57 protein-coding genes (1 of these 57 only partly in view) are annotated in these 57671 nt (G+C 37.9%); 30 read left to right on the top strand and 27 right to left on the bottom strand.

Annotated features, from left to right (window positions below; translation table 11 throughout):
• The 3 genes in view from R2Q77_RS04695 to R2Q77_RS04705 are tightly spaced (at most 17 nt apart) and all read right to left on the bottom strand, a layout consistent with a single transcriptional unit that may run on beyond the window.
• On the bottom strand, window positions 1-257 hold the beginning of the coding sequence (locus tag R2Q77_RS04695) for a DUF4957 domain-containing protein (protein WP_316802548.1). 1342 nt of this gene lie to the left of the window's left edge; 257 of the gene's 1599 nt are visible here — the first part of the coding sequence; the start codon lies at window positions 255-257; its stop codon lies off the left edge, out of view.
• A gap of 14 nt (window positions 258-271) precedes the next feature.
• On the bottom strand, window positions 272-2119 hold the full coding sequence (locus tag R2Q77_RS04700) for a RagB/SusD family nutrient uptake outer membrane protein (RefSeq protein ID WP_316802549.1): 1848 nt from the start codon (window positions 2117-2119) through the stop codon (window positions 272-274).
• Between the two features lie 17 nt (window positions 2120-2136).
• Window positions 2137-5376: a TonB-dependent receptor gene (locus tag R2Q77_RS04705; RefSeq protein ID WP_316802550.1), complete on the bottom strand. Its 3240-nt coding sequence runs from the start codon at window positions 5374-5376 to the stop codon at window positions 2137-2139.
• A 272-nt stretch (window positions 5377-5648) separates the two neighbouring features.
• Here R2Q77_RS04705 and R2Q77_RS04710 point away from each other — a divergent pair, with 272 nt between their 5' ends.
• Complete coding sequence (locus R2Q77_RS04710) at window positions 5649-6683, top strand: LacI family DNA-binding transcriptional regulator (RefSeq protein WP_316802551.1); 1035 nt, start codon at window positions 5649-5651, stop codon at window positions 6681-6683.
• A 54-nt stretch (window positions 6684-6737) separates the two neighbouring features.
• Window positions 6738-7922 carry a class I SAM-dependent rRNA methyltransferase gene (locus R2Q77_RS04715; protein WP_316802552.1) on the top strand — a complete coding sequence of 395 codons (1185 nt, stop codon included), beginning with the start codon at window positions 6738-6740 and terminating at the stop codon, window positions 7920-7922.
• Between the two features lie 81 nt (window positions 7923-8003).
• Here the strand turns inward: R2Q77_RS04715 and R2Q77_RS04720 are convergent, their stop codons facing one another.
• Window positions 8004-8255 (bottom strand): DUF6814 family protein, encoded by a 252-nt coding sequence (locus R2Q77_RS04720; protein ID WP_316802553.1) that lies wholly within the window; start codon window positions 8253-8255, stop codon window positions 8004-8006.
• A gap of 3 nt (window positions 8256-8258) precedes the next feature.
• Window positions 8259-9782 (bottom strand): MFS transporter, encoded by a 1524-nt coding sequence (locus tag R2Q77_RS04725; RefSeq protein ID WP_316802554.1) that lies wholly within the window; start codon window positions 9780-9782, stop codon window positions 8259-8261.
• Between the two features lie 136 nt (window positions 9783-9918).
• On the opposite strand from R2Q77_RS04725, the gene R2Q77_RS04730 reads away from it, so the two are divergent.
• The gene (locus R2Q77_RS04730; RefSeq protein ID WP_316802555.1) at window positions 9919-10809 is read left to right on the top strand and encodes a bestrophin family protein; all 891 of its coding nucleotides are present in this window, start codon (window positions 9919-9921) and stop codon (window positions 10807-10809) included.
• Here R2Q77_RS04730 and R2Q77_RS04735 read toward each other — a convergent pair.
• Window positions 10806-12113: an MFS transporter gene (locus tag R2Q77_RS04735; RefSeq protein WP_316802556.1), complete on the bottom strand. Its 1308-nt coding sequence runs from the start codon at window positions 12111-12113 to the stop codon at window positions 10806-10808. The genes R2Q77_RS04730 and R2Q77_RS04735 overlap by 4 nt on opposite strands.
• A gap of 218 nt (window positions 12114-12331) precedes the next feature.
• On the opposite strand from R2Q77_RS04735, the gene R2Q77_RS04740 reads away from it, so the two are divergent.
• On the top strand, window positions 12332-13063 hold the full coding sequence (locus R2Q77_RS04740; RefSeq protein ID WP_316802557.1) for a class I SAM-dependent methyltransferase: 732 nt from the start codon (window positions 12332-12334) through the stop codon (window positions 13061-13063).
• Window positions 13064-13251: 188 nt separating this feature from the next.
• On the opposite strand, the gene hisS is transcribed toward R2Q77_RS04740, so the two are convergent.
• Window positions 13252-14643 (bottom strand): histidine--tRNA ligase, encoded by a 1392-nt coding sequence (gene hisS / locus R2Q77_RS04745; RefSeq protein ID WP_316802558.1) that lies wholly within the window; start codon window positions 14641-14643, stop codon window positions 13252-13254.
• Window positions 14644-14903: 260 nt separating this feature from the next.
• Between hisS and fumC the strand changes: the two genes are divergently transcribed.
• From fumC to R2Q77_RS04780, 7 genes are all read left to right on the top strand, one after another.
• Window positions 14904-16301, top strand: coding sequence for a class II fumarate hydratase (gene fumC / locus R2Q77_RS04750; protein ID WP_316802559.1), 1398 nt, complete (start codon window positions 14904-14906; stop codon window positions 16299-16301).
• 118 nt (window positions 16302-16419) lie between these two features.
• Window positions 16420-16977, top strand: coding sequence for a fumarate hydratase (locus R2Q77_RS04755; RefSeq protein ID WP_316802560.1), 558 nt, complete (start codon window positions 16420-16422; stop codon window positions 16975-16977).
• 1 nt (window position 16978) lies between these two features.
• Entirely contained in the window at window positions 16979-17785 is an 807-nt protein-coding gene (locus R2Q77_RS04760; protein WP_316802561.1) for a S1/P1 nuclease, read from the top strand.
• A 53-nt stretch (window positions 17786-17838) separates the two neighbouring features.
• Window positions 17839-18273: a low molecular weight protein-tyrosine-phosphatase gene (locus tag R2Q77_RS04765; RefSeq protein ID WP_316802562.1), complete on the top strand. Its 435-nt coding sequence runs from the start codon at window positions 17839-17841 to the stop codon at window positions 18271-18273.
• A 29-nt stretch (window positions 18274-18302) separates the two neighbouring features.
• Window positions 18303-19034: a ThuA domain-containing protein gene (locus R2Q77_RS04770; protein ID WP_316802563.1), complete on the top strand. Its 732-nt coding sequence runs from the start codon at window positions 18303-18305 to the stop codon at window positions 19032-19034.
• 21 nt (window positions 19035-19055) lie between these two features.
• On the top strand, window positions 19056-19622 hold the full coding sequence (locus R2Q77_RS04775; protein ID WP_316802564.1) for a DUF1543 domain-containing protein: 567 nt from the start codon (window positions 19056-19058) through the stop codon (window positions 19620-19622).
• A gap of 89 nt (window positions 19623-19711) precedes the next feature.
• On the top strand, window positions 19712-20167 hold the full coding sequence (locus R2Q77_RS04780) for a PA2169 family four-helix-bundle protein (protein WP_316802565.1): 456 nt from the start codon (window positions 19712-19714) through the stop codon (window positions 20165-20167).
• Between the two features lie 70 nt (window positions 20168-20237).
• Here the strand turns inward: R2Q77_RS04780 and cphA are convergent, their stop codons facing one another.
• Entirely contained in the window at window positions 20238-22853 is a 2616-nt protein-coding gene (cphA, locus tag R2Q77_RS04785; protein ID WP_316802566.1) for a cyanophycin synthetase, read from the bottom strand.
• Between the two features lie 292 nt (window positions 22854-23145).
• Between cphA and R2Q77_RS04790 the strand changes: the two genes are divergently transcribed.
• The 4 genes from R2Q77_RS04790 (at window position 23146) to R2Q77_RS04805 (ending at window position 28081) form a co-directional block, all read left to right on the top strand.
• The gene (locus R2Q77_RS04790; RefSeq protein WP_316802567.1) at window positions 23146-24021 is read left to right on the top strand and encodes a cyanophycinase; all 876 of its coding nucleotides are present in this window, start codon (window positions 23146-23148) and stop codon (window positions 24019-24021) included.
• Between the two features lie 66 nt (window positions 24022-24087).
• Complete coding sequence (locus R2Q77_RS04795) at window positions 24088-24930, top strand: isoaspartyl peptidase/L-asparaginase (RefSeq protein ID WP_316802568.1); 843 nt, start codon at window positions 24088-24090, stop codon at window positions 24928-24930.
• 29 nt (window positions 24931-24959) lie between these two features.
• Entirely contained in the window at window positions 24960-25643 is a 684-nt protein-coding gene (locus tag R2Q77_RS04800) for a hypothetical protein (protein WP_316802569.1), read from the top strand.
• 281 nt (window positions 25644-25924) lie between these two features.
• The gene (locus R2Q77_RS04805; protein WP_316802570.1) at window positions 25925-28081 is read left to right on the top strand and encodes a carboxy terminal-processing peptidase; all 2157 of its coding nucleotides are present in this window, start codon (window positions 25925-25927) and stop codon (window positions 28079-28081) included.
• 136 nt (window positions 28082-28217) lie between these two features.
• Here R2Q77_RS04805 and R2Q77_RS04810 read toward each other — a convergent pair whose 3' ends face one another.
• Window positions 28218-29150, bottom strand: a complete 933-nt coding sequence (locus R2Q77_RS04810; RefSeq protein WP_316802571.1) for an SPFH domain-containing protein — start codon at window positions 29148-29150, stop codon at window positions 28218-28220.
• A 91-nt stretch (window positions 29151-29241) separates the two neighbouring features.
• Between R2Q77_RS04810 and R2Q77_RS04815 the strand changes: the two genes are divergently transcribed.
• Both R2Q77_RS04815 and R2Q77_RS04820 read left to right on the top strand, forming a co-directional pair.
• A complete protein-coding gene (locus R2Q77_RS04815; protein ID WP_316802572.1) occupies window positions 29242-31290 on the top strand; it encodes a M13 family metallopeptidase in 2049 nt (682 codons plus the stop codon).
• A 160-nt stretch (window positions 31291-31450) separates the two neighbouring features.
• Window positions 31451-31636, top strand: a complete 186-nt coding sequence (locus R2Q77_RS04820) for a hypothetical protein (RefSeq protein ID WP_316802573.1) — start codon at window positions 31451-31453, stop codon at window positions 31634-31636.
• Between the two features lie 14 nt (window positions 31637-31650).
• Here R2Q77_RS04820 and R2Q77_RS04825 read toward each other — a convergent pair whose 3' ends face one another.
• From R2Q77_RS04825 to R2Q77_RS04835, 3 genes are all read right to left on the bottom strand, one after another.
• A complete protein-coding gene (locus R2Q77_RS04825; RefSeq protein ID WP_316802574.1) occupies window positions 31651-31833 on the bottom strand; it encodes a hypothetical protein in 183 nt (60 codons plus the stop codon).
• Window positions 31834-31835: 2 nt separating this feature from the next.
• A complete protein-coding gene (locus R2Q77_RS04830; protein ID WP_316802575.1) occupies window positions 31836-32936 on the bottom strand; it encodes a CapA family protein in 1101 nt (366 codons plus the stop codon).
• Window positions 32937-33037: 101 nt separating this feature from the next.
• A complete protein-coding gene (locus R2Q77_RS04835) occupies window positions 33038-33595 on the bottom strand; it encodes a C40 family peptidase (RefSeq protein ID WP_316802576.1) in 558 nt (185 codons plus the stop codon).
• A gap of 572 nt (window positions 33596-34167) precedes the next feature.
• Here R2Q77_RS04835 and pdhA point away from each other — a divergent pair.
• Both pdhA and R2Q77_RS04845 read left to right on the top strand, forming a co-directional pair.
• On the top strand, window positions 34168-35163 hold the full coding sequence (pdhA, locus tag R2Q77_RS04840) for a pyruvate dehydrogenase (acetyl-transferring) E1 component subunit alpha (protein ID WP_316802577.1): 996 nt from the start codon (window positions 34168-34170) through the stop codon (window positions 35161-35163).
• Window positions 35164-35193: 30 nt separating this feature from the next.
• Window positions 35194-36852, top strand: coding sequence for a pyruvate dehydrogenase complex dihydrolipoamide acetyltransferase (locus R2Q77_RS04845; protein WP_316802578.1), 1659 nt, complete (start codon window positions 35194-35196; stop codon window positions 36850-36852).
• Between the two features lie 69 nt (window positions 36853-36921).
• Here R2Q77_RS04845 and R2Q77_RS04850 read toward each other — a convergent pair whose 3' ends face one another.
• Window positions 36922-37257 carry a helix-turn-helix domain-containing protein gene (locus R2Q77_RS04850; RefSeq protein ID WP_316802579.1) on the bottom strand — a complete coding sequence of 112 codons (336 nt, stop codon included), beginning with the start codon at window positions 37255-37257 and terminating at the stop codon, window positions 36922-36924.
• A gap of 70 nt (window positions 37258-37327) precedes the next feature.
• Between R2Q77_RS04850 and R2Q77_RS04855 the strand changes: the two genes are divergently transcribed.
• The 6 genes from R2Q77_RS04855 to R2Q77_RS04880 all read left to right on the top strand — a co-directional run bounded on the left by R2Q77_RS04855 (window position 37328) and on the right by R2Q77_RS04880 (window position 41774).
• Window positions 37328-37777 (top strand): VOC family protein, encoded by a 450-nt coding sequence (locus tag R2Q77_RS04855; protein ID WP_316802580.1) that lies wholly within the window; start codon window positions 37328-37330, stop codon window positions 37775-37777.
• A 48-nt stretch (window positions 37778-37825) separates the two neighbouring features.
• Window positions 37826-38377 carry a cupin domain-containing protein gene (locus R2Q77_RS04860; RefSeq protein ID WP_316802581.1) on the top strand — a complete coding sequence of 184 codons (552 nt, stop codon included), beginning with the start codon at window positions 37826-37828 and terminating at the stop codon, window positions 38375-38377.
• A gap of 67 nt (window positions 38378-38444) precedes the next feature.
• On the top strand, window positions 38445-39674 hold the full coding sequence (locus tag R2Q77_RS04865; protein ID WP_316802582.1) for a serine hydrolase domain-containing protein: 1230 nt from the start codon (window positions 38445-38447) through the stop codon (window positions 39672-39674).
• A gap of 10 nt (window positions 39675-39684) precedes the next feature.
• Window positions 39685-40668 (top strand): hypothetical protein, encoded by a 984-nt coding sequence (locus R2Q77_RS04870; protein ID WP_316802583.1) that lies wholly within the window; start codon window positions 39685-39687, stop codon window positions 40666-40668.
• Window positions 40669-40768: 100 nt separating this feature from the next.
• Window positions 40769-41074, top strand: coding sequence for a YbaB/EbfC family nucleoid-associated protein (locus tag R2Q77_RS04875; protein WP_316802584.1), 306 nt, complete (start codon window positions 40769-40771; stop codon window positions 41072-41074).
• 22 nt (window positions 41075-41096) lie between these two features.
• Window positions 41097-41774, top strand: a complete 678-nt coding sequence (locus tag R2Q77_RS04880) for a metal-dependent hydrolase (protein WP_316802585.1) — start codon at window positions 41097-41099, stop codon at window positions 41772-41774.
• Window positions 41775-41827: 53 nt separating this feature from the next.
• On the opposite strand, the gene R2Q77_RS04885 is transcribed toward R2Q77_RS04880, so the two are convergent.
• From R2Q77_RS04885 to R2Q77_RS21015, 4 genes are all read right to left on the bottom strand, one after another.
• Window positions 41828-42166, bottom strand: a complete 339-nt coding sequence (locus R2Q77_RS04885) for a hypothetical protein (RefSeq protein WP_316802586.1) — start codon at window positions 42164-42166, stop codon at window positions 41828-41830.
• Window positions 42167-42253: 87 nt separating this feature from the next.
• Complete coding sequence (locus tag R2Q77_RS04890; RefSeq protein ID WP_316802587.1) at window positions 42254-43099, bottom strand: TonB family protein; 846 nt, start codon at window positions 43097-43099, stop codon at window positions 42254-42256.
• Window positions 43099-45903 carry a DNA polymerase I gene (gene polA / locus R2Q77_RS04895; RefSeq protein ID WP_316802588.1) on the bottom strand — a complete coding sequence of 935 codons (2805 nt, stop codon included), beginning with the start codon at window positions 45901-45903 and terminating at the stop codon, window positions 43099-43101. Before polA ends, R2Q77_RS04890 begins: the two co-directional genes overlap by 1 nt.
• A gap of 102 nt (window positions 45904-46005) precedes the next feature.
• Entirely contained in the window at window positions 46006-46701 is a 696-nt protein-coding gene (locus tag R2Q77_RS21015; protein WP_410479242.1) for a type II CAAX prenyl endopeptidase Rce1 family protein, read from the bottom strand.
• A 51-nt stretch (window positions 46702-46752) separates the two neighbouring features.
• Here R2Q77_RS21015 and R2Q77_RS04900 point away from each other — a divergent pair, with 51 nt between their 5' ends.
• Complete coding sequence (locus R2Q77_RS04900) at window positions 46753-47451, top strand: hypothetical protein (protein WP_316802589.1); 699 nt, start codon at window positions 46753-46755, stop codon at window positions 47449-47451.
• A 3-nt stretch (window positions 47452-47454) separates the two neighbouring features.
• Here the strand turns inward: R2Q77_RS04900 and R2Q77_RS04905 are convergent, their stop codons facing one another.
• The 5 genes from R2Q77_RS04905 to trmB are packed head-to-tail and all read right to left on the bottom strand — an operon-like array spanning window position 47455 to window position 49809.
• Window positions 47455-48042: a DNA-3-methyladenine glycosylase I gene (locus R2Q77_RS04905; RefSeq protein WP_316802590.1), complete on the bottom strand. Its 588-nt coding sequence runs from the start codon at window positions 48040-48042 to the stop codon at window positions 47455-47457.
• A gap of 5 nt (window positions 48043-48047) precedes the next feature.
• Window positions 48048-48410, bottom strand: coding sequence for a four helix bundle protein (locus tag R2Q77_RS04910; protein WP_316802591.1), 363 nt, complete (start codon window positions 48408-48410; stop codon window positions 48048-48050).
• Between the two features lie 36 nt (window positions 48411-48446).
• On the bottom strand, window positions 48447-48797 hold the full coding sequence (locus R2Q77_RS04915; protein ID WP_316802592.1) for a carboxymuconolactone decarboxylase family protein: 351 nt from the start codon (window positions 48795-48797) through the stop codon (window positions 48447-48449).
• A gap of 28 nt (window positions 48798-48825) precedes the next feature.
• A complete protein-coding gene (locus R2Q77_RS04920; protein ID WP_316802593.1) occupies window positions 48826-49155 on the bottom strand; it encodes an MGMT family protein in 330 nt (109 codons plus the stop codon).
• 3 nt (window positions 49156-49158) lie between these two features.
• Window positions 49159-49809, bottom strand: a complete 651-nt coding sequence (trmB, locus tag R2Q77_RS04925; RefSeq protein ID WP_316802594.1) for a tRNA (guanosine(46)-N7)-methyltransferase TrmB — start codon at window positions 49807-49809, stop codon at window positions 49159-49161.
• 138 nt (window positions 49810-49947) lie between these two features.
• Between trmB and R2Q77_RS04930 the strand changes: the two genes are divergently transcribed.
• Entirely contained in the window at window positions 49948-50874 is a 927-nt protein-coding gene (locus R2Q77_RS04930) for a GDP-L-fucose synthase (protein ID WP_316802595.1), read from the top strand.
• 129 nt (window positions 50875-51003) lie between these two features.
• On the top strand, window positions 51004-51936 hold the full coding sequence (locus tag R2Q77_RS04935) for a hydrogen peroxide-inducible genes activator (protein WP_316802596.1): 933 nt from the start codon (window positions 51004-51006) through the stop codon (window positions 51934-51936).
• Window positions 51937-51962: 26 nt separating this feature from the next.
• On the opposite strand, the gene R2Q77_RS04940 is transcribed toward R2Q77_RS04935, so the two are convergent.
• The 5 genes from R2Q77_RS04940 to R2Q77_RS04960 form a co-directional block, all read right to left on the bottom strand.
• Window positions 51963-52220, bottom strand: coding sequence for a hypothetical protein (locus R2Q77_RS04940; protein ID WP_316802597.1), 258 nt, complete (start codon window positions 52218-52220; stop codon window positions 51963-51965).
• A gap of 17 nt (window positions 52221-52237) precedes the next feature.
• Window positions 52238-52690 carry a hypothetical protein gene (locus tag R2Q77_RS04945; RefSeq protein ID WP_316802598.1) on the bottom strand — a complete coding sequence of 151 codons (453 nt, stop codon included), beginning with the start codon at window positions 52688-52690 and terminating at the stop codon, window positions 52238-52240.
• A 100-nt stretch (window positions 52691-52790) separates the two neighbouring features.
• Window positions 52791-53399 (bottom strand): superoxide dismutase, encoded by a 609-nt coding sequence (locus R2Q77_RS04950; RefSeq protein ID WP_316802599.1) that lies wholly within the window; start codon window positions 53397-53399, stop codon window positions 52791-52793.
• 335 nt (window positions 53400-53734) lie between these two features.
• Window positions 53735-54202, bottom strand: a complete 468-nt coding sequence (locus tag R2Q77_RS04955; RefSeq protein ID WP_316802600.1) for a nucleoside deaminase — start codon at window positions 54200-54202, stop codon at window positions 53735-53737.
• Between the two features lie 26 nt (window positions 54203-54228).
• Window positions 54229-54564: a tRNA-binding protein gene (locus tag R2Q77_RS04960; RefSeq protein WP_316802601.1), complete on the bottom strand. Its 336-nt coding sequence runs from the start codon at window positions 54562-54564 to the stop codon at window positions 54229-54231.
• A gap of 192 nt (window positions 54565-54756) precedes the next feature.
• Here R2Q77_RS04960 and R2Q77_RS04965 point away from each other — a divergent pair, with 192 nt between their 5' ends.
• Window positions 54757-56238 (top strand): xylulokinase, encoded by a 1482-nt coding sequence (locus tag R2Q77_RS04965; RefSeq protein ID WP_316802750.1) that lies wholly within the window; start codon window positions 54757-54759, stop codon window positions 56236-56238.
• Between the two features lie 13 nt (window positions 56239-56251).
• A complete protein-coding gene (gene xylA / locus R2Q77_RS04970; RefSeq protein ID WP_316802602.1) occupies window positions 56252-57583 on the top strand; it encodes a xylose isomerase in 1332 nt (443 codons plus the stop codon).
• Window positions 57584-57671 lie beyond the last annotated feature (88 nt).

A 57671-nucleotide genomic window follows, 5' to 3' on the forward strand; every position in this document is an offset into this window, starting at 1 on the left:
GAATATTTTATAGTGGAGAACAAAGAATCTACTGAAAAATCAACATTATATGTTAGTTTTTTCCCGTTTGCTAAAAGTGGAGCTGTCCAGGTTAATTTTGCTGATGTTTCTGCTGTTGTAACTTTTACATCTCTTGGTTTAAAACTTCTTGCTGTTTCTCCCGGTTCGTCTTCTGTTTTTTTGCATGCTGTAATAACAATTGCCATGCAGCATATTACAGCAAGTTTCAGGCAAATTTGATTTATAAATTTTTTCATAACCAATACTTTAATTAGTAACCATAATTTTGAACCATAGCTGTATTGTCGATTAAAACCGTTTTAGGATATGGAAAGAGTTCTTTTTTATTCGCTTCAAAATAGAGGGCAAAACCAGTAGAAGTACTGGTAATCATATTATCCTCAGTAAGAGATTTTCTCCAGTTTTTTACCGTGTAACCACTGCCACTCGGTGCACTCGATGTACCTAAACCCGGCGTAATGAATACATTGTTGGGTGTACCACCATAAAGATCTAAAGTAGCTACTTCCTGTACGCTTGTTCCCTGTAAGTAGGTACCTTCTTTAGCATAAATGTAATCCGGTATCCCTGTATATTGTCCTGTTCCTGCAATTAGCGCACTTAGTTTTGTACGGGTTTCGGCAAACTTATTAGCCATTAAATTCCAGCGGATTAAATCATATTTGCGTACCCCTTCTCCACCAAATTCTAATAAACGTTCTTTAACAATTGCATTAAAGAAACCTGCCTTATCGGAAGGAGTTGCCGGAATTTGAGTTTCAAAACCTGCATAGGCTCTTTTTTGAACTTCTTTCAAAGCATTAGCTGCTGTAGCCGACGGACTTCCGTTAATTTCATTATCCGCTTCTGCATACATCAATAAAATGTCGGCAAAACGCAATACCGGCCAGTTTACCGCAAAGTTTTGCGATGCAGATGAACCGTTAAAGGCTGTCCACGATTTACGGAATTTTCCATCCGTCATGTTGTTTAAAGTATTGATAATTTTTTTAGAGGAAGCCACAATTTCAAACACACCAATGGTTACATCACGTCTGCAATCTTTTGAAGGATCAAATTCATAAAAATAAGTTGGGATGGCATTCATACCTGCACCGCCAGAACCGAAAGTAGAGGCTGAGTTGAAACGAATCCCGTTGTAATAGCCCAGTTTACTGTCCGTAGAAGCATTACTTCCAAAAGCGGCCACCTCAAATATTAATTCATGTTTATCATCCACACGTGTGCCGTGCAAGGTTTTAAAAATATTTTCGTAAACCGGATTTAAATCGTGATCGCCACGGTGGTTCATAATATCCAAACACTCATCGAAAGCAACCTGATAAAATTTTAAATAATCTGGTCTGCGTTCCATGGTGTGGGTTTCAGTTCTTAAAGAATACCCACCTCTTGCCAATGCAATTCTTGCTCTTAAACCTTTAATGGCTCCTTTGGTGAAACGGAAACTGCCGTATTCAGTTAATGCACTTCTCCATGGCACTAAATCTTCCGCAACTCTAAGGTCGGCAATAATCTGGTCGTAAGTATTGTCGCGGTTAACATTAGGCATATTGGTTGATGGAAGCTCGGCAGAAGGAACAAATGCTGCTGGTACATCGCCCCAGTTTCTGATTAATTCGTAAAAAAATTGTGCGCGTAAAGCCAATGCTTCGCCTAAGTATCTTTGCATAAGTGCTTTATCTGCTGCGGATCCATTGAGGTAGGCTTTAGATAAGGGAATATTTTTGATGCATAAATTAGCCCTTTCTATACCAGAGTATAACTGGGCAAAAGGGTTGGCTAACTCCGTGTTATCAGAACTGGCTCCATACATGCTTACGCCACGGCGGTCAGAAGAGCTATAACTGCCCGAAGTTTTAAAATCATCGGCCGTTTGCGGGTATATGGTAGAAAGCCTGTTGCCATATCCATTATCTCCGCAAAGCCTGTTATAAACACCAATAAGTGCAGCGTTTGTTGTGCTTGGGGTATCAAAAACCAATTCAGGGGTTGTACTGGATGGCGATTCTACGTCTAAATATTTTTTACAAGAAGAGGTTAAACTTAATGCTCCAATAGCCACCACCATTAAAGCAAATTGTATCGTTTTATTTTTCATTTCTGTTATGCTAATGATTAAAATACCAGATTAATACCGGCAAGAATGTATCTGCTGCGAGGATAAGCGGCATAATCAACACCAGGTGTAAGTGGGTTCGATCGGCGTGTATTGGCCTCCGGATCATAACCTTTATAACCCGTTATGGTGTATAAGTTGTTTACGGTTCCGTAGATTCTTAATTTTGAAATAAATCCGGTTCTTTTCATCAAACTCTGAGGTAAAGAATAACCAAGCGTAACATTACTGATTCTAAGGAACGATCCATTTTCTATCGCATAAGAAGTTAAGGCATAGTTTCCTGTTGTTGGGGTCCAAAGTGTCGTATTTTCGTTCATTGCGGTTAACAAAACCGGATCGGTAACTTTAACACCATTGTCGTCAAAGTTTTTCCAGCGGTCTGCCATAACCGATAAAAGGTTATTGTCCTTAACATTATATTGCGAAGTAAATTCAAGCTGGTTTGCATTGTAAACTTTGCTGCCAACCGAAAAGTTAACAAAAACGGTTAAATCGAAATTTTTATAAGCAAACTGATTGTTAAAACCACCCGTAAATTTTGGTTGCGAGGTTCCTAAAACAGTTCTGTCATCATCACTGATCAGCATACTCGCCGAAGAAGAAAGCTTTTTAACTTTCATATCACCCGGCTGCGGTGCCCTGTTGCCTAACAATACCGAACTGTTTGGGATATTTGGTTTAAGCGTATAGGTATAAACACCTGTCGTTGTATTTTGCACAGAAGTAAAATCGTCAACCGTGTATCGTCCATCAGATACAAAGCCATAGAATTGCCCTACAGGCTGACCAACTTCTACTTTAAAATCGCCTAAGCTATTTACCCACCCGGATTGAGTGATGTAAGAACTTACACCGTTTTGCAGCTCAACGATTTTATTTTTATTAAAGGAAATGTTGAAACTGGTATTGTAAGTAAAGTCTTTGGTTTTAATGGCCTGATAATTTAATTGCAGCTCAAAGCCTTTGTTTTGTGTTTTTCCTACATTTTGCTGTTGTGTACTATAACCCGTAGTTGATGCAATGTTTGCATTTAGCAGAAGGTTCTTTGTTCTGTTATCGTAATAATCCAAACTTAATGACAGCTTGTTTTTTAATAAGTCTACATCGATACCGGCTCCTTTTGAAATATTCGTTTCCCAGGTGATGTTTGGGTTTGAAAGTACAGTTCCACTTGATGAGCCAGAGATTAAACCGGTTGATACTGAAGCATCGGTAGCGGCATACCCGCCAATTGTGGAGTTTGAATAGAATAACGTTCTGAATAAATCTTGTCCAATTCTATTGTTTCCTGCAGCACCATAACTTACCCTAACCTTAAAATTATCAAGCCAGTCTAAGTGCATGTTTTTAACAAATTCTTCTTCTGTGGCTCTCCAGGCAATTTGCGCAGAAGGGAAATAACCCCATTGTTTACCTGCTGCAAATAAAGAAGAAGCATCTGTTCTGAAGTTTACCGTAGCCAGGTACTTATTTTTAAAACCGTAAGAAGCTCTTCCAAATAAAGAGAATTGTCTCGTTCCGGAAATTAATGAAGTTGGTTTATCCTGTACGGAGCCTGTGGGCGGTTCAGCCTTTTGAATACTTCCAAAAGCCTCGTCGGCAGAGATTCCAACCGGAAACCATTTTATCGTGCTGCTGTTCGATTTAAGATCGAGCATATTAATCTCCTGTCCTACCAAAAGGTCTAAACTATGATCCTTTCCTAAAGTTGGTCGGTAATTTAAGGTATTGGTATTGATAATGGACTGTTGATTTGAATTATCAAGCTGAATGGCAGGTAAACTTCCATTGTTGCGGCCAACATTACTAACCGGGCCATTAAATGTATTTACTTTTCTATCCGTAAAATTCATACCAATGGTACTTTTAAACGATAGGTTTTTTAAGATTTGATAAGAAACATAACCACTGCTGATCAGGTCGTTTCTATAGTCATATTTTAATTCCTGATTTGCTAAAGTAATAGGGTTGGTTAAAAAAGTTGTCAGGTAATCCGCATCGAATAAATCACCTGAATCTCCACCGCCCGAATAAGGTTGATAACGCACGGCGTTTCTTAAACGATTTGTTCCTTGCGAGCCTGTAGAAGATGTTCCAACCCCATCAATGTGCTGGCGGCTGTAACGAACATTTACACCCATACGAATCTTATCTGAAATTTTGTGGTCAAAACGGAAAGAAGCAAAGGTTCTTTTATAACCCGAATTCAGCATAATTCCGTCTTCACCCGTATTGTTTACAGAGAAATTAAAAGTTGTTTTCTCCGTACCGCCCGACACGCTCAATACTTGTGTGTTGCTCCAGGCCTGGCGACCAAAAACTTTGTCTTGCCAATCTATTTTTGGAATGTTTTTATAAATATCTAAATCTTCGAAAGTGCCATATTTTTTGGTAAAATCATCTTTAACTGTTTGAGCCGTATTGTTGTTATATAACTCATACTGATATTTTACAAATTCATAAGGATTCATAACATCCAGCTTGTTCACAATTTGTCTGGCTCCGGCATAGGTATCAAAAGAAACAATTGTACGCCCGTTTTTACCACTTTTAGTGGTAATGATCACTACGCCATTTGCCCCCCTGCTACCATAAATAGAGGTAGAAGCTACATCTTTTAGTACATCAATGGATTGAATTTCGTTAGGAGATAAAATAGAAAGTGCATTTTCTACCTGTATTCCATCCACAATATAAAGCGGCGAATTATCTCCCGTTAAAGAACTTCCTCCACGTACTTTAATTACTACTTCTGCACCTGGGCTACCTTCAGTTGTAGTAACAGAAACACCTGCAAGCTTGCCTGCAAGGGCCTGTGCAGCTGTGCTTACCGGAAATTGCTCAATATCTTTACCCCCAATTGAAGAAACAGAACCTGTTAGCGCTTCTTTTCTTACAGATCCATAACCAATGTTTACAGTAACCTCCTGTAATGTATTGGCGTCTTCTTCTAAGCTAACATCCAATTTAGATTGATCGCTTACGGCAATGCTGCGCGATTTATAACCAATATAAGTAAAGGTTAAAATGGCGCCTTTTGCAGGAATGCTTATTTTGTAAGCACCATTTCCATCGGTACTGGCGCCAACTTTTGAATCTTTAATGCTAACACTTACTCCAACCAGCGGTTGCCCGTCTGATTTATCTTTTACTATACCTGTTACCTGTTTGCTTTGCGCAAGTGCCAGGCCGGCAGAAAAAGAGAGAAATGTTAATACGAGTAAAACTCTTCTCATAATCGTTTATTTATTTTGAAATTAATTTGGTTTCCGGTTAGAATGTGCCTGTTATAGCACAAAGAATATTATTCTTAACTTTTGCTTTAAGGGATGGTTAATATTTGGTTTATTTTAGCTTAACAATTTTACAAACTAAATATTAATTGAACTCAGATTTAACTAAAAAACTGTGCAATCGTTCCCGTTAACGTTATCATGTAACCCGCGGTAATTTTAACTTTAAGTATGCTTAACGGATATTTTTTGTAAATTCGGAACTGGTACCTAATATGAGACTTGAAACAGCCACAATAAAAGATATTGCCAAAGCTTTAGGATTCTCTACATCCACCGTTTCCAGGGCTTTGAGAGACCGTTACGAAATTAGTGAGGAGACGAAGAAAATTGTACTGGCGTATGCTGAAAAAGTAAACTACAGAGCCAATCCGATTGCCCGAAGCTTGAAAGAACGCCGCAGCTATTCTATCGGAATTGTGGTGAGCGAAATTGCGAATAATTTCTTCTCACAGGTTATAAATGGCATGGAATCTATTGCTTACGATAAAGATTACCATGTAATTATTTCTCAAAGCCACGAATCGCATAAACAAGAAAAACTAAACGTAGAGCACCTTGCATCGCGCTCTATTGATGGTTTGTTAATTGCCCTATCCTCAGAAACCGAGGATATTGACTACCTGAGAGACCTTTATGCCCGTGGCCTGCCAATTGTTTTCTTTGACCGGGTGCCCGAAAATTTTGAAACCCATAAAGTAATTGCCAATAACTTTAAAGGCGCATTTGATGCAACTGAACATCTTATATTATCTGGTAAAAGGGTTATTGCTCACTTAACCAATTCCGAAACTTTATCCAATACAAAAGAAAGACTGGAAGGTTATAAAGCTGCATTGGCTAAATACCACATAGAATTTAAGCCCGAGCTGGTTAAGTATTGCCAGCATGGCGGCATGCACAGCGAAGAACTGGAAGTAGCGGTAAAAGAGTTGTTGAAATTTAAACCAGATGGAATATTTATCTCAAGCGATCGACTGACGACCGGTTGTATCATGGCTTTAAAAAATACCAATCCGGAAGTTGCCCATAAAATTGCAATAGCTGGTTTTACCAATTCAAGCCTCGTTAATTTGTTCTCTCCATCTTTAACTTCGGTTAAACAACCTGCATTTGAAATGGGACAAGTGGCCACAGAATTATTGATAAAAATGATCGAAGCTAAACGGCCGGTAACTGAATTTGAAACCCGTGTTTTGGATACTGAACTGGTTAAAATGCAGAAACAATCAGGAAACCGTTTTCTTTAGGCCGCATTTTATACTCCTTTTCCTTCCTACCGCTCTTTTCCTTACCTTTGTCTCATGGTAGAAATCATATTAAAAAAGGGCAAAGAAAAAGCAGCATTACAAAGGCATCCCTGGGTATTTTCGGGCGCGCTGGATAAAGTTAAAGGAAAGCCTGAAAACGGTGATGTAGTTAAAGTATTTGCTTTTGACAATGAATTTTTAGCCTACGGATATTATAATGCCAATTCGAGGGTTGCTGTGCGCCTTTTAGAATGGGATGAAGCCCAGTTGATTGACAAAAGCTGGTATCAAAACCGCTTAAAACAAGCCATTGCATCCCGGAAATTTATTTTAAGTGATGATACCAATACCTGCCGTTTGGTATTTAGTGAGGCAGATTTTCTCCCTGGCTTGATTGTAGATCAGTACGCCGATTTTCTTTCCCTTCAGATTTTATCTTCAGGTATTGAAAAGGTAAAAACAGACCTTGTTGAAATTTTAAGAACAGAATTACAGCCTAAAGGTATTTTCGATAAAAGTGATGCCACTGCGCGCGGTCATGAGGGTTTGCCTATTGAAAATGGTTTACTTTGGGGCGAAAATCCACCAGAATTTTTAGAAGTAAAAGAAAACGGAATCCGTTATAATATTAATATTGCTGAAGGTCAAAAATCAGGCTTTTATTGCGATCAACGTGATAATAGACATATTTTAGCCAGTTATACCAACGGTAAAAAAGTTTTAGATTGTTTTAGCTATAGCGGTGGTTTTAGTTTAAACAGTTTAGCCAATGGCGCGGCAAGCATTACCAGTGTAGACAGCTCTGGCCTTGCCGTTGAAACCCTGAAACAAAATATTGCTTTAAATAAATTTGAGGAAAGTAAGGTTACTGCCATACAATCTGATGTAAACAAACAACTCCGGGTGTTTAAAGAATCAGGCGAGTTATTTGATGTAATTGTGTTGGATCCACCAAAATATGCACCATCACGTTCGGCATTAGACCGGGCTGCAAGAGCCTATAAAGATTTAAACCGTTTGGGCATGCTGCTGCTTGAAAAGGGCGGCTTATTGGCAACGTTTTCTTGCTCAGGAGCCGTAGACTTAGAAACCTTTAAACAAATTATTGCCTGGGCTGCGCTTGATGCAGGTAAAGAAGTGCAAATTATTAAACAGTTTAGCCAGCCCGAAGATCATCCGGTTCGCATTTCATTTCCTGAAGGTGAATATTTAAAGGGTTTATTGTTAAGAGTACTTTAAATAAAAATTAGCTTACTCCTGGTGGCGCATGCTTATAATGTGTGCTACCTCCTTCATTACATTCTGTATAACAATTTTAAACTAAAGTTCTTCCGAACTTTCGGGTAAATGATTGTATTCTCCTTTCCATGCATAAAATCCAAAAATCATTAACCCCAGGCTTATCGGTAAAAATATAAACAAGATAATGCCCCATTGTAAAATGGTGTTGGTTCGCTCAATATCGGTATGGGTTAAGCCAACTTTTTCTATCGCTTGTAAAAACAAGAAAGTCATGGCTAAAGGCCCTAAAATTATCCAGATTAACCCCAAAAATTTCTTTAATGCTTTCATTTTTTAATCGTTAATTTTTTCGTCTGTTTTATTTGATAAATAAACCGTTCCAATAATCAGGCTTAAAGTTGCAATTCCAATTGGGTACCAAAGTCCTGATAGCGGGGTTGAGCCCGAGAAACTGGCAATTAATGTGGCAATAAAAGGAACTAAGCCTCCAAACACCCCATTGCCAATGTGGTAGGGTAAAGACATGGAAGTGTACCTGATTTTGGTTGGGAACAGCTCCACCAAAAAAGCCGCGATTGGTCCGTAAACCATCGTTACCAATAATATCTGAAAGAAAATTAAACCTACAAATTTCCAGAAAGTAGCTTTAGGTAAAACCTTATCCTTTAATAATGTTTTAGCCGGAAGAATTTTGCCGCTTGCAGAAATGGTATCCGTTTGAAGTTTCGTAAAGGAAGCTCCATTTTTTAAAAGTACCTTGGTCGCAATTGACCTCAGGCTATCGTTGGTGTGCGCAATCAGTATGGATGAGGAAGGGCCAACCGTAGAATACGATACCTCACTTTGTGCAATCTTACTGTAATCTGTATCCTCTATAAAAGTTTGATAAATGGGCCGATAAAAAATTATGCCCAGCAACATGCCTGCAAGCATAATCCATTTACGGCCAACCTTATCACTCCAGGCACCAAAAACCACAAAAAATGGTGTTGCAAAAGCAATGCCCCAAAGTAAAATGTACCTCGAGTCGTTAAAATCAAGCTTACAGGTGTTTTCGAGAAACGATTGTGCATAAAACTGCCCGGTATACCAAATTACGCCCTGGCCCATGGTTGCGCCGAATAAGGCCAGCAGGACCATTTTGAAATTAGCCCGGTTGTTGAAACTTTCTTTAAGCGGGTTTTTAGAAACTTTACCTTCTGATTTCAGCTTTGAAAACATCGGAGATTCATGCATTTTCATCCGGATGTAAATGGAAACCACCACTAATACAATCGATAATAAAAATGGAATCCGCCAGCCCCAATTGCCAAAAGTTTCTGCACCCAGAATATTTTTGGTAATTACAATAACACCTAAAGAAAGAAAAAGGCCCAATGTTGCTGTGGTTTGAATCCAGCTGGTAAAAAATCCCCTTCGGTTTTTGGGCGCATGCTCTGCTACATAGGTTGCTGCACCACCATATTCGCCACCCAAAGCTAAACCCTGGATTAACCTTAATATTAAAACTAATATCGGGGCTGCATAACCAATGCTTTTATATGATGGGATTAAACCTATAAGAAAGGTTGATCCGCCCATGAGCACCAACGTTAAAAGAAAAGTATATTTCCTTCCAATTAAATCACCCAAACGGCCAAAAACTAAAGCACCAAAGGGACGTACAATAAAACCGGCAGCAAAAATAGCCAGGGTATTAATTAAAGCAGATGCACCCGCATCTTCAGGAAATAACTGATGACCAATAATAACCGCTAAACTGCCAAAAATGTAAAAATCGTACCACTCAATTAATGTGCCCAGGGACGAAGCACCAATCACTTTAAAAATGTTGTTTTTGGGGATAATTTCACTCATGAAAAGAATATTTGGTTTTTCTAATATAGTTTAATTTTAAGAGGATAAGGGTTTTAACAAAACATTGTAACTAAAATTGTTACATCAGCAAACATTTTGCTTTTAGAATTGTATTTTCACTCATAAAATAATAAATATGCTTTTAGTACAGAATATCCGGTTAAGCAGAATTTTAAGGAATACATGGCAGGTTGATCTGATTATGATTATTTCCTGTACGGGTGCTTACCTGATCCGTGAATATTTAATTGCTTACCATTTCGAAGTTTCTTCCATTATTCCGACGGTATTGGGTACTGCAATTGCCTTTTTTATTGGTTTTAATAATAATCAGGCATACGATAGATGGTGGGAAGGCCGCAAAATATGGGGCTCGCTGGTTAACGATTCGCGCTCATTTGCCCGGTGCCTGATTAATTATGTAGATAACGACGATGTAGCTGTAAGAAGGATGGTGTTGAGGCACATTGCATTTTTATACGCATTAAAGGCAAACCTGAGGGGCACTATTGACGAAATCTACATTAAATATTTGACGGCTGAAGACCTGAAGGAAATAGAGAAACATAAGAATACGCATAATGCCATTCTTAATATTCAATCACGTGATTTGCAGGCATTATCTAAAGCTAATGCTATTGACGGTTTCAGGTTTATAGAAATTAACGAAATGCTTACCCGTTTCTCTGATTCTATGGGTATGAGCGAGCGGATTAAAAATACAATTTTCCCAACTACCTATACCTATTTAACTAAGGTGTTCATCTGGCTTTTTGTCGTTACATTTACTTTGGTCATTAGCCAGTCCGCAGGTATTTTTTCCATCTTTTTGGGCTGGATGATCGGTTTCGTATTTGTTTCAACCCAGATTAACGGAATGAGTTTGGTTAACCCTTTCGAGAACAATTCGGCTGGTGTACCCCTTAATCAAATTACCCGCACCATTGAAATCAATTTGCTGCAAATGTTAAAAGAAGAAGATATTCCGGAGCCGATAAAGCCCATTAACGAAGAATATGTACTTTAATCTTCTATTTTGGAGTGATGCTTCGTGTCTTTCATGGTGCTGTACAAAACCAGCGAAATGAGTACGCAAAAACTAACGTAGATGTAAAAGTAATTTTCATGGCCGATGTTTTTGAACCAAAGTGCCAAATACTCGGCAGTTCCACCAAAAATGGCGACCGTTAAAGCATAAGGAAGCCCAACGCCTAATGCCCTGATGTGAGCAGGAAACAGTTCGGCCTTTACCACCGCATTTATGCTGGTGTAACCGCTTACAATAATAAGGGCGCCAATCATTAATAAAAAAATAGCAGTTGTGCTGGTTGCAAAAGTTAAGGTGGTTAAAATTGGATAAGTACAAAGAGTACCCAATACACCAAAACCAATGAGCAAAGGTTTACGGCCAATTTTGTCAGACAGCAAGCCAAATAAAGGTTGCAAAATAGCGAAAACTAAAAGAGAGGCAAAAGATAAAAGAGTCGATTTTTCTTTGGTGAGGTGTACCGTGTTGACTAGGAATTTCTGCATGTACGTACTAAAAGTATAAAAGGCTATTGTTCCGCCCAAAGTAAGCCCAACTACCGTTAAAACCTCTTTTGGGTATTCTAAAAGACCTTGTATTCCACCTTTTTGTTCTTTTTCACTAGTTGCTTTAAAAGCAGAGGTTTCGTTAATGTGCCTGCGTAAATACAAAGCAATAAATGAAAGGATTGCGCCAATAAAAAACGGGATTCTCCAGCCCCATGCATGAAGTTCCGCAGGCGTTAATAGCCAGTTTTGCAAAATCAACTGGATGCCCAAAGCCAATAACTGCCCGCCAATTAGGGTTACATATTGAAAGCTTGAATAAAAACCGCGATGCTTTTTTGTAGCCATTTCGCTTAAATATGTTGCAGAGGTTCCGTATTCGCCGCCTGTACTTAAACCCTGAATTAACCTTGCGAAGAGCAATAACAGTGGAGCTGCAACACCAATTTGGTTATACCCCGGCGCTAAACCAATAATCAAAGAACCAATAGCCATAATGAAAACTGAAAGCGTCATTGATTTTTTCCGTCCGTATTGATCAGCAATGCTCCCAAATAACCAGCCACCAATAGGGCGCATTAAAAAGCCAACGGCAAAAATACCTGCAGTATCCAGCAGTTGGGCTGTTGGGTTGCTGTTTGGAAAAAAGATCGGAGAAAAATATAAAGCAAAAGCCGAGTAGGTATACCAATCGTACCACTCAACCAAGTTACCAATAGAACCGCCGAAAATGGATTTTAGCCTGTATTCAACATCTTTTATCTCTTCTTTTTGTAAAGCATCAGAAGTTCTATTCATAGATTATAGGTTTATATAAGGATGGCTTAAATTACATTCATTAACGGTTGGAGGTATAACAAATATAACTTATTTGAATTACAGCAGCATAAAAACCATTTTAATTCTACTGTAAATCTATATTATTCCGTTAGGATTTAAATAGGATGGCATTTCTTTTGATCGACATGCTTTTTAATTCTGAATTGATTTAGATTTAAGTTTTTATTTAAGACATTATGAAAGATAATTTTTCAACACAGGCTGCAGAATATGCCCAGTTCAGGCCTACGTACCCGGCAGAATTATACGATTTTTTATTATCGGTAACCAAGGAAAGAAATACTGCCTGGGATTGTGCAACCGGCAATGGTCAGGTAGCCCGCGAGCTGTCGAAACATTTTAAACAGGTTTTTGGGACAGATATTAGCGAAAATCAACTTAAAAATGCGGCAACTGCTGAAAATATTACTTACCTCACAGAGCCTTCAGAACGGAGTTCTTTTGCAGATCATATTTTCGATCTGGTTACTGTAGCGCAAGCCATTCACTGGTTTCACTTTGATGCTTTTTACCTGGAAGTTAAACGCACCTTAAAGCCTGGAGGTACTTTTGCTGCAATTGGTTATGGTATAATGCAGGTTGATAAAAAAGTTGATGAAGTGATTTATAAACTTTATGAAGAAATTTTAGGTAAGTACTGGGATGAGGAGCGCCATTATATTGAAGAAGGTTATAAAACCATACCTTTTCCTTTTGAAGAAATTGCAGCGCCACATTTCTCTATTAAAACCACCTGGAAATTCGATCAGCTGATTGGTTATTTAAACACCTGGTCGTCTTTACAACATTATAAAAAAGCAAATGATAAAAACCCGATTGAATTTGTTTTTACAGCCCTGAAAGAAGCCTGGGGAGATGACGCTGAAAAAGATATAACTTTCCCAATTTTATTAAGGGTAGGCCGTTAACAGTTTTGCATCATTGTAAAGCAAGAAACACGATCTACTTTATTAATGGTTAAAGCATGAAGATTACAAAGAGCAAATAAGTCTTCCGTAATCTTTTTGCTTTTTATCATTCTGAACGCAGGGAAGAATCTCTAAGAGACAAGCATCTTCATTACATTCAGAATGATCGCTATTATACAAGCAACGCCTTATTTCAGTAAGTCGAGAATAGCGAGAACAGTTAATTTTTTCTGTTCACCACTTTGCATATCTTTCAAAGTAAGTTCTCCGCTTGCAATTTCATCACCACCAATTAAAATTACATAAGGGATTTTCTTTGCATCGGCATAAGCCATTTGTTTTTTTAGCTTGGCCGATGAAGGATATAACTCTGCTGATATACCGGCATTTCTAAATTGCTGGAGAATTGGTAGAGCATGCGTTTCAGCTTCTGCATCAAAATTGCTGATTAAAACCTTCGTTCCTACTTCGGCTGATGAAGGGAAAAGGTTGAGCTCTTCCAGCACATCGTAAATGCGATCTGCTCCGAAAGAAACACCCACTCCAGTTAAATCTTTAAGGCCAAACATGCCGGTTAAGTCATCGTAACGGCCACCACCACCAATGCTGCCCATGGCCACCTCATTGGTTTTAACTTCAAAAATGCAACCCGTGTAATAATTTAAGCCCCTGGCCAAAGTAATGTCTAACTCCAGTTTTGCAGTAAGCGGCAATGCATAGGCAATTAAACGATCTACATATTCAAAAACCTGCTCAATTTCGGCAATACCTTTCAGGCCAGTTTCAGAATTTGCCAGTACAGCTTTTAAGCTGGCTAATTTTTCTTCGTTATTACCTTCCAGCAAAATTACCGGGCGAAGTTTTTCTAAGTCGGTTTCTGTAAAGCCACGTTCAAGCAACTCTTTACTTACACCATCCAAACCAATTTTGTCCAGTTTATCAATGGCAACAGTCATATCAATAATTAAATCAGGTTTGCCTATAATCTCAGCGATGCCTGATAGAATTTTTCTATTATTAATTTTAATAACAAAATCTTTGAGCCCCAGTTTGCTTAAAGCCTCATCATAAATCAAGATAAATTCAGCTTCGTTTAACAAACTTTCAGAACCAACAACATCTACATCACATTGATAAAACTCACGATATCTTCCTTTTTGAGGTCGGTCTGCACGCCAAACCGGTTGTACCTGGAAACGTTTAAACGGTAAAGTAATATCGTTCTGGTGCATCACCACGTAGCGGGCAAAAGGCACGGTTAAATCATAACGGAGTGCTTTTTCCGAAATTAGTGAAACCAGTTTGTTGCTGTTGTTTTCCTCTGCAAAATCAAAAGTCTTCTTTTTGGGGTCGTTTAAAAACTCTCCGCTATTTAAAATTTTGAAAATCAGTTTATCACCCTCATCTCCATATTTACCGGTTAAGGTAGAAAGGTTTTCCATGCTTGGTGTCTGGATTTCTGCATAACCATATTTTTTGAAAACCGTTTTAATGGTATCGTAAATAAAATTGCGTTTCACCATTTCAACCGGAGAAAAATCGCGGGTACCTTTTGCTAATGAGGGTTTAATAACTGACATAGGCGCAAAAGTACAAAAATGTAATGTTTATTAATAACGGCAACCTTGAATATATTGTCGGGCGGAAGAACCTAACATCGCTTACTTACGCAAGGATGCTTGGTGCCCGAGCTTGATCGCGATCGTTAAAAAGATTTATAGAATCGACAAGCTCACCCAAAGCAGAAAACAGTTTTATCATCTCTATCTAAATATCCAATATAATACTTAGGTTTAATCGCAAAAAAACTAAATTTGCGATAACAAAATCAAAAAATATAATGAGTTTCAGAATAGAACACGATACCATGGGCGAGGTGCAGGTGCCAGCCGATAAATACTGGGGTGCACAAACCGAACGCTCACGCAACAACTTTAAAATTGGCCCCGAAGGTTCAATGCCTAAAGAAATTGTACATGCTTTTGGATACCTTAAAAAAGCCGCTGCATTAGCCAATACCGAATTGGGCGTTTTATCTGCTGATAAAGCAGCCTTAATTGCCAAAGCATGTGACGAAATTATCGCAGGGCAGTTAGATGATCAGTTTCCACTGGTAATCTGGCAAACCGGTTCGGGTACGCAAAGCAATATGAACGGTAACGAAGTAATTGCCAACCGTGCACACGTTATTAATGGTGGTCAGCTTTCTGATGATAAAAAAGTACTTCATCCAAATGATGATGTGAACAAATCACAATCATCTAACGATACTTACCCAACCGCTATGCACATTGCTGCATATAAACTGACCGTTGAAAACACAATTCCTGGTTTAGAGAAATTACGTAATACTTTGGCTAAAAAAGTGGAGGAGTTTAGCTCTATCGTAAAAACCGGCCGTACCCATTTTATGGATGCAACACCGCTTACCTTAGGGCAGGAGTTTTCGGGCTATGTACAACAAATTGATAACAGCATCAGGGCCATTAAAAATGCTTTGGTTATGGTTGCCGAACTTGCTTTAGGTGGTACAGCCGTTGGTACAGGTTTAAATACGCCAAAAGGTTACGACGTTTTAGTTGCTAAAAAAATTGCTGATTTAACAGGTTTACCTTTTGTAACCGCTCCAAATAAATTCGAAGCTTTAGCGGCGCATGATGCGATGGTTGAATTATCAGGTGCGTTAAAACGTACAGCTGTTTCTTTAATGAAAGTTGCAAACGATGTACGTATGTTAAGTTCGGGGCCTCGCTGTGGGATTGGCGAAATTGTAATTCCCGATAACGAACCAGGCTCTTCAATTATGCCGGGTAAAGTAAACCCTACGCAACCAGAAGCATTAACAATGGTTTGCGCACAAGTTATGGGTAACGATGTTGCGGTTTCTATTGGTGGCGCAACAGGCCATTTCGAATTAAACGTTTTCAAGCCTTTAATTGCAGCCAATGTTTTACAATCGGCGCGTTTAATTGGTGATGCTTGTGTATCTTTCAATGATAAATGTGCTGAAGGCATTACGGCAAATGAACCTGAAATTCAGAAACATTTACAAAATTCGTTAATGCTGGTTACGGCTTTAAACCCTCATGTGGGCTATGAAAATGCAGCTAAAATTGCTAAAAAAGCCCATAAAGAAAATAAAACATTAAAAGCGGCAGCTGTTGAACTTGGTTTGTTAACCAACGAGCAGTTTGATGAGTGGGTAAGGCCAGAAGATATGGTTGGAAGCCTAAAATAAATTTCCAAAGCCTAAAGTAGATTTTCTTTCTATTGATGAAAGTCTGCAGGAATTTAGAATATAAACCCCAAAGCCTGAAAACCTTTGGGGTTATACAATTTAATTACTTCTGTTATAAATGCCGGCATTACAAGAAAAAAAATCTATTCAAAACACCATGCGTAATCCCAATCCAGGCTTAAAGCTTTTTTACATTTCGCTTATTGCTTTCATTACACTGATTGTTGCAAGTTGTGCTTTTAGCCCAAACATCCAGGGCAAGGGCGAAGTTTTTATGCAGGGCGTTTGGAATGAAGATTCAGTTGCTTTCAGCAATAAACTAACCAATTACACCCAACACCATTTTAAGTTTACCTGCGACTCCTTTTATGTAGATTTAACGACACATAGTAAGGTTAATTTTTACGAGGATTCCTGCTACAATAATGGTGTTTGGAAAGAATACGCCAAAGGTGTTTATGCCGTTAGGGGCGATACTTTATTTTTGGGCGGAACATTTACGCATGCCAATTACAAACAAAAAATATCAGGTTGCTACCGTATTGGCCGCTACGATAAAAACTTCCTGATTAAAAAATCTTCTGCAAACACTTTGTTACTGCAAAGTTTAAGCGATCAGCGTGAAACAACTTTAACTTTGAAAGAAAAAATTACCTGCATACAAAAAGAATTATAAAATGATATTTACATCCATTCAAAAGAAATTATTAACCGGTTTAGTACTGGTTTCATTGGCTTACATGCCAATTCAGGCAAAAGCCTGGGGTATGCTTGGCCACCGTATTGTTGGCGAAGTTGCGGATAGTTACCTAAAAGGGAAAACCAGAAAATCAATCGAAGCCATTTTGGGTGGCGAATCATTAGGTATGTCGGCCAATTGGGGCGACTTTATAAAGTCAGATTCTACCTATAACTATATGTACAACTGGCACTTTGTAAACCTGGCTGCAGGATTAACAAAAGATGGTGTTTTTAATTATCTGGAAACCGAGAAAGCGCCAAATGTGTACAATAAAATCCCGGATTTAATTGCGGTACTTAAAAATTCAAAAAGCACTTTAGACGAGAAAAAACTGGCTATACGTATGCTGGTTCACCTTGTTGGCGATTTGCACCAGCCTATGCACACCGCGCGTAAGGAAGATTTAGGTGGAAACCGGGTGTCGCTATTGTGGTTTGGTGAAAAATCCAATCTTCATAAAGTATGGGATGAAGGTTTAATCGATTATCAGCAATTAAGCTATACAGAATATGCAAGAGCAATCAACCATCCTTCGGCTATACAATTGGCCAACTGGCAAAACAGCAGCTTAAAAGATGCCGTTTACGAATCGTACAACGTTTGCAATAAAATTTACGATAACATTAAACCAGACGCTAAGTTAAGCTACCGCTATAATTTTGAATGGATTGGTACTGTAAATGAGCAATTATTAAAAGGTGGAGTGCGCCTGGCTAAAATTTTAAACGACATTTATTCCTAAGGCTAAAAGTCTCAAAGTTTACAGTATTTAACCGTGTTCTTTATACGTAATAAATGAAAATTTTAATGGTTTGTTTGGGCAATATTTGCCGTTCGCCTTTGGCGGAGGGCATTATGCAACAGCTCTCAGACAAGAAAAATCTAAACTGGACAATCGCTTCGGCTGGTACGGGAAACTGGCATATTGGCAAAGCCCCGGATCATAGAAGTATCGCCGCAGCGAAATCATTTGGTTATGACATTAGTAAACAAAGGGCTCAACAGTTTAGTGCAGGCATGTTTGCTGCGTACGACCTTATTTTGGTCATGGATAGAAATAACCTGAACGATGTTTTGCAAATGGCAAAAACCGATTCGGAACGAAAAAAGGTAAAACTCTTTTTAGATAACGACGAAGTTACAGACCCTTATTGGGATAATGCCCTATTTAAGCCTGTTTGCGAGCAAGTGGAAAAAAGATGTGCAGAAATTATCAGGGAGCTTTCTTAAATTTACTTAATTAATCTTTCTAACCATCTATGAAAAAAATCCTGGCATCCTGTCTCTTAGTTGCTGTTGTAATTTTATTTCAGGCTTATGTTCCTGTTAAAAAAACAGCAAGCGTTTTAGTGTTTTCAAAAACCAAAGGTTTTCGTCACAATTCTATTCCTGAAGGAATAGCCGCCATTCAAAAACTGGGTAAAGAAAATAATTTTTCGGTCGATACCACAGAAAATGCGGCATTATTTACAAAAGCAAATCTTAAAAAATATGCTGCGGTTATTTTCTTAAACACAACAGGCGATGTACTGGATAACAGCCAGCAAGCTGCTTTTGAAGATTACATCCATCATGGTGGCGGATATGTTGGCGTTCATGCCGCTACAGATACGGAATACGATTGGCCCTGGTATGGCAAACTGGCAGGCGCTTATTTTACGAGCCACCCGAAAGTGCAGCAAGCAAAATTCATCATTAAAGATAAAAACCATCCATCTACCAGTTTCTTCAAAGATGCGGTTTGGATGCATACAGATGAACTATACAATTTTAAAGAGATTAATCCTGATATTAAGGTATTGATTACCTTGGATGAGCATTCTTATACAGGCGGTACAAACGGAGATTTTCATCCGTTTAGCTGGTATCATAATTTCGAAGGTGGCCGCGCCTTTTACACTTGCCTTGGTCATACCAAAGAAACCTACAGTGATGAATTGTTTTTAAAACATTTACTGGGTGGAATCCAATATTCAATAGGCAAAAAATAGCATACGATTACCGGGATTTATATGGAGAAACAAAAATTATTTATGCTGATGCTGGGTTGTAAACCCGTTGGCAGACAAACCGAACAACACGATATTTTCTTTAGTATAGCTTCATCAATTGAAGCGCTGATTCCGGATATATTTGCTTTTTGGCCTGAAGCTAAAGATAAAATTCATGTTGATGCCTGGCGTGAAGTAAACTATGTGGAAGGCTGCAAAGTTGAAGTTGTAGATGCCAATGAGGTTATCAATAATGAGCTGAGTTTGTTTTTTCTTAACCTTGGCGGTTACCGGCCAAATGAGTTTGATGAGCCGCACTATAAGATGCTTTTGGCTACCCCTGACAAGGCAACGGCAATTAAACAGGCAAAAGAAACCGCTTTTTACAAGCATACCTGGTTTGAAGGGGCTACTTCGCATATTGATGATAAATACGGGGTAGATGTAGATGATGCCTTCGAAATTAGCGATGTTTTAACCGGCACACTTAAAAGCAGATACAAACTGAAATTAACGGCCACAGATAGCATCTCCGCAGATGAAATCCATTTGGGATACCTTCCAATAAAAAGTATTAAAGGAGGTTAAAATAGCGCCTGGTTTTAAGGAATTTAAAAAAATGACAAACCTTTAGTCAATTCTTCGTGTTGCTTTTATACATCAGAACTATAAAAGACATGAAAACAACAACAGCAACAGCAGAGATATTGAACGACCTTGTTCAAATTAACAACGACCGTATTAAAGGTTATGAAAAAGCACGTGAAGAATTAAAAGATGGAGATGCTGATTTAAAATCTTTATTTTTAAATATGATTGAAGAGAGCCAAAAATATAAAATGGCTTTGGCAACTGAAGTTGCTGCCTCAGGTGAAGATATTGAAACCGGAACCACCACATCAGGAAAAATTTACAGAGGATGGATGGAAGTAAAAGCTTTATTTACCGGCCACGATCGTAAAACCGTTTTAAATAATTGTGAGTTTGGAGAAGATGCAGCTCAAAATGCCTATAAAATGGCGTTGGAAGAAGAAGATTTGCCTTCAAACATCAGAGAATTAATTTCTGATCAAAAAGCATCTTTAAGACGCTCGCACGACGAAATTAAAAGACTACGTGATGCACAGGCATAATTTAACCTGAAACTAAAAAAAGCATCCTGAATAATCATCAGGATGCTTTTTTTATGCAATTAAATTTTTATTATGCCTCCAGTTCCCGGTCAAGATGTTCCGTAACACGAAGAATGGTATTGTCAATAGTATTGCTTAATATAGTAATGTAAGAACCTTTTATAGCCGTTTTAATAGCCTGTTCAAGGCATGCAGTACTTTTGTTGTTTACAATAATTTCCTTGTTGGCATCAACCTCACGGATTCCCTTTATAAGTAAATCGACCAGTTCCTGTTGTGGGCGTCCACGTAAATATTTTTCCTGGCAAATGTAAATCTTATCAAACATTTGGGCAGAAATACGGGCCGTTTCAATAATGTCCTCATCGCGTCTGTCGCCAGTGGCCGAAATGATGCCTACATGTTCTGTAGCCTCAATGGTTTGCAAATACGCTTTAATACCATTAAATCCATCCGGATTATGTGCAAAATCCACTAAAATTTTAAACTCTTTAAACCTGAAAACATTCATTCTTCCCGGTGTGTGGGCTGCCGATGGAATAAAGGTTTCTAATGACAGGCGAATGTCTTCTGGCTTATAACCCCATAAATAAGTGGCTAAAGTTGCAGCCAGTACATTCTGGATCATAAAATTAACAGAACCGCCAAATGTTAAAGGAATGTGCGTGGCCTTATCTACCCTAAGTTTCCAATCGCCGGTTTTTATGGTGATGTAACCATTTTCATAAATGGCCGCAATACCACCTTTTTTACAATGTTCTTTAACTACCGGATTGTTTTCATCCATACTAAAATAAGCCACATTGCAACGGGCTTCCCGGGCAATTTTAACGCAGTATCCGTTATCTGCATTTAATACTGCCCAGCCTTTGCGGCGTACTGCTCCAATAACCACTGATTTTACCCGGGTTAAATCATCCAGGTTATGAATATCCGCAATGCCAAGGTGATCTTCCTGGATATTGGTTACTACGCCTATGTCGCAGGTATTAAAGCCCAAACCCGAACGCAGAATGCCCCCTCTTGCAGTTTCCAAAACAGCAAATTCTACTGTAGGGTCTTTCAGGATAAATTCGGCACTTACAGGCCCGGTGGTATCACCCTGCATTAACATGGTGTTGTGTACATAAATGCCATCGCTTGTGGTAAAACCTACACGTTTACCATTACTGCGGATAATATGCGCAATTAAACGGGTTGTGGTTGTTTTTCCATTTGTTCCGGTAACAGCAATAATCGGGATTTGTGATAGCTTTCCCTGAGGATAAAGCATATCAATCACTGATGCAGCTACATTTCTTGGCAAGCCTTCGCTTGGTGCAAGGTGCATTCTGAAACCTGGTGCTGCATTTACTTCTAAAACCACACCGCCGTTTTCATTTAAAGGCTGGGTTAGGTTTTGCGCCATAATGTCTATTCCGCAAATGTCTAATCCGATAACCCTTGAAATCCGTTCACAGATAAAAATGTTTTGTGGGTGCACAATGTCCGTAACGTCAATAGAGGTTCCTCCGGTACTTAAATTAGCGGTGGATTTCAGGTAAACAATCTCTCCTTTTTCAGGAATGGTTTCTAATGTATATTCTTTTTTAGCCAGCAAGTCCAGTGTATCACGGTCTACGGCAATTTCGGTCAGTACATTTTCATGTCCGTAGCCACGGCGGGGATCTTCATTTTCCGTATCAATTAATTCTTGAATTGTATGTATACCATTTCCGCGCACATGTGCAGGATCGCGCTGCGCTGCCGCAATGACCTTGTGGTCTATCACTAAAACCCTGAAATCAAATCCTGTAATAAATTTCTCTATAATAACCCTTCTGGAGTATGTTTTGGCATATTCAAAAGCTTCTTTGGCCGCTTCCATTGTTTTTACATTAATGGTTGCACCTTTACCATGGTTTCCATCAAGTGGTTTAAAAACCAATGGAAAGCCCACTTTTTTAACTGAAGCTTCTAATTCATCAGGATTAGATATGGTTACGCCCGAAGCCACAGGAATGGCTGCTTCTGTGAGTAAACGTTTGGTTTCTTCTTTATTACTTGCAATATCGACAGCAATACTACTGGTTTTTTCTGTCATGGTTGCCCTAAAACGAACCTGGTTTTTGCCATAACCCAGTTGTACCAGTGAGCTTTTGTTTAGGCGAATCCACGGAATGCTTCTGCTTACCGCTTCTTCAACAATCGATCCTGTACTTGGGCCAAGACGCTCCAGCTCCCGAATTTCTTTCATTCGCCTGATGTCGTGCTCCAAATCATATTCCTGGTTATCAATTAGTGCCTGGGCAATGTTTACAGCAGCTTCTGCGGCATAAACGCCAACTTTTTCTTCCAGATAACTGAAAACCACATTGTAAATCCCCTCGGTTTTGGTTTGGCGTGTACGTCCAAAGCCAGTATCCATTCCTGCAAGCGTTTGAATTTCTAAGGCAATGTGTTCAATAACATGGCCCATCCAGGTGCCTTCTTTAACGCGGGTAAAAAAACCACCTTCAACACCTTTAGAGCAACGATGTGTAAACATACTTGGAATTAATTTTTCAAGCCGTTCTCCAAAGCCGTCTATAACGTTTGTGGGCCTTTGTTCCAATTCTTCCAAATCCAGGCGCATTTGGATAAGTTTTTTGCGATTTATTGACCAGATATTAGGCCCTCTTAGTACTTGTATGTTTGATATCTTCATTTTTAAACCTTACTATTTCTTTTGATCAACAAGCCATTTTTCGCCTGGTAAACTTAATTCCACGATATAAAATTGGTGTCTGTAAATTATGCATTTATTTTGAAAATCAGCATGGCAAATATGTAAATCAATTTTAGAGGATATTTGTTTTGTTTTCAGGCAGAAGAACTTTAATTTTTGTCATATTTATTTCAACGTTTGTTGATAAATCTGATTTTATTGACAAAAAAAGTCGTGTTTTTTATCCTAAGCTGATATATTTGAGTTTTTTGATAGATATAACACATAAAGAATGGTTCCGAAGGGTAAACTCATCATTATAGGTGGCGCAATTAATACAGGCAGTTTTGCAGAAACGCAATTTGGACTGCCTGAAAACATGAATTTTTTTGAACGTGGCATTTTAAAAAGAATCACAACCGAATCTTCCAAAGATGCAGCATCACGGTTTGAAATTATTACCACGGCATCCTTAATGCCTGAGAAAGTTGGTGAAGAATACATTAAAGCTTATGCACAGCTTGATGTTCATAATTTAGGTGTTTTAAATATTACCAATCGCGAAGAAGCAAATGCTACCGAAAATTGCGAACGTATAAAAGCAGCTGATGTAATTATTTTTACCGGCGGCGATCAACTTCGCTTATCCTCTATTTTTGGCGGTACATCCATTCATCAGATTTTACTGGAGAAATATAGAAACGAGCCCGTTGTAATTGCGGGTACATCCGCAGGAGCAGCAGCAAGTTCTAAAAACATGATTTACCAGGGTAGCAGTAAAGATGCCTTATTAAAGGGAGAAGTTAAAATTACCGGTGGTTTGGGCTTTATAGACGATGTTATTGTGGATACTCACTTTGTACAACGAGGCAGAATCGGGCGCTTACTTTATGCCGCGGCGAGTAACCCTGGTATTTTAGGCATTGGCCTGGGTGAAGATACAGGATTGTTTATTTCTGACGGGCATATAATGGAGGCCATTGGTTCGGGCATGGTTATTTTAGTTGACGGGCGCCAAATGGCCGATACCAATTTAACCGATGTAGAAATGGGGCAACCGGTTTCTATAAAAAACATGGTTGTACACGTAATGTGCGATGGCGACGTTTATGATTTAAAAGACCATAGCCTGGTTATTCACCATCCTAAAGTTGTGCCGGTAGCATAGGCTTAAAGGTAAAAGACGAATTTTAGAAACTCATTTTAAATTATAAACAGCTCAACCCAGCTAATAATGAAATTGATTATACACGGTGGTTTTTTTAGTGAATCATCAACCAACCAGGAAACAAAAAAAGCCAAGCAAGATGCTTTATCGCAAATTGTTACGCTTGGGCACGAATATTTAAAAACACATACCGCTTTAGAAACGGTTGTGTATACGGTTGCCCTGCTGGAAGATAATCAGTTATTTAATGCAGGCATTGGTTCGCAAATTCAGAGTGATGGCAAAGTAAGGTTGAGCGCCGCATTAATGGATGGTAAAACCGAAAAATTTAGCGGAGTTATTAATGTTGAGGACGTTAAAAACCCAATTGCAATAGCAAAGGATCTTTTGGCTTACGATGACCGCGTACTGAGTGGTGAGGGTGCGCAGAATTTTGCCCGTAAAAATGGCTTTGAATATTTTAATCCGATTACGGAACAGCGCCAGGCAGAATATGAGGCAAAATTAAACCAGCAAAATAATAAAGGAACGGTAGGTTGCGTTGCCCTGGATGCTGAAGGCAATCTTGCTGCGGCAACCTCTACGGGGGGGAAAGGATTTGAAATCCCATGCCGTGTAAGCGATTCGGCTACTGTTGCAGGGAATTATGTGAACCAGTATGCAGGCATTTCCTGTACCGGCGTTGGCGAAGATATTGTAAGCGGTGCGCTGGCTGCTAAAATTGTAACCCGCGTTACCGATGGTTTCTCTTTAAAAGATGCCTGCGATAAATCTTTCGTAGAACTTAAGGCTTTTGATGGCTTTGCCGGTGTTGTAGGTATATCTTCTAATGGAGAAGTTTATCACTGTGATTCTCACCCCTATATGGTTTGGGCAGCATTTGATGTTAATTTACAGGTATTTAGCTAAAATTAAATATAAAGTATTATTTTTGTTGCATGACCAAAGTTGTATTGGCTCTTATTGGCCTGTTTGCATCATTACAAATACACGCTCAAAACATTGATAAATCAGAAATCCAGGATCCGGTTTCTGGTGGCAGTTCAATTAATATAGCGGTTTCTAAATTCGACATTGCCGATGGAAATACCTTTTATGAAGAAGCAGAAAGCTTTGAACGTAAGGGTTCTTTTAACGAGGCCCTTACCATGTTTGGTAAAGCCGCCTTTGAATATAATGCAGCAAGAAATTTCAACAGGTATGGACAAGCCATTATTAAAATGAGCAATATGCACTATCAGTTGGGTCGTTTTACAGATGCTGAACAGATTTTATTAAATGTTGCCCTTAAAAATTATTCTAAAATGGGCAACCGCCCAGGTTTAATGAATACTTATAACTTGTTGGGCAAGGTTTATTTAGCCAATAGTAAATACACACAATCCATGTGGTTTTATACGCAGCAGGGTATCTTGGCCAAACAGCTAAAAAGCAATATGTCTTATATAGAATCTGTTTTGGGTATTGCGCAGGTTAAGATCAAAAAAAAGGATTTTACATTAGCCCTGAGGGATTTAAAAACAGCAGAATGGCTGGCCAATTCAATTAAAACTACGCAGTATAAAGGGCAAATTAAGGATGCACGCGAAACAATTGCATCAAAAGTTCTCGCAAAAAAATAATTTTCACGTCACATTTCTCCGTTTAAGGCTGCTGTAAATTTGGTATCCAGCTTAAATATGTTGCCTTAGCGTAATATTAATGCGACTTAGCGTCTAATCAAAACAAAAATAAACTGCATTCGTTAGGCTTTAAAGGATTGATTTATAGAAAGCTTTTAGTTAGATTTGATAAGTTTTAACTTAGAGACGGTAATAAATGCTGTCTCTTTTTTGTTTTTTCGCTAAAATGGTATCATATTGGCTATATAGAATTAGAAATGGATTTTAAATTGTTTAAAGAGATGTTAAAGAGAATATTTTTTATAATTTTTACCGCCGCAGTACTTGCATGTCATGCCGCACCGAGAGTTCAGCCCGTTGTTGATGGTGTTACCAATATCAAACCCGATGAACAACAACAATTAGTAATCAAAGAGGTGGTAAACCTTATTGAAAGCTATAACTATAAGAAAATACAGATCAACGATTCTATATCATCTCTTATTTTAGATAAATACATCAATACCTTAGACAAAGGAAGAAACTATTTCCTTGCATCTGATATTAAAGATTTTGAAAAGTACAGGTTCCAGTTGGACGATGACTTTAAAAATGGCGATTTAAGCGCTCCATTCTATATCTATAATGTATATGCAAAAAGATTAAATGAATATTTTGCTTATTCTTTAGCACAGGTTAAAACCAAGTTCGATTTCAATCAGAATGATACCTATGTGTACGACAGAGAGAAGTTGCCATGGGCCAATTCGTCTGCCACTTTAAATGATACCTGGAAAAAACGTGTAAAATACGAACTGGTTAATTTAAACCTTGCCGGTACAACCGATCAAACTAAAAATACAGAAACCTTAACCAAGCGTTATAAAGATTTACAATCGCAAACCAGTAAAGTAAACAATCAGGATGTTTTTCAATACCTGATGGATGCATTTACAGCCTGCATTGATCCGCACACCAATTATTTTAATCCATCTAACGCCGTTGCTTTTAACGAGGATATGTCTCGTTCATTTGAAGGTATCGGAGCTCGTTTACAATTGGAAAATGAGGTGGTTAAAATTGCCGAGGTTATTCCAGGTGGACCAGTATTTAAAAGCAAACAGTTAAATGCCGGAGATAGAATTATTGCGGTAGCACAGGGTGATGGAGAATTTGTAGACATTACAGGATGGAGATTAGATGTAACCATTACTAAAATTAAAGGACCAAAAGGAACCAGGGTTCGTTTAAAAGTTATTCCTGCCGGAAAAGAAATGTCTTCCAAACCTGTTATTGTTGAGCTGGTACGTGAAAAAATCATTCTTGAAGATCAGTCAGCTAAGAAAAAAGTAAAAGAAGTAACATCAAATGGTAAAACTTATAAAGTAGGGATCATCTCTCTGCCCGCTTTCTATGCAGATTTTAAAGCAGCAAATGCAGGCGATAAAAACTATAAAAGCACCACACGCGACGTTAGGTTACTAATTGATACTTTAAAAAATAAAGACAAGGTAGATGCCATTATAATGGATTTACGTGGAAATGGTGGGGGCTCTTTGGTAGAAGCCATTTCATTAACAGGTTTGTTTATTGATAAGGGACCAGTTGTACAGGTTAAAGATTTAAGAGGTAAAATAGAAGTAGACGAGGATGAAAATCCTGGTGTAGCATGGGATGGACCTTTCGGTGTAATGGTTGATCGTTTAAGTGCTTCGGCTTCCGAAATTTTTGCAGGCGCCATTCAGGATTATGGCCGTGGAATTATCATGGGCAGTCAAACGTATGGTAAAGGAACTGTTCAATCCTCTATTGATTTAAATAAACTCGTAAACCCAAGTGTTTTACAAAGAATAGCCGCTTTAGTTTCTAAAGACAGGACCACGGGTACCGCACCAAACTCAGTATCAGCTTCTGATATTAAACTGGGCCAAATTAACCTGACGATGGCTAAATTTTACCGTGTAGCAGGTAGCAGTACTCAACATAAAGGAGTAACCCCTGATGTGGTTTACCCTTCGGTATACCCAATGGATAAAATCGGTGAAGATACAGAACCTTCAGCATTACCATGGGATGTAATTCCAAGTTCGAACTTTAAATCTGTTGCCAATTTAACAGCAGTTAAGGCAGGCTTAATAAAAAACAGTGAGCAACGTGTTGCAAACTCTTTAGATTTTAAATTCTTGGTACAGGATATCAAAGATTTAGAGCAGCGTGACAAAGAAGTTTCGGTTACCTTAAACGGAGCTAAATTAAAAGAAGAACGTGATGCTAAAGAAGCTAAAAGCCTGGTAAGACAAAATGAACTAAGGGCTTTAAGAGGTTTACCTGCAATTAAAAAAGGCGAAAAACCAGCGAAACAAGATTCCTTCGACTTTATTGAAGATGAATCCCTTCACGTAATGGCTGATTTTATGCAGCAATCAGGAAGTTACGTAATGAACTTAGGCGCATTCTAAGCAAAAATATAAACATTAAAAAGGGTCGTTCAATTTAATTGAACGACCCTTTTTGTTATAAACTTAATTAACAATTGCAATCATCAAGCTGAATTGTTTCAGCCGCTTTCCAACCGGTTAATTTTAAAGCAATTCCTTATTTTTTATCTGCCCTGTCTTTATTCAGTTGCATGGCCATCATTTCTTTAAGCGTTTTGTTCATGCCTTCGCTGCTACCATCCAGGAAAATTACATTACCATCGCCATTCTCGGCAAAATGTTTGATTGATTCTGTCCACATCGTAAATAAAATAACAGAAATATCCAGGTTGGCATTTTCCATCTCCTGTGCAGCCTTGGTCATACCATGTGCAACTTCAGCCCTGAATAATGCAATCCCCTGTCCACGAAGCTGGGCTGCTTCACGTTCAGCTGTTGCAGCAATTTTAATGGCATTACCATCAGCTTCTGCAGCTTTGGTTTTTGTAATTAATAAAGCCTGTCCTTCATTTTCAGCAGCAGCTTTTAAATTGTTTGAAGCAACCACGCGACTCATGGAGCGCATAATTTCTTCATCAAAGGTAATGTCGTTTAATTGGAGATCTTGTAAATGATAACCCCAGCCATCCAATACCTGATCAATTTGCTCTTTAACATGCAGCACAATTTCGTTACGTTGCGCCAATACATTGGCCTGTTTTTGCGTAGCAACATAAGCGCGGATTGAACCTTCTATGGTACGGATTAAAGCTTGCATTAAATTTGTAGCATCCACAAACTTAAAAGCTACATTTTTGATCGTTTCCTCATCCTGGTTCACTACAGAATATAAAAGCATGGCCTTGAAATAAACATTAGCCTGATCTTGCGTTACTGCCTGAAAAGATAATTCAACCGATCGGTTTTGAATAGAGATGCGTGAGTAAATTTGCTCAATTAAAGGTATTTTAAAATTAAGCCCTGGTCTAAGTTGTCTTCGGTATTTACCAAAAACCGTTACCACAGCTATTGTACCTTGTTTAACGGTTACAAAAGAACTAAATAGAATGATAACCGCCAGGAAAATTAGAATGTAAAGTGTATACTGCATAATTAGATTTTTTTATGAAGTTATAAAAAAATTCATACAAAGTACATCAGGCATTTTGTAGCTTTAGGTTTTTCTAACTAATTCAATTCATATGAAAAGTAAACTTTTTCTGCCCGGCGCTGCCCTATTGCTCTTAGCAGCCTGTCAGAACAACAAAACTCATCAGCAAAATGATGAAGCAAATCAGCGTACCTTATTTTTCGATACAGCTGGAATGGATACCACGGTTAAGCCGGGTGATAACTTTTTTCTTTATGCAAATGGAAAATGGATAAAAAACACAGAAATTCCTAAAACAGAAACAGGTTGGGGTTCATTCTATGTTTTATATAATGACAATTTAAAAAATCTCAATAAAATACTCGAAAGTGCCGCCAAAAGTAAATCGTCAAAAGGAAGTATAGAACAAAAAGTTGGAGATTTTTATGCCAGCGGAATGGATACGCTGACGATAGAGAAGTTAGGTGCTGAGCCTTTAAAGCCATTATTGGCTAAAATTGATGGCATTAAAAACGATAAGGATTTAATCAATTTTATTGCCGATGGTTATAAAGACGGAGAAGGTGATTTATTGGGTTTTGGTGTTCAGCCAGATGATAAAATCAGTTCAAAAAATGCGGTTAATTTTTCGCAGGCTGGAATTACCTTGCCTGAGCGCAGTTATTATTTAGATCAGGATGATAAAGCAAAAAAAATCAGGTCCGCTTATCAAACCTATATCACAAAGCTTTTCAGCCTTGCCGGCGATTCTGTAAATGCAAAAAAATATGCAGATCAGATTTTAAAACTTGAAACTAAAATAGCCCTTTCACATTCAACGCCTGTTGAGTTACGCGATCCGCAAAAAAATTACAACAAGTTTTTAGTTGCCGATTTCCAGAAAGAAACACCCAATATAGATTGGAAAATGGTTTTAAATAAACTGATGTTAAAAACCGATACCATTCTGGTGAGCCAGCCAAAGTACTACAAAGCTTTAAATGCACTTATTAAATCAGAGCCAATTGAGGTTTGGAAAGAAAAATTAAAGTTCGATGCTTTAAATAATTCTGCAAGTGCTTTAAGTAAAGGATTCAGAACGGCGAGATTTGAATTTTTTGGTAAAACATTAAGCGGACAACAAGCGCCAACCGAAAGATGGAAAGCCATTGTAAACAGTGCTGACCGTAATTTAGGCGAACTTTTAGGTCAATTGTATACAGAGCAATATTTTAAGCCTGAAGCGAAAAAAAGAATGCTTGAGTTGGTAAATAACCTTCAAAAAGTGTACGAAGAAAGAATAAAAAAAGTAGACTGGATGACTCCGGAGACCAAAAAGAAGGCCCTGGAAAAATTGAACGCCTTCATCAAAAAAATTGGTTATCCTGATAAATGGAAGAAATATGATGATGTAGAAATTAATAAATCTACTTATTATGCCAATCTTCAATCCGCAGAAAAGCATGCCTACAAAGAAATGATTGATAAGCTTGGTCAGCCTGTAGATAAAACAGAATGGGGAATGACACCGCCAACAGTAAATGCTTATTACAATCCATCGTTTAACGAAATTGTGTTCCCTGCCGGAATTTTACAATTCCCCTTCTTTGATTTTAATGCAGATGACGCCATTAATTATGGAGCAATTGGAGCGGTTATCGGCCATGAAATGACACACGGTTTTGATGATCAGGGCAGGCAGTATGATGCTGCAGGAAACCTTAAAGAGTGGTGGACAAAAGCTGATGCGGATAAATTTAAAACCAAAGCAGATAAAGTTGTCGCTTTCTATAATAATTTCGCGCTTTTAGATAATCAACATGTAAACGGTTCTTTAACCCTTGGCGAAAACCTTGCTGATATTGGTGGTTTAAATATTGCGTACGATGCGTATAAACTAACTGAAGAAGGTAAAAAGAACGATAAAAAGATCGATGGATTTACACCAGATCAACGTTTCTTTTTAGGTTTTGCACAAGTATGGAGAATCAAAAACCGTGATGAAACCATGCGCGTAAGACTAAAAACGGATCCGCATAGTCCTGAAATGTTCCGTGTTAACGGACCTGTTTACAATATGGAAGCCTTTTACAAAGCCTTTAATATTCCTGCAACAGCAAAAATGTATGTTGCGCCTGAGAATAGATTAGGTGTTTGGTAAATTCAGAAGAAATTTTCTTAGCAGGTTGAGCTTGTTGAATACTTTTTAAAGTTTTCGGCAAGCTCAATTTGCTTTAGGGCTATTTAAGTTATACCTATTCTGGTAGCATTCAAAACAAAATCGATTATTTATTGTCTTAATTCTACTAAAATTTCTAACTATGAATGTAAAGCGCACCTTTGGAACCATTTTAACCGTACTGGGTATTATAGGTTTAATTTATGCCGGTTATGGGTATGTAAACCATAGTCAGGATACACGCGGATTATTGGTGTATGGCGTAATAGGCATTATCTTTTTTGTATCGGGAATTGGTTTGGTAAAGAATACCAAAGACGAGGTTTAAGGTTTAGTTAAAAATTACTTCTTTTTCTTTGACTTGATAATTTGGTATTGGCTAAACGCCACCAGCGATCCTGCAATAATAATAAGGCCTGCAGAAATTAAATTCTGCTGGTTTTGGTTGATGTAGTAAGCTGCAACTAAAACTAAAATTGCGGCTGCTATACCAATAATATAATGAATTAATACTCCTTTTTTCATGATTAATCTTTTTTGGTAATTCTGTTATTTTCAAAGTTTAAAGTATGGCCGGGGAAATCAATATCAGTTAATTCCTGTATCCTCTTAAAGGCCCTGTGGCTTTTATCCTGCGTTAAGCGGCTAATCTTGTCCTGCTGAACAGAAACTACATCTGCATACAGAAAGTCGCCCTTGCTGTTTATTTTAAGCGTTAACAAGGGGGCAAAACCATTAGACCCTTTTAAGCTAAACATGCCGTAGGTACAAAAATTACCCAAACTGTAGGCAATAAATTTATTTTTATATACTTCAACGGCTCTCGTTACGTGTGGGCCATGCCCTAAAACAACATCTGCACCCGCATCAATAACAGCATGTGCAAAGGCATATACATTACCACGGTTTTCTTTATAAAAGATTTCGTTCCTGCGCGGCACATGCTCAAATCTTGCACCTTCACCGCCACCATGAAAAGAAACAACTACAATATCGGCCAGCTTTTTAAGCCTGCCCACTAAAGCTTTGGCACTGTCGACTTTATTTATAGAGACCGTATTTTCATTCGGAGCAAAAGCACAAAAGGCATATTTAACGCTATCTTTCTCAAATATTTCAAAGGGCTTATTAACTTGCCCGGCATAATGAATTTGTAAGGAATCTAAAATTCGGGCGGTATTTTTACGGCCTTTCGCATCAAAATCACCAACATGGTTATTGGCAATACTTAACAGGTTAAAGCCTGCTTTTTTATAAATCCCAGCATATCTTTCGGGCATTCGGAAGGCAAAACAGTTATTTGGGTTAATGCCATTACATTTGTTAGAATTGCCTGAATTTAGAAAACAACCTTCCAGGTTCCCAAAAACAATATCGCCTTTAAGCAAACTGTCTACCGCCTTAAAACTATTCACGGCATCATCTGGCGGGAGGTTGGTTTTAGATGGAAAAGCTGAGCCCAGCATAATATCTCCAACGGCTACTATGGAAATCGTGTCCTTAATTTTTTTAATCACCGTGTCGGCTTTTACCGGGATTGCGGCATGAGGTGCATTATTGCCCCCCGTGCAGCGAATAAAAAACAGAATGGCTGCTACAGATAAAAACAGGCTTGTTATAAATTTCATTATTGATTTTTGTGTGATAAAAAAAATCCTCCTAAATTTCTTAAGGAGGATCGTGTTTTTTTATGTTTAACCCAATTGCGAAATGCAAATGGCTGATTGGATTATTCTACCGTAAAATCTTTCTTATAAGATTCTAAAATACGGCCGCCTTTATAAAAGAAACGACTGTAATAAGGCTCGTTTAAATTGCTGATTACTACACCGCGCGAACTTGATGCGTGGGCAAAACGATTGTCGCCTAAATAAATGCCAATATGTGAAATACTTTTGCTTTTGATTTTGAAGAAGACCAGATCACCTTCTTTTAATTCATCCTTAGAAACCGGATCAACCATGCTAAAAATATCGCGTGAATTTCTTCTGATGGTGGTGTTGAAAACTTTATCGTAGATTGCTTTTGTAAAAGCTGAACAATCAATTCCTTTTTTGGTATTTCCGCCGTAGCTATACGGGGTTCCGATCCATTCGTACACAAACTTATAAAGCTTTAAGTTTGACGTCGCATCAACCGCTACACCCATTACTTGCGAGAAATATTGAGATGCTAAGTTGTCAGGATCGTTTGATTCTTTACCAGATTCTTTTGTTTTTGTTTGCGCAAATGCAGCTGAGAACGTGCAGAAAGCGATAAGGGAGGTAAACAAAAATTTTTTAATCATGTTATACAGTTATGTTTGGGTAATTCACTTACACATTAACGTACACCACATGGGCTTATTGTTGGTTGCCAAAAGTATTAATTATACAAATGTTATCCAAATGTTAATTGTTAAAAAGTAAAAGTTATTAACATTTTAATGATTTCGACCTGTTGAAAGCGCTTATTTCGTAATTAAATTTTGAAAAAGTGTACGGTTTCAGTTCTTATAAAAACAAGCTCGTAAAGCCTGCTCAGTTTTTATTATGATTATAGTTAATAATATTACAAGGCAAACAAAAAAATAAGGATTAGCGCTTTAGCTTTTTCTTTAAATATTTATAATTAGGGATAACTAAGGTTTCACGAAATTAAATTTCACAATAAATTAAATAGAGAATGTGATAAATCGTTAAGTTTAAAATCTATAAAATTAGAGTTTCAGAGGAAAGAGATCAGATGAATACTATTTAATTGTAAAACAACTGTTAAATGTAATTTCATAGCTGATATTATGATGTTTTTACATTCAAGAGTGCCGAAAATTACAATAAAAAAATTAGATTTGCTGTCGCAAAAAACAAATACCCTAAAATGAGTGCAGTAGAAATAAATAAAGATACCTGGTTAAAGTGGTTTGAGTCGATGTTGCTTATGCGCAAGTTCGAAGAAAAAACTGGCCAGTTATACGGACAACAAAAAATACGTGGCTTTTGTCATTTATACATTGGACAAGAAGCTGTAGTTGCAGGTGCTATATCTGCAATGCAAAAAGGCGATTCGATGATTACTACTTATCGTGATCACGCTCACGCTTTAGCTTTAGGTGTAAGTGCTGATAGCATCATGGCAGAAATGTATGGTAAAGCTACAGGTTGCTCTAAAGGTAAAGGTGGTTCAATGCACATGTTTAGCAAAGAACACAATTTTTATGGTGGACATGCAATTGTTGGTGGCCAGATTCCTTTAGGAGCTGGTGTTGCTTTTGCAGAAAAATATAAAGGTACTGACAATGTAAACATTTGTTATATGGGCGATGGCGCGGTGCGTCAGGGTGCATTAAACGAGACGTTTAACATGGCTATGCTTTGGAAACTTCCGGTTGTTTTTGTTTGTGAAAACAATGGTTATGCAATGGGTACATCTGTAGAGCGTACAACCAACATGACTGATATTTATAAAATCGGTTTAGGTTTTGATATGCCTTGCGCACCAGTTGATGGTATGGACCCGGTTGCTGTACACAATGCAATGGACGAAGCCATTCAACGTGCACGTAAAGGAGAAGGGCCTACTTTCTTAGAAATGAGAACTTACCGTTACCGTGGACATTCAATGTCTGATCCTGCAAAATATCGTACTAAAGAAGAATTAGAAGATTATAAAGCAAAAGATCCTGTTGAGCATGCAAGAGAAACGATTCTACAAGAAAAGTATGCAGATCAAGCCTGGATTGAAGAGGTAGAAGCTAAAGTAAAAGCAACTGTAGATCATGCAGTGAAATTTGCAGAAGAATCTCCTTGGCCTGATGCATCAGAGTTATACAAAGATGTATATATGCAAAAGGACTATCCTTACGTAATGGATTAATTATTTTAAGATTTCAATTAAAGATATATAATGGCTGAAGTAGTTAGAATGCCCAAAATGAGCGATACCATGACTGAAGGGGTATTGGCAAAATGGCATGTTAAAGTTGGCGATAAAGTAAAGAGTGGTGATGTGCTTGCTGAGGTAGAAACCGATAAAGCAACAATGGATCTTGAATCTTACGAAGAAGGTACTTTATTACATATTGGTGTTGAAGAAGGCAAAGGCGTTCCTATTGATGCAATTATTGCAGTAATTGGAAAAGAAGGAGAAGATTTTCAAGCCGCAATTGATGCTGCTGGTGGTTCTGGTAAAACAGAAGAAAAACCTGCCTCAACTGAAGCTCCAAAAGCAGAAGAGAAAAAAGAAGAAGCACCAGCTCAGGGTGGTGGCTTAAGCGAAGAAGAATTAGCCGCAAAAGGTGTTACGGTTATCCGTATGCCTTTGCTAAGCGATACCATGACTGAAGGCGTAATTGCTGAATGGCATAAAAAAGTTGGCGATAAAGTAAAAGACGATGATGTTTTAGCGGATGTAGAAACCGATAAGGCAACTATGGAAGTTATGGGTTATGCAACCGGAACTTTATTGCATATTGGCGTAGAAAAAGGTGCTGCAGCCAAGGTAAACGGGATTATTGCAATTGTTGGCCCTGAAGGAACCGACATTAGCGGAATTTTAAGCGCTGGCGATGCGCCTGCTAAGAAAACAGAAAGCACTGAAACTAAAACAGAAGAAGCTCCAAAAGCAACCGCTGATGCAAGCCCAAGTGCTGCGCCAGTTGCTGAAAGTACTTCTGATAGTCGCGTTAAAGCATCTCCTTTGGCTAAGAAAATAGCAAAAGATAAGGGAATCGATTTAGCTCAGGTTTCGGGAAGCGCAGAAGGTGGCCGTATCATTAAAAAAGATATTGAAAACTTTAAGCCTGCTGCTGCGCCTGCTAAAGCCGAAACGGCTTCAGCTCCTGCTGAAAAAGCTGCTCCGGCAATTCCTCAGTTTATAGGTGAAGAGAAATTTACTGAAAAACCAGTTTCGCAAATGCGTAAAGTAATTGCCAAACGTTTAGCCGAAAGCTTATTTACTGCCCCTCACTTCTATTTAACAATGGCCATTGATATGGACAAAGCGATTGAAGCGAGAGCACGTATTAATGAATATGCCCCATCAAAAGTTTCGTTCAACGATTTAGTTTTAAAAGCAACCGCTATTGCTTTAAAACAACACCCAATTGTGAATTCTTCATGGTTAGGCGATAAAATCCGTTACAACGAACATGTAAACATTGGTGTTGCGGTTGCAGTAGAAGATGGTTTATTGGTTCCTGTTGTGCGTTTCGCTGATGGAAAATCATTAACACACATTTCTGCAGAAGTAAAAGACTTTGCTCAAAAAGCGAAGGCTAAAAAACTTCAGCCAGCAGATTGGGAAGGTTCTACTTTTACCATCTCTAATTTAGGTATGTTCGGCATTGATGAGTTTACTGCAATCATTAACTCACCTGACAGTTGTATTTTAGCTGTTGGAGGTATCTCTCAGGTTCCTGTTGTTAAAAACGGAGCTGTTGTACCGGGGAACGTAATGAAAGTAACTTTAAGCTGCGATCACCGTACGGTTGATGGCGCAAGCGGTGCCGCATTTTTGCAAACCCTTAAAGCTTTGTTAGAGGAGCCGGTTAGGTTATTAGCTTAATCAAATAAGATTACATTTTCAGTTCCAAACTGATTCAAATAATTAAAGGCTTCCATTTGGAAGCCTTTTTTATGATTCCTTTTTTGCCTTCCCCCAATCGCCCATTTGCCTGATGATGGGAATCATTTTACTCCCCATGACCGTTAATGCATAACCGCCTTCTGCAGTTTCATGTTTTATAATTAAACCATCGGTTTCCAGTTCTTTTAATTGTAAAGCTAAAACACGATCTGTAATATTTGGAATGGTTTCTTTTATGGTGGTGTAACGCTGTGCGTGATCTGATAAAACACCTAAAATGCTTAATTTCCATCTACCGCTTATTGCATTTAAAGCAACAGCTGCATCACAAAATTCATGTAGTATCTCCTGGTTCTCGAAATTAGTTGAAGTGGTTTTTCTCATAACTTACAATTTTGTAAGCTGCTCAACAGCCTAATGCAATTAATTAAATTTGCCCTACAAAATTATCAATATGAAAGCAAACCACAATGTTTTAGGATTACATCACATCGCTATTCGTGCAAAAGATTTCGACAGAACACTTAATTTTTATACTCAAGGACTTGGTTTTACGGTAAGCCATAGCTGGACATTGCCCGAGTTTAATATTAAACAAGCCTGTATGTTAAAATCAGCAGATGGAGACTCCTATATTGAAATATTCGATTACCAGGCAAATGCCCCAACCCAGGGCCAAAAAGCAAATGGAGATGAGGAAATAAAAACAGGCTCTCTATTGCATTTTGCCTTAAATGTTGTGGATGCAAAGCTTGCCTTTAACCAGGCTATTGATGCTGGTGGGCAAGAATGTGTTAAACCCATGGTTTTGCAATTGGGTAAACCGGCTGTAGAGGTTAAAAATGCATTGGTTTATAGCCCCAACGGAGAGGTAATTGAATTTCTTGAACCCAATAAATTATAAATGTAAACCCTTTAATGATTAATTTGTTAGTACTAAAACACCTTAATCATGGACAAAGAAAAATTAATACAGGAAGCCTATCTGGTTTCGCATAAAATAGAAGAAAACGAAAATTTCCCCAATAATAAAAACCTGCCTTTAATGATTTATAAAGGAGCTTTTTTAATCCATCCCGATGAATCTGAGGAAGTGATTAAAAAGGTGTTTGCCCAAAATGGCTATACCAATGCCTGGGTCGATTCTATTTTTGATTATCATCATTATCACAGCAATACACACGAAGTAATGGGTGTTTTTTGTGGAAGGGCCGACGTACAGTTTGGGGGCGAACATGGTGTTTGCATCGAGTTGGATAAAGGAGATGTAGTGGTTATTCCTGCAGGTGTAGCCCATAAGAAATTAAACTCCAGTGATGATTTTACGGTCGTTGGAGCTTATCCAAATGGCATTGAGTATAACATCAGGTATGGCAAAGCTGAAGAAAGACCCGAGGCAGATCAGGATATTGAAAAAGTGAAAAATCCAGACAATGATCCGGTTTATGGAAGTAAAGGACATTTGTTTGAATGCTGGTATAAACAAAAATGCGAGAATGTGTAAAACTCTTTAAGAATTACGGCCAAAATTCTTTATTTTTCGGGTTTTAAACTAAGTATCACTAACGTAAATGAATTTTCGAAATATAATCACTGCTATTGCCCTCTCTTCAACATTATTAACCGCTTGCTCCAGTAAAAAATCAGAAGAAAAAAAAGCTGCTGAAAAGAAAATTCGAACCAAAGAAGATGATAAAGCCGATAGTCTTCTAATTGCTTATGATCCTGCAAAAGGCGATAAGTGGATTGCTGATTTTGTAGATAACCTGCATAAGAAGTTTGGGTTTAACGGAAATATGCTGGTAGCCAAAGACGGTAAAATTCTTTACGAAAAAGCAATTGGCTGGGCAGATTACCTGCATCGCGATAGCTTGAAGATAAATTCGGAATTTGAATTGGCTTCTATTACTAAAACCTTTACCGGAACGGCTATTATGCAACTGGTTGAGGCCGGCAAACTTTCTTTAGATGATAACGTTAAAAAATTCTTCCCGAATTTTCCTTATGAAGGAATTACGGTAAAGTTGTTGTTGAGCCACCGAAGCGGGATGATGAATTACGTTTATTTTATCGATGACATTTGGCGCAAGGAAAAACGCAACATGAAAAAAGGCGTAACCAACCAGGAGGTAATGGATGTTATTGCGGAGAAAAAACCCAATCCTTATACCAAACCCGATAATCGTTTTCATTATAACAATTCAAACTTTATGGTTTTGGGTGCCATTATAGAAAAAGTAACGGGCCAGCGCTATTCACAGTATATGATGGAGCATGTTTTTAAACCTGCCGGTTTAAAGCACACGCATGTTTATAGTACTACAGAGTATGAAAAAATTCCTGTTGATGTGGTTGGCCACGATAGAACGTGGAAATATTCAGTTGCGCAGAACTTTTTAGATGGCCCCGTTGGCGATAAAGGAATTTACAGTACAGTACACGATTTGGTTTTATTTGATAAATACCTTAAAAACGGCAGGCTTTTAAGTAAGAAGAGTCTGGACTCTGCTTATGTAGGCCGTAATAAGCCCATTAACGGCCACTTTAATTATGGTTACGGCTGGCGCATGTTTGATGGAGAAGGAATGGATAAAGTGGTTTATCATACCGGATGGTGGCACGGTTTTCGACACATTTACGTAAGAGATTTAAACAAAAATATTGTAATTATATTTTTAGGTAACCTAACGAATGGAAGCTTAATGCATCTTGATGATTTATATAAGCATTTTAATATGCCGGTTATCAGAAAAGGGGCATACCATGGTAATGGAAGCTTGCCAGGAAGCGACGAAGACTAAAAAACAAAATATGGCTAAAACGAAATGGATTATTGAACCGGGTAAATTGACCATTTATCCAAAACGAGGTTTAAGGTTAATGGGTTTGATAACCCTGATTGCAATAGCCGGAATTTCTGTTTACCTCTACACGCAAAAAGAAGGTTACACATCGCAGCTTGGATTTGGTTTTTTAGGTTTTCTGTTACTCGTTCCAATACTAATTCTTTTAATTGGGGAAAATAACATTGTTTTTGATGGCAGCAGCCGAACCCTGTATAATAAAATTGCAGGTATAACCATTGGCTCAACTCCATTTGATCAGATAGCGGCTATAGAACCTTATCAGATTATTGGAAGTGGTTTTAATTACAGGGTTTTCAAGAAAAGCAACAGGCATGGCAAGGGGCTCATCATTTCTGCCGGATATAGCAAAACTTCAAACTTAAACTTACAGGCCTTTGAGCAGGAAGTTTTGCCCAAAATAGACGAGCTGGTGTTTGCAAACGCACCTGTTATGCCAAAGCAAACCATTTACGATTTTGAGTTTTTTAAGGAAGAAGGTGGTGCATATATTGTTAGAGATAATAAAGTTGCAGCATTAATTTTTGGCATCATTCTAATTGGTGTTACCGTTATAATTTTGCTTAGCCCTACTTTTATGGCAAATGAAGCTGGCTTTGGGAAAATATTAACCACTTATTTTCCAGTGGTTATTGGCGCCGTCCTCGTTAGTACTTTCTTTTCGAGCATTACATTTGATAAAAATCAACGTCAGATTATTCATTCTACTTTTGCTGGCCGATTTAAAAAGGTATATGCGTTCGACGATTTGATCAGGTTTCAAATTATCCGCAAATCAACTAATTTTATTTATACCGGTACAGAGGTTAAAGCCCAGATAGAATCAAAAGCTAAAAACAAAAGCTTCGAACTTGTATTAAGAAACTTTAGAAGTACCAAAAAGATTGAACGCTTTTTAGATGAAGCCAATACCATTTTAGGACGGGTATAAACTGCTTTTTGATGTACACGGCATTGCTGTTCTTTTCAAAAAAAATACCTGGAAAGAAAACAAAAGGTGCTAATTTCGTTTTATTATAAAAAGACATATTATGTTTGATAAATTATTTGCGGCACAACAAAAAGCCGAAGAAATTAAAAAACGCCTGGACACCATCTCTGTGTTTGGCGAAGTTGAAAATGGCGCAATAAAGGTTACTGCAACTGCAAATAAAGCCGTTACAGGAATTGCCATTGATGAAGAATTTTTAAAGTCTGCCGATAAAGAAGAATTAGAAGAGTTGTTATTAACAGCCATTAATAAAGCCCTGGCAAATGCAGATCAGGTTAGTGCAACCGAAATGCAATCGGCTACCAATGATATGCTCGGAGGCCTGGGAGGCATGTTTGGTTCTTAACCTTTAAAATTATACCACAACAATGAAATATACATATTACGGTCAGTCATGCTTTTTACTCGAAGCGGCTGGAAAGAAATTATTGTTTGACCCTTTTATTACACATAATCCATTAGCTAAAAATATCGATATCAAGGCAATTGAAGCTGACTATATTTTAGTAAGTCATGGACATGGAGACCACGTTGCTGATTTAGTTACTTTAGCAAAGCAAACGCAGGCAACTGTAATTGCGATGCCTGAAATAACCGACTGGGCCACCAGGCAAGGTGTAGAAAAAGTACATGGAATGAACTTTGGTAAATTTACTTTTGACTGGGGAACTGTACGCATGGTACCAGCTACGCATTCTTCAGGATTGCCCGATGGAAGTTATGGAGGAAACCCTGCCGGCTTTGTTTTAGAAGTGGATGGCAAGCAGATTTATTTTGCCGGCGATACTGGCCTAACCATTGAAATGAAAGTGCTGGCAGATATTTATAACCTGGATTATGCCATTTTACCAATCGGTGGAAATTACACAATGGATGTAGACGATGCTTTGGTTGCAACTAAATATTTTGAATGCGATCGTGTAATTGGCGTTCACTACAATACTTTTCCTGTTATAGAAATAGATACACAGGTAGCTGTAGATAAATTTAAAAGAGAGAACAAAATATTGTTATTGCCGGAAATTGGCGAAACGATTACTTTGTAAAATAAAAAAGGTCCTGACTTTCGTCGGGACCTTTTCAAATTATAAACCTAAACCTAATTCTTTTTAGCTGCTGCTTTATTTGCTTTGTAGCGCATATCAGCAGTACCGTCTTTTTTAGTTGGACCAGCAACTGGTGCAGCTTTACCTTTGTTTTCTTTAAAACGCATATCCGGCGTGCCGTCTGCTTTAACTTTAGCAGCTGTTGTGGTTGTTTTAGTTTCTACTTTTTTAGCATCAGCTTTAACACCATTTTTAACTGGAGCTACAGTAGTTTTAACTTCTTTTTTTACAGCTTTTTTAGTTTGTGTAGCCGTTGCAGCTGCCGGTGTTTGAGCAAATGCTGTGGTTAAACTAAATGCTGCGATTGCGATTAAACTCAATAATTTTTTCATGTTTTCTAATTTTTGTTTTACTCGTTATTTGTTTGATATAAAATTGCTTATTAGGAATGAAGATTGTATGAAGATAAGAAAATGATTTTAATTCATCGTAAAGTTAATTGATATTGTAAAACGGGTTTTAACTGGAGTTCCAATCTCCTCGTTGGGATTCCAAGTCATCATTTTAAAAGCACTTATTGCTTCCTGGCTAAGTTCGTCATCAGGACTGCTGAAAACTTTAATATCTTCAGGAGATCCATTTGGTACAATACTAAATTCTAAAAGGACTTTGCCCTGTATTTTATTAAGGATTGCATTAGGTGGATATTTCATTTTTTTTAAAAATGAAAAATCTGTTAATGTTAAGATCATTGGAGCATTTAACCGATTTCCATCGGCATCTGAATAAGCGCTTTCCAGTAGTTCTCCATTGTCATTATAAGTTTCGCTAAGGGCGAATTTACCATCTCTGAAATAGATTTTCCAGTGACCAACCTTTTTTCCAAGTTTAAATTCCCCTTCGGTTTTTAATTGTTTATTATCCCAGTAGGTAACAATAGGTCCATCTGCTTTATCCCACTTATAGCCAACTTTTTCTTTTAATTGTTTATTGGTGTAATATTTCGACCAGGTGCCGGTTTTATAACCCATCTCGTAATAACCTTCCTCTAACAACACGCCTTTTTCATAACGTTCGAAAGGCCCTTTTCTAATGGATAGGGCTTCGTCGGCAAAGCTGACCTTTTCCTGCAATACACCTTTTTTATTTGAAAGCCTAACTACCCATAAGCTATCCTGTTTCTCCTTTTTCATGATCCATTTGGAACGGAGAGGATCTACTAAATAGCCCTTTGGCGTTTCATAAATGGTGGTGGTATCTTGCTGTGCTAAGGCAAGATTACAGATGCCCCAGCACAGTGCAATTAAACATATTATCTTTTTCATTAGTGTGCAGCTAACCAATTATCACCTTCACCAATTTCTACTACAATTGGAACGGTAGTTTTTATCGCATTTTTCATTCTATCCTGAATAATGGCTTTCATAACTTCTTTTTCCGATTTTAATACATCGAAAACCAACTCATCATGCACTTGCATGGTCATGGTCGATTGCAGATTTTGCGCCTTCATATCTTTATGGATATTAATCATGGCAATTTTAATCATGTCGGCCGCTGAGCCCTGAATGGGAGCGTTAATTGCATTTCGTTCCGCAAAGCCTCTTACGGTCTGGTTGGCAGAGTTAATGTCTCTCAGGTAGCGTCTGCGTCCCATAATGGTTTCTACAAAGCCGTTCTCTCTTGCAAAGTTCATGGTGTCGCTCATATACCGTTTAATCCCCGGATACTGAGCGAAATATTGTTCAATAATTTCTGCTGCTTCCTTACGCGGGATGCCCAGGTTTTGAGAAAGGCCAAAGGCAGACTGCCCATAGATAATTCCAAAATTTACAGCTTTGGCGTTACGGCGCTGTGTATTATCTACTTCTTCGATACCAATGCCGTAAACTTTAGCTGCAGTGGCGGTATGAATGTCGATGCCTTTATTAAACGCATCAATCATATTTTCTTCCTTACTGATGTGTGCAATGATGCGTAACTCAATTTGCGAGTAATCGGCAGATAAAAGAATGTGATTTTCGTCTCTTGCAATAAAAGCCTTCCGTACTTCCCTTCCTCTTTCCGTACGAATTGGAATGTTTTGCAGGTTCGGGTTATTAGAGCTTAATCTACCGGTTGCAGCAACCGCCTGGTTGTATGAGGTGTGTACACGACCTGTTTTAGGATTAACCATTAAGGGCAGGGCATCTACATAAGTGGATTTTAATTTCTGTAACTGGCGGAAATCAAGAATATCCTGAACAATATCACTTTTATTGGCTAAAGCAGTTAATACATCTTCGCCGGTTTGATACTGGCCTGTTTTGGTTTTTTTTGCTTTAGGGTCGAGTTGTAATTTGTCAAATAATACTTCGCCTAATTGCTTTGGAGAGGCTAAATTGAATTTGACCCCCGCTTTATCGTAAACGTTTTGCTCAAACTTAATGATGTCTTTTTCAAGTTCAGTTGAATAGTTTTTTAAGGTTTCAATATCAATTCTTACGCCTTCTTTTTCTATATCGGCCAAAACATAGACTAAAGGATTTTCAATTTCCTCAGCCAGTTTAGCGGCATTAAGTTCTTTAAGTTTCGGTTCAAAAATATGTGCCAGTTGCAAGGTTACATCTGCATCCTCAGCGGCATAATCGACTACGTTTTCTACCGGAACATCGCGCATGGTGCTCTGGTTTTTGCCTTTTGGCCCAATTAAAGTTGTAATCGAAATAGGCGAATAACCCAGGTAGTTTTCAGCTAAAACATCCATTCCATGGCGGGTGTCCGGATCAATTAAATAATGCGCAAGCATGGTGTCGAAAAGTTTCCCCTCTACCTGAACATCATACCATTTTAATACTAAGATGTCGTATTTGGTGTTTTGGCCAATCTTTTCAATCTTATCGTTTTCAAGCACCACCCTAAACTCGTCAACAAGGGCTTGTGCTTCTTCACGAACAGCTGAAACAGGGATGTAATAGCCTTCCCCAGGTTTTATAGAAAAAGATAAACCGACCAACTCAGCGGTATTGGCATCTGTTCCTGTGGTTTCAGTATCGAAAGAAATTCTTTTTTGAGCCAATAACAGTTTAATTAAATCAGCGCGTTTTTCTGAAGTATCAACCAGTTGGTAATTGTGCTCCGTATTTTCTATGGTTTTAGCCGGTAGTTTTTCTACAGGCTCCTCTTCAAGGGTATTGGTGTATTGGATGGCCTCGCCAGGCTGGTTGCCAAAAAGATCGGTTTGTGTACCTTCCTGAAATTTAGCTGTAGTTACTGAAAAACCATCGCCAAAAACTCTTTTTCCAAGGGTTCTAAATTCCAGTTCGGTAAAAAGGGGTTCTAATAAATCACGGCTCGGATCGCATAATTCCAGCTCCTGTTCATCCAGCTCAACCGGTACATCTAATAAAATTGTAGCTAATTTTTTTGAGATTAATCCCTGCTCGGCAAAATTCTCTACGTTTTCGCGTTGTTTGCCTTTTAATTCATGACTGTTTGCAATAATATTCTCAATAGATCCATATTGCTTTATTAGCAATTTAGCCGTTTTTTCACCAATACCAGGAATGCCAGGTATATTATCAACCGCATCGCCCCATAAGCCTAAAATGTCAATTACCTGCAATACATCTTCTATTTCCCATTTGGTTAAAATCTCTTTAACCCCAAGTATTTCCATGTCGTTACCCATTCGGGCGGGTTTGTAAATGAAAATATTGTCGGAAACAAGCTGTGCAAAATCCTTGTCAGGTGTCATACAATAAACCTGGTAACCTTTTTTTTCCGCTTTTTTTGCCAGTGTTCCAATAATATCGTCGGCCTCATAACCATCAGATGTAATAACAGGAATATTAAATCCTGTAATTAATTTAATTACATAGGGCATTGCGGCGGCTAAGTCTTCAGGCATAGCCTGGCGGTGCGCTTTGTAAGCCTCAAAAGAAATGTGCCTTTCGGTTGGGGCTTCTGTATCAAAAACTACAGCAATATGTGTTGGCTTTTCTTTCTTTAACACATCAAGCAGTGTATTGGTAAATCCCATTACAGCTGATGTATTTATCCCAGTAGAAGTAAACCGGGGGTTTTTACTTAATGCAAAATGCGCCCGGTACATCAGCGCCATTCCATCTAAAAGAAAGAGTTTTTTCATCAGAATATGTTATTTTAAAATATTGATTTCAAAAATGTGGTTTCACAGATTTGGATTAAAAGTAACCAAAGTTAAAGGTTTAGAAAAAGATTAAAGGATAATTTAACCGAAAAGTAATTCGACTGAAATGTAAATTAAATTGAAACAGGCATGAAAGATCATAGAATAAGGAAGACCGTATTTTATACGTAAATATCCAAGTGTCAATCCTCCGGATATTTGCGAGGATATGTATATTAAGAATGATGGATCGTGAAAAGTTAAACCTTTCATATTTGAAATGTGAATGCAGCCGAAAAATATTGCGGAAAAATAAAATAGGTAACCAAAATACTTTTGCCAAAGCAAATGCACTTTAGTTAAGCTCAATCGCTTTAAATAAAAATGGATCAGGAATGAGGCAAATAAAAAGACAAAATAAATCGGGATGGTTAAAAGTTTATTTTGAACAAAATAATTGATAATTACAGAAATGGAGATCAAAACAAAATAAATACTAAGGTATTTTTTCCTTAACGGAAATCTGAATACTGTTTCTTCAATTATCGGAGCAGCAATACAGCCAAGCATCAATGTCTCGATTGGCCCGATTTTTTCTAACGGATACAGTTCTTCATAGGTGTGTATAAGTTTAAAATGCGTTAGTATGAGGTAAGTGGAAAATACAATTCCTGAAAAAAACAGATTAACTAATAATAGGAAGCCAAGCTCTCTCCGAAGAGATTTTCTATCTTTGCTTATGTTAACGATTTGAGGTTTTTTAAGGAATTTCCAAAAATTGATGAGCGTTTGATGCATTATTTATACTTTTATTTAAAACATGCGTTATTGGTTTAAATAGCTAAACATATGAAGATTCTTAAGATATTTACAGTATTATTTTTTTTAAGCGTAACAGTAGTCTTTGCACAGGATTTTGTTGTTAAAAATGATGATGAAGTGATCCGTGGTACCGTTAAAGGAACGGATTATTTTTCGGTGTTCATTAGCCAGAATGACGAAACCGATGTGGTACTATCTGCGGGCAATGTAAAGAGTTTCTTTTGGAATGGAGATACTTACCTGAGCAAAGGGTTTGCAAACAATAAAAATTTCGAATACCGTTTTGTAAAGGTAATTGAAATGGGAGCAGTCAATCTGTACGCTTTTGGTGGCGGTACCTTAGCGCCTGTACAGAAGCAGAGAAGAGTACGTTTTAGTCCATCAGTTGGTATTGGAGCTGGTACAGGTGGTTATAGTGGTATGGGTTTGGGCGGCGGAATTAGTATTGGTGGTGGCATTGGCGGTAGAAATAATGCATCCGAAAAGCTTGCCGGAAGTCCGGCGGTTCGTTATTTCATAGAGAAACCAGGTACGGGACCTCTACAGGAGTTGCCTGTAAAAGCCATAACTGATGCCGATAAAAGATCTGCTGTAAAAAGTATTTTGCTGCAAAAATTAGGAGACCAACCCGAATTACTGGAAAAAGTAGAAGCGAATACCGAGTTGAATAGTCGCGATGTGATTGAATTGGTAAAAGCCTACAACGAGAAAAAAAATAAACAGTAACCATTAAGTTCTTGCACAGCAGTTTATTAAATGATCGTTTACCATTCCGGTTGCCTGCATGTATGCATAACAAATCGTGGTGCCAAAGAATTTAAAACCACGTTTTTTCATGTCTTTGCTAATCTGATCTGATAAATCCGTTCTGGGAGGAACATCACTCATTTTTTCAACATGATTTAAAATGGGTTTACCATCCGGTAAAAAACTCCAGATGTATTTGGAAAAACTGCCAAACTCTTTTTGGATGCCGATAAATAACCTGGCATTGTTAATGGCCCCATTAACTTTTAAGCGGTTGCGGATAATTCCTGCATCCTGCATTAATCTTTCTACATCTTCCTCATTAAAAGCAGCAACTTTTTCAACTTCAAAATCTGCAAAGGCTTTTCTATAATGCTCTCGCCGGCGTAAAATGGTAATCCAGCTTAAACCAGCTTGTGCTCCCTCCAGAATCAGAAACTCAAATAAGGTTTTATCGTCATAAACAGGTTTCCCCCATTCCTCATCATGGTATTTTATGTAAAGTGGGTCGGCGCTTGCCCAGGAACACCTGATTGAGTCTTGAGTCTGAAGTCGGGAGTCTGTAGTCATGATCGTTATGAAAACTTATTAGTATTGTTAATCATGTAATTAATTAATTTGCTGATTTCTTCGCACTGATTATCCAATGAGGTGAATTCTTCCTTTGAGATGTAGTTGCACGCCAATGCTACGTCTAACCAAACTTGTGTTTCTCCAGTTTCCATATCTGCATCGGTTAACTTACTTATAAAATGATTAGGATACCTTCTTTTTTTATATGCTTCTCCAATGCTGCTACAAATAGAGCGCGAAGACCTCCTGACCTGGTCAACTAAGCTGTATTGTTCTTCTTTTGGGAAAGATTTAGTAAGGTTGTAAATGCTCATTAATAATGAAAAACCCTTTTTGTATGCTATCAATTCTCTAAATTTTCCCATTTCCGAAGATATTATAGACTAAAGACTCTGGACTGCTTACTCAGGACTATTTAAAAGTTCATCCCAATACTCTACCGCTCTTCTGTAATGTGGAATAACAATACTGCCGCCAACTAAATTGGCAATCATAAATATTTCATTCATTTCTTCTGAATTTACACCCGCATCGTGGCATTTACCTAAGTGGTATTTAATACAATCATCGCAACGTAAAACCATTGAAGCTACGAGACCCAGCATTTCCTTTGTTTTTACATTTAATGCACCATCAGCATATGATGTAGTATCCAGTGCAAAAAACCTTTTAATATTTGTATTGGCTGTTTCCATTATTCTATCGTTCATTTTTTCACGATAGCCATTAAATTCTTCTACAAGCTTTCCCATATTCTAATTTTTATTTAACAACCCTGTTTTATATAATTTCTTCAAGCGGATCCCAAAAAAGTTTTTTGAAATCGACTACTTTATCATTTTTAACCCGTACACCTTCTTTTTCTAATAATTCCTGCATCATATTCGGATCTTCGAAATGAAATTTACCGGTAAGCAAGCCGCTGCTGTTAACTACGCGGTGTGCAGGAACTTTGGGGTGTGCCAGGCCCGAGTACCTCATGGCATGCCCAACCATTCTTGAAGATTTTGCTGCACCCAAACTTTTAGCAATTGCGCCATAAGAAGTAACCCTTCCTTTTGGAATTAATCTGGCTATCTCAAAAACCTGTTCGTAAAAGTTGGTGTCCATGTTTTATTCAAATGAGAACTGAATGTAGTTAATATTTTTATCGTGCAAAAGGTATTTTTTTTCGTAATATGTTTTTATAGATAAAACATTGTCAGCTAAGTCTGAGGTGTATAAATGATCTGTATTTTTATGTATAAGCAGGCCAAGTTCAGCAACTTTTTCACACGTATACGCGTACAAAGCATCGTTATCTGTTTTTAAATTGACCTTTCCGCCGGGTTTTAAAATAACTTTATATCGATCTAAAAAGGCCGGAAAAGTTAATCTCTTTTTCTCTCGGCTGTCCTGTGGTTGTGGATCAGGAAATGTAATCCAGATTTCATCAATTTCACCAGCTTCAAAATAATCTAATAAATTCTCAATCTGAATACGTAAAAACGCAACATTGTTTATACCCTCTTCAATGGCCGTTTTTGCACCTCTCCAAATCCTGTTGCCTTTATAATCAATACCTATAAAGTTTTTTTCAGGAAATAGAGTAGCCAGGTTAACCGTGTATTCGCCTTTACCACAAGCCAGTTCCAGTACAACGGGATTATTGTTTTTAAAATGATCTTTTGCCCAGTTGCCTTTTAATGCTTTTCCCTGGTCTAATTGATATACGTTTGCAAAAGTTTCTATTTCGGCAAAACGTCTAAGTTTATCTTTACCCACTATTAAAAATTAAGCTGCAAATTTAATATTAATTGCTTACTTAAGTATAAAAACCATAACCACTATAATTTATTCTGACAGATTCAAAGTCTTCCGTTGGCGGTTATTTTGTATTTTTGCAGGTAAAAAAAATAAGTTTTGGAAAAATCGGCTAAAATATACGTTGCAGGTCACCGTGGAATGGTAGGTTCTGCAATTTATCGTAAATTACAGAAAGAAGGATATACTAATTTATTAACAAGAATATCTGCAGCGCTCGATCTTCGCAACCAGCAGGCAGTAGCCGATTTTTTTGAGGCAGAAAAGCCAGATTACGTTTTTTTAGCTGCGGCTAAAGTTGGGGGCATTGTTGCAAATAATACCTACCGGGCCGATTTCCTATATGAAAATTTAGCCATTCAGAATAACGTTATCCACAGCGCTTATGTAAATGAAGTAAGCAAATTGATGTTTTTAGGCTCAAGTTGTATTTACCCTAAAATGGCCCCGCAACCTTTAAAAGAAGATTACCTTTTAACCGGAACCTTAGAAGAAACCAATGAACCTTATGCCATTGCTAAAATTGCAGGTATTAAAATGTGCGATGCCTATCGTGCCCAATATGGCTGTAATTTTATTTCTGTAATGCCAACCAATTTATATGGCTATAATGATAATTATCACCCTCAAAACTCTCATGTTTTGCCTGCGTTAATTCGTAAAGTACACGAAGCTAAAATTAATGGTGAAAAGGAAATTGTTGTCTGGGGATCTGGCTCACCAATGAGAGAATTTTTATTTGCTGATGATCTTGCAGACGCCTGTTATTTTTTAATGCAGAATTATAATGAACCAAATTTGATTAATATTGGAACGGGCCATGATTTAACGATAAAAGACCTGGCCTTATTAATTAAGGATATTTTAGGTTTTAAAGGCGAATTGGTTTTTGATGCAAGTAAGCCTGATGGTACGCCAAGAAAACTTATGGATGTAAGTAAATTGCATGCCTTGGGATGGAAACACCGGGTAGAACTTCCGGAAGGAATTGCTTTAGCCTACCAGGATTTCGAAAGCCGGTATTAATCAAATAATCCAGCGACTGGATGAGGTATTTACCACGTAATAACACAATCATTTAAAATTCTTTTTTTTAATCATTTTTTGATATAGCTAAAATTTATATATTTGAAATAAGAAATCGATTTTACCTATATGACTTTAGTTCAACTCGAATACATTGTTGCAGTAGATACTTACAGAAGTTTTGTGACAGCTGCAGATAAGTGTTTTGTAACCCAGCCAACCTTAAGTATGCAGGTACAGAAGCTGGAAGAATTAATAAATGTTAAAATTTTCGACAGAAGTAAACAGCCGGTTACGCCTACTGAAATTGGTTCGCAAATTATAGCACAAGCCAGGGTTATTCTGCAGGAAAGTGGAAAAATTAAAGAACTGATCAGCAGTCAGCAGCAGGATGTTTTGGGAGAGCTTAGAATTGGTGTAATTCCAACTGTGGCGCCTTATTTATTGCCGGAAGTGATTTCTGCAATGCTTGAAAAATACCCTGATTTGAAGTTATTGATCTGGGAATATACAACAGAAGATATTATTCATCACCTTAAAACTGGCGTATTGGATTGCGGCATTTTGGCTACGCCTTTAACCGATCCAAACATTACCGAACTTCCGCTTTATTATGAGAATTTTGTAAGCTACATCAGTAAAAACAGCAGGTTGTATAAAAAGAAAGCGGTTGATGCGGAAGATTTAAACGACGAAAATATCTGGCTTTTAAATGAAGGACACTGCATGCGCAATCAGGTTTTAAATATTTGCCGCTCCACAAAAAACAACAGACTTCAGGGCCTGGAATACAATACCGGCAGTGTTGAAACGTTGGTTAGAATGGTTGATTTAAATGGAGGCGCTACATTATTGCCGGAGTTGGCTATTGCGGAGTTAAGTGCAAAACAATCGGGTAAAATCCGTCATTTCAAATCGCCTGAACCAGTAAGAGAGATTAGCTTAGTTACGCATAAAAACTTCATTAAAAAAAGGATGTTAAATGCTTTAAAAGACGAGATTTTAGAGATTATTCCAAAAGCAATGAAACAACGTAAAAAGAAAGATATTGTGGGGATTTGAGTAAGCCTGCTCTTGTCCGCTGTCAATTAATGAGTCTCTGATTGTCCCGGACTATGTATTTCTAAATCCCTCTCCTGTAAGTGATCAGCTAATTTATAACCTTCGGTTTTAGGATTCTTGTCTTCCAAAAAGATTAATATAATTAAGGAGATAATTGGAATCAGAAATGATATAAAGAACCAGAACCAAAAATTCCGGCCTGTTCTTTTGGCTAAAAAACCAGCTAAAATTTGAGGGGATAGTAATAAAGCCAGAACCAAGGTTCCAAGAATTATTTCAGGCATATATAATCCGCTTAAACTTAATTTTGCTTCTCAGGTTTTGGTCCGGAAAGAAGCCCTTTAATATCACTTTCTACTTCTTCCTCCTCACCTTTTTTCTTCTTTTTGGTTTTGTTTGCTTTTCCGCTTAAACGCTCTTCAATAATTTTATCATATTCAGGTTGTTGCTCCGGCCTTAAAACGTTGCGTATGTTTTTAGAAGTTTCGTTTTGGAGCTTATAAAATTTGTCTACATCCTCCTCGCGAGAATTTCCAGCTTGTTGCCTTTTTATTAAATCGGCTTGTTCTTTAGCCTGGTTATAAGTGAAACTATAAATTACACTTTTTTGAGTGCCATTTAGTTTAAGTTTTTTATCTAAATCGTCCACATTTTTTTGCGCAATTTCTGAAGGCGTAGGCATTTTATTTTGTTGCGCCTTTGAGATATTGCTGATACCAACCACGATAAATAATAGAAATATAAACCTCTTCATCTTTAATAATTTAATAAACCACAAAGTTATCAATTAATCTTAAAATAAGAAAGCCTGCAAAACTGAATTTGCAGGCTTTCCTTATCTATAAGGATTTGTATTACAATGCTTTTTTGTAAAGTTCAGCAACAGCATCCCAGTTTACTACATTCCAGATTGCCGCTAAATAATCCGGGCGTTTATTTTGATATTTTAAGTAATAAGCGTGCTCCCAAACATCAATACCGAAAATTGGTGTGCCTTTTACTTCAGCAACATCCATTAAAGGATTATCCTGGTTTGGGGTAGAAGAAACCTGAAGTTTTTTATCTGCACCAACGGATAACCAAGCCCATCCAGAACCGAAACGGGTAGCACCAGCATCTTGTAATTTAGTTTTTAATTCAGCAAATGAACCAAAAGTTTCGTTAATGGCTTTAGCTAAATCGCCTGTTGGCTCACCACCTTTGTTTGGGCCTAAAACGTTCCAGAATAAAGAGTGGTTATAGTGTCCGCCACCATTATTTCTAACAGCTGCAGGATATTTCGAAATATTTTTTACAATTTCCTCGATGCTTAAACTTGCTTCAGGCTTACCTTCAACAGCTTTGTTTAAGTTTGTAACGTATGCTTGATGGTGTTTATCATGGTGGATTTCCATGGTTGTTTTATCAATATGCGGTTCTAATGCATCGGTTGCGTAGTGTAACGCAGGTAATTCAAAAGCCATAATGTTTTATGTTTAAAGATTTATAAATGTTTCTTGTAGCAAATATAACATTCAAAGGTTAAGATTTGTTCATGTTATTATCATCATTGTGTTTTATTGCTTATTGTTAGGGGCTTAATTTGTAAAATCAATAACTCATCGCAATAGATTTTAAGGGTAAATACAATTAAATTTTCAATGGTTTTTGAAAATGAATGGCCGCAGTAAGTCATGGCTTTTTCAGTCCCGTTATTCACTATAGTCCCGATAAAAAATCGGGAACTGCCGTTTCTCCCGGGTTTATTTAAAACAGGTCAGTAATTCTCCGGCTTGTATTAAGCGCGGGTATTTGTTAATTAACGCTTTCCGGTAAAAAAATTTTTCATTAGCATTGCGCACTCATCAGCCAAAACGCCGCCCTTTAATTGTGTTTTAGGGTGTAGCAGATTAACATTTTTAGATAAAAAACCACGCTTTTCCTCTTTGGCGCCATATACAATCCGGCTAATTTGTGTCCAGTAACTGGCGCCCGCGCACATTACACAAGGTTCAATGGTTACATACAAAGTGCAGTCTGTTAAATATTTACCGCCAAGGGTTTGTGCGGCTGATGTAAAGGCCTGCATTTCTGCATGCGCAGTAACATCGTTAAAACGTTCTGTTAAGTTATAACCACGGCCAACAATGCGGTTTTTGCAAACTATAATGGCTCCAATTGGAATCTCATCTTCGGCATAAGCTTTTTGGGCTTCTGCCAAAGCTAATTTCATATAGTGGATATCTTCGTCATCCGGGTTGTTATTTTCGAAATTGTAAAAGCTCATAGCGCAAAGATAAGGATAGAAAAAGCTTAAATCATTTTGCTTCCATTCGGAACTTCACCCCTGAGGCTGGTTAAAACAATATCGCCATTCTCGTCGGCAAAACCGGTTACTAAAAACTCAGACATAAATTTGCCGATCTGTTTTTTAGGGAAATTAATAATCCCAATAATTTGCTTTCCGGGCAACTCTTCTTTTGTATAATGTTTGGTAATTTGAGCACTGCTGGTTTTAATGCCAAAAGCGCCAAAATCAACCTTTAATTTATAGGCAGGTTTCCTGGCTTCCGGAAAATCAAAAACTTCTAATATTGTTCCGGCCCGTAATTCTACTTTTTCAAAGTCTGCCCAGTTAATCGTTTCCATAAATATTGAATTAGATAATTGCAAAAATATAAATTAATAGATAAAAGCTATTTTGTATTAACATAATCACTTCTTTTTAATTTTTGCTAATGCTTTCATATCAAATCGTTAACGAAAAATTTGCATTTAAATAATTTACATCTATATTTATGCAACCGTTTGCATAACCAAATATAAAATCTCATAATGCCCATGTATTTATTAGGTATTGATATAGGCACCTCGTCTATTAAAGTTTCCGTGGTTGAGGTGGATTCACGAAAAAGTGTGGCTTCAGTTCAATTTCCGGAAGAGGAAACAGAAATTAAATCCATTCATCCTGGCTGGGCAGAGCAATCTCCTGCAGATTGGTGGTATAATACGCAACAAGCGATCTTAAAGTTAAACTCGGGCGCTTTATTTAACCCAAAAGATATTAAAGCAATAGGAATTGCCTATCAGATGCATGGATTGGTTGTGGTTGACCGTGATCAGAATGTTTTGCGTGATAGCATTATCTGGTGCGATAGCCGGGCAGTGGCACTTGGTGATGCCGCTTTTAATGCCATAGGACAAAAAGAATGTTTACAGCATTTGCTTAATTCGCCCGGTAATTTCACCGCATCTAAACTGGCTTGGGTAAAAAATAACGAACCTCATATTTATAGCCGGATTGATAAAATAATGTTGCCTGGTGATTTTATTGCCATGAAACTGACAGGTGAAATTACATCCAGCATATCTTCTTTATCCGAAGGTATTTTTTGGGATTTTAAAAAGGATCAAATCTCCACAGAAGTAATGGACTACTTTGGTTTGGATAGAAGTTTTATTCCCGAAATTAAACCACTTTTTTCTGAACACGGTTATTTAAAAGCAGGTATTGCTCGGTTATTAGGGCTTTCGGCAGGTATTCCGGTTTCTTATAAAGCAGGCGATCAACCGAATAATGCTTTGTCTTTAAATGTACTTAAACCGGGCGAGGTTGCCGCAACCGCAGGTACATCGGGTGTAATTTATGGCGTTAGTGATGCGCTTACTTACGATCCTCAATCGAGGGTAAATACCTTTGCACATGTAACTTATGCTAAAGAAAATAAGCATACCGGTGTTTTACTGTGCATTAATGGCACCGGAAGCATGTATCGATGGGCAAAAGATCAGTTCGCTTCTAAAATGTCCTATACAGAACTTAATCAACTCGCTTCAAAATCGCCGGTTGGCAGCAAAGGATTAATGGTTTTACCTTTTGGGAACGGAGCAGAGCGGATGCTTAACAACCAGTATACAGGTGCCCAATTGATTGGTATAAATTTAAATACGCATAAGCAGGCCGATATATTTAGGGCGGTACAGGAAGGTATTGCATTTGCTTTTAGGTACGGATTAGATATTATGCGCGAAAACGGAATGAAACCTAAAGTTATTCGCGCCGGAAAAGCCAATCTTTTTTTAAGTGATGTATTTGCGCAGGCCTTTGTTGATGTAACGGGTATTCCGTTGGAATTGCACGAAAACGACGGAAGTGTTGGAGCTGCCCTGGGGGCAGGAATTGGGGCTAAAATTTTTACCAGTGCTGCTGATGCCTTTACCGATCATAAAATTCAAAAATATATTGAACCCCAAAATGTAAACTTTTATAATGAAGTTTATCAGGACTGGAAAGAAATTTTAAATAAAACCTTAAACAAATAGAATCATAAACACCATGACCAAAGTAGTAACAGGAACCCATGAATTTTTTAAAGGCATTAATCAAATTCAGTTTGAAGGCTTACAGAGCGATAATCCTTTAGCGTTTAGATGGTATGATGCAAACAAATTAATTGCAGGAAAAACAATGGCATCGCATTTTAAGTTTGCCTGCGCTTATTGGCATTCATTTAATGGTAATGGAAGCGATCCGTTTGGAGGAGGAACTCATATTTTTCCCTGGGATGAAAAAAAAGATGCTGTAGAAAGAGCTAAAGATAAAATGGATGCTGCTTTTGAATTTATTACTAAAATGCAATTGCCCTATTATTGTTTTCACGATGTTGATATGGTGGATTATGGCGACGATGTTGCGGAGAATGAACGGAGGTTGCAAACCCTGGTTGAGTATGCCAAGCAAAAGCAGGCTGATAGTGGAGTGAAATTGCTTTGGGGAACTGCAAATTTGTTCAGTCATAAACGTTATATGAATGGGGCTGCAACCAACCCTGATTTCCATGTATTGGCACACGGCGCCGCGCAGGTAAAAGCAGCACTGGATGCAACCATAGCCCTTGGAGGCGAAAACTATGTTTTCTGGGGCGGCAGAGAAGGGTATATGACTTTGCTAAATACCAATATGAAGCGCGAACAGGAGCATTTAGCCCGCTTTTTACATACCGCAAAGGATTACGCCAGGAAACAGGGCTTTAAAGGAACTTTTTTTATTGAACCTAAACCCTGTGAACCTTCCAAACACCAATACGATTACGATGCCGCAACGGTTAAAGGTTTTTTACAACAATACGATTTACTGGCTGATTTTAAGCTAAACCTCGAAGTAAACCACGCCACGTTAGCCGGCCATACTTTTCAGCATGAATTGCAGGTTGCTGCAGACAGTGGTTTATTGGGCTCAATTGATGCCAACCGTGGCGATTATCAAAATGGCTGGGATACCGATCAGTTCCCAAATGATATAAATGAACTAACGGAGGCGATGTTAATTATTTTGGAAGGCGGTGGCCTGCAGGGCGGCGGGGTAAATTTTGATGCTAAAATCCGCCGTAATTCTACCGATCCTAAAGATTTGTTTTATGCGCATGTGGGAGGAATGGATATTTTTGCACGAGCTTTAATTACTGCTGATGCCATTCTTCAAAAATCTGATTATAGGAAAACCAGGACAGACCGATATGCCTCTTTCGACACAGGTAAGGGGGCTGATTTTGAGCAAGGGAAACTTGGTTTAGAAGATTTAAGAAATTATGCCGCTGAAAACGGTGAACCAGAAGTAAGGAGTGGCAAACAGGAATATCTGGAAAACATTATAAACCGATACATTTAGCCGGAACATCAAAAATAAGTTTGAGGCATTTAATATTTGTTTTATAGCATAACTTTTATGTTAAAAACAAATATTATTTTGATGAATT

It is taken from the genome of Pedobacter nototheniae, assembly GCF_032678625.1.
Classification (GTDB): domain Bacteria; phylum Bacteroidota; class Bacteroidia; order Sphingobacteriales; family Sphingobacteriaceae; genus Pedobacter; species Pedobacter nototheniae_A.

What these genes read in the sequence shown, in the direction of transcription:
- R2Q77_RS04790 (WP_316802567.1), top strand. Translation starts at nt 23,146, where the DNA reads ATGGTTCCGAAGGGTAAACTCATCATTATAGGTGGCGCAATTAATACA.
- fumC (WP_316802559.1), top strand. Translation starts at nt 14,904, where the DNA reads ATGAGTTTCAGAATAGAACACGATACCATGGGCGAGGTGCAGGTGCCA.
- R2Q77_RS04875 (WP_316802584.1), top strand. Translation starts at nt 40,769, where the DNA reads ATGTTTGATAAATTATTTGCGGCACAACAAAAAGCCGAAGAAATTAAA.
- R2Q77_RS04805 (WP_316802570.1), top strand. Translation starts at nt 25,925, where the DNA reads ATGTTAAAGAGAATATTTTTTATAATTTTTACCGCCGCAGTACTTGCA.
- R2Q77_RS04730 (WP_316802555.1), top strand. Translation starts at nt 9,919, where the DNA reads ATGCTTTTAGTACAGAATATCCGGTTAAGCAGAATTTTAAGGAATACA.
- R2Q77_RS04855 (WP_316802580.1), top strand. Translation starts at nt 37,328, where the DNA reads ATGAAAGCAAACCACAATGTTTTAGGATTACATCACATCGCTATTCGT.
- R2Q77_RS04880 (WP_316802585.1), top strand. Translation starts at nt 41,097, where the DNA reads ATGAAATATACATATTACGGTCAGTCATGCTTTTTACTCGAAGCGGCT.
- R2Q77_RS04955 (WP_316802600.1), bottom strand. Translation starts at nt 54,202, where the DNA reads ATGAGCTTTTACAATTTCGAAAATAACAACCCGGATGACGAAGATATC.
- R2Q77_RS04715 (WP_316802552.1), top strand. Translation starts at nt 6,738, where the DNA reads ATGGTAGAAATCATATTAAAAAAGGGCAAAGAAAAAGCAGCATTACAA.
- R2Q77_RS21015 (WP_410479242.1), bottom strand. Translation starts at nt 46,701, where the DNA reads ATGCATCAAACGCTCATCAATTTTTGGAAATTCCTTAAAAAACCTCAA.
- R2Q77_RS04760 (WP_316802561.1), top strand. Translation starts at nt 16,979, where the DNA reads ATGATATTTACATCCATTCAAAAGAAATTATTAACCGGTTTAGTACTG.
- R2Q77_RS04795 (WP_316802568.1), top strand. Translation starts at nt 24,088, where the DNA reads ATGAAATTGATTATACACGGTGGTTTTTTTAGTGAATCATCAACCAAC.
- R2Q77_RS04810 (WP_316802571.1), bottom strand. Translation starts at nt 29,150, where the DNA reads ATGCAGTATACACTTTACATTCTAATTTTCCTGGCGGTTATCATTCTA.
- R2Q77_RS04705 (WP_316802550.1), bottom strand. Translation starts at nt 5,376, where the DNA reads ATGAGAAGAGTTTTACTCGTATTAACATTTCTCTCTTTTTCTGCCGGC.
- R2Q77_RS04820 (WP_316802573.1), top strand. Translation starts at nt 31,451, where the DNA reads ATGAATGTAAAGCGCACCTTTGGAACCATTTTAACCGTACTGGGTATT.
- polA (WP_316802588.1), bottom strand. Translation starts at nt 45,903, where the DNA reads ATGAAAAAACTCTTTCTTTTAGATGGAATGGCGCTGATGTACCGGGCG.
- R2Q77_RS04725 (WP_316802554.1), bottom strand. Translation starts at nt 9,782, where the DNA reads ATGAGTGAAATTATCCCCAAAAACAACATTTTTAAAGTGATTGGTGCT.
- R2Q77_RS04945 (WP_316802598.1), bottom strand. Translation starts at nt 52,690, where the DNA reads ATGAAGAGGTTTATATTTCTATTATTTATCGTGGTTGGTATCAGCAAT.
- xylA (WP_316802602.1), top strand. Translation starts at nt 56,252, where the DNA reads ATGACCAAAGTAGTAACAGGAACCCATGAATTTTTTAAAGGCATTAAT.
- R2Q77_RS04950 (WP_316802599.1), bottom strand. Translation starts at nt 53,399, where the DNA reads ATGGCTTTTGAATTACCTGCGTTACACTACGCAACCGATGCATTAGAA.
- R2Q77_RS04920 (WP_316802593.1), bottom strand. Translation starts at nt 49,155, where the DNA reads ATGGACACCAACTTTTACGAACAGGTTTTTGAGATAGCCAGATTAATT.
- R2Q77_RS04905 (WP_316802590.1), bottom strand. Translation starts at nt 48,042, where the DNA reads ATGACTACAGACTCCCGACTTCAGACTCAAGACTCAATCAGGTGTTCC.
- R2Q77_RS04870 (WP_316802583.1), top strand. Translation starts at nt 39,685, where the DNA reads ATGGCTAAAACGAAATGGATTATTGAACCGGGTAAATTGACCATTTAT.
- R2Q77_RS04935 (WP_316802596.1), top strand. Translation starts at nt 51,004, where the DNA reads ATGACTTTAGTTCAACTCGAATACATTGTTGCAGTAGATACTTACAGA.
- R2Q77_RS04900 (WP_316802589.1), top strand. Translation starts at nt 46,753, where the DNA reads ATGAAGATTCTTAAGATATTTACAGTATTATTTTTTTTAAGCGTAACA.
- R2Q77_RS04780 (WP_316802565.1), top strand. Translation starts at nt 19,712, where the DNA reads ATGAAAACAACAACAGCAACAGCAGAGATATTGAACGACCTTGTTCAA.
- R2Q77_RS04755 (WP_316802560.1), top strand. Translation starts at nt 16,420, where the DNA reads ATGCCGGCATTACAAGAAAAAAAATCTATTCAAAACACCATGCGTAAT.
- R2Q77_RS04825 (WP_316802574.1), bottom strand. Translation starts at nt 31,833, where the DNA reads ATGAAAAAAGGAGTATTAATTCATTATATTATTGGTATAGCAGCCGCA.
- R2Q77_RS04720 (WP_316802553.1), bottom strand. Translation starts at nt 8,255, where the DNA reads ATGAAAGCATTAAAGAAATTTTTGGGGTTAATCTGGATAATTTTAGGG.
- R2Q77_RS04915 (WP_316802592.1), bottom strand. Translation starts at nt 48,797, where the DNA reads ATGGGAAAGCTTGTAGAAGAATTTAATGGCTATCGTGAAAAAATGAAC.
- R2Q77_RS04830 (WP_316802575.1), bottom strand. Translation starts at nt 32,936, where the DNA reads ATGAAATTTATAACAAGCCTGTTTTTATCTGTAGCAGCCATTCTGTTT.
- R2Q77_RS04910 (WP_316802591.1), bottom strand. Translation starts at nt 48,410, where the DNA reads ATGGGAAAATTTAGAGAATTGATAGCATACAAAAAGGGTTTTTCATTA.
- R2Q77_RS04775 (WP_316802564.1), top strand. Translation starts at nt 19,056, where the DNA reads ATGGAGAAACAAAAATTATTTATGCTGATGCTGGGTTGTAAACCCGTT.
- R2Q77_RS04740 (WP_316802557.1), top strand. Translation starts at nt 12,332, where the DNA reads ATGAAAGATAATTTTTCAACACAGGCTGCAGAATATGCCCAGTTCAGG.
- R2Q77_RS04865 (WP_316802582.1), top strand. Translation starts at nt 38,445, where the DNA reads ATGAATTTTCGAAATATAATCACTGCTATTGCCCTCTCTTCAACATTA.
- R2Q77_RS04965 (WP_316802750.1), top strand. Translation starts at nt 54,757, where the DNA reads ATGTATTTATTAGGTATTGATATAGGCACCTCGTCTATTAAAGTTTCC.
- R2Q77_RS04885 (WP_316802586.1), bottom strand. Translation starts at nt 42,166, where the DNA reads ATGAAAAAATTATTGAGTTTAATCGCAATCGCAGCATTTAGTTTAACC.
- R2Q77_RS04890 (WP_316802587.1), bottom strand. Translation starts at nt 43,099, where the DNA reads ATGAAAAAGATAATATGTTTAATTGCACTGTGCTGGGGCATCTGTAAT.
- pdhA (WP_316802577.1), top strand. Translation starts at nt 34,168, where the DNA reads ATGAGTGCAGTAGAAATAAATAAAGATACCTGGTTAAAGTGGTTTGAG.
- R2Q77_RS04735 (WP_316802556.1), bottom strand. Translation starts at nt 12,113, where the DNA reads ATGAATAGAACTTCTGATGCTTTACAAAAAGAAGAGATAAAAGATGTT.
- R2Q77_RS04960 (WP_316802601.1), bottom strand. Translation starts at nt 54,564, where the DNA reads ATGGAAACGATTAACTGGGCAGACTTTGAAAAAGTAGAATTACGGGCC.
- R2Q77_RS04845 (WP_316802578.1), top strand. Translation starts at nt 35,194, where the DNA reads ATGGCTGAAGTAGTTAGAATGCCCAAAATGAGCGATACCATGACTGAA.
- R2Q77_RS04765 (WP_316802562.1), top strand. Translation starts at nt 17,839, where the DNA reads ATGAAAATTTTAATGGTTTGTTTGGGCAATATTTGCCGTTCGCCTTTG.
- R2Q77_RS04700 (WP_316802549.1), bottom strand. Translation starts at nt 2,119, where the DNA reads ATGAAAAATAAAACGATACAATTTGCTTTAATGGTGGTGGCTATTGGA.
- hisS (WP_316802558.1), bottom strand. Translation starts at nt 14,643, where the DNA reads ATGTCAGTTATTAAACCCTCATTAGCAAAAGGTACCCGCGATTTTTCT.
- R2Q77_RS04815 (WP_316802572.1), top strand. Translation starts at nt 29,242, where the DNA reads ATGAAAAGTAAACTTTTTCTGCCCGGCGCTGCCCTATTGCTCTTAGCA.
- cphA (WP_316802566.1), bottom strand. Translation starts at nt 22,853, where the DNA reads ATGAAGATATCAAACATACAAGTACTAAGAGGGCCTAATATCTGGTCA.
- R2Q77_RS04770 (WP_316802563.1), top strand. Translation starts at nt 18,303, where the DNA reads ATGAAAAAAATCCTGGCATCCTGTCTCTTAGTTGCTGTTGTAATTTTA.
- R2Q77_RS04850 (WP_316802579.1), bottom strand. Translation starts at nt 37,257, where the DNA reads ATGAGAAAAACCACTTCAACTAATTTCGAGAACCAGGAGATACTACAT.
- R2Q77_RS04835 (WP_316802576.1), bottom strand. Translation starts at nt 33,595, where the DNA reads ATGATTAAAAAATTTTTGTTTACCTCCCTTATCGCTTTCTGCACGTTC.
- R2Q77_RS04940 (WP_316802597.1), bottom strand. Translation starts at nt 52,220, where the DNA reads ATGCCTGAAATAATTCTTGGAACCTTGGTTCTGGCTTTATTACTATCC.
- R2Q77_RS04800 (WP_316802569.1), top strand. Translation starts at nt 24,960, where the DNA reads ATGACCAAAGTTGTATTGGCTCTTATTGGCCTGTTTGCATCATTACAA.
- R2Q77_RS04710 (WP_316802551.1), top strand. Translation starts at nt 5,649, where the DNA reads ATGAGACTTGAAACAGCCACAATAAAAGATATTGCCAAAGCTTTAGGA.
- R2Q77_RS04860 (WP_316802581.1), top strand. Translation starts at nt 37,826, where the DNA reads ATGGACAAAGAAAAATTAATACAGGAAGCCTATCTGGTTTCGCATAAA.